The 56,379-nt window shown below is 66.2% G+C and carries 47 protein-coding genes and 1 tRNA gene (2 of these 48 running past the window's edge); 26 read left to right on the top strand and 22 right to left on the bottom strand.

Features of this window, described 5'->3' with window-relative positions; genetic code table 11:
• Positions 1-830, bottom strand: the 5' portion of a protein-coding gene (locus tag ACE191_RS01890) for a glycosyltransferase (protein ID WP_400190483.1). It extends 307 nt beyond the left edge of the window; only the first 830 of its 1,137 coding nucleotides appear in the window; its start codon is at positions 828-830; its stop codon lies off the left edge, out of view.
• 149 nt (positions 831-979) lie between these two features.
• Between ACE191_RS01890 and ACE191_RS01885 the strand changes: the two genes are divergently transcribed.
• From ACE191_RS01885 to ACE191_RS01875, 3 genes are all read left to right on the top strand, one after another.
• A complete protein-coding gene (locus tag ACE191_RS01885; RefSeq protein ID WP_400190482.1) occupies positions 980-5,035 on the top strand; it encodes a PAS domain S-box protein in 4,056 nt (1,351 codons plus the stop codon).
• A 60-nt stretch (positions 5,036-5,095) separates the two neighbouring features.
• The gene (locus ACE191_RS01880) at positions 5,096-5,473 is read left to right on the top strand and encodes a response regulator (protein ID WP_400190481.1); all 378 of its coding nucleotides are present in this window, start codon (positions 5,096-5,098) and stop codon (positions 5,471-5,473) included.
• A gap of 104 nt (positions 5,474-5,577) precedes the next feature.
• The gene (locus tag ACE191_RS01875) at positions 5,578-6,345 is read left to right on the top strand and encodes an MBL fold metallo-hydrolase (protein WP_400190480.1); all 768 of its coding nucleotides are present in this window, start codon (positions 5,578-5,580) and stop codon (positions 6,343-6,345) included.
• Positions 6,346-6,353: 8 nt separating this feature from the next.
• Here the strand turns inward: ACE191_RS01875 and ACE191_RS01870 are convergent, their stop codons facing one another.
• Complete coding sequence (locus ACE191_RS01870) at positions 6,354-6,827, bottom strand: hypothetical protein (protein ID WP_400190479.1); 474 nt, start codon at positions 6,825-6,827, stop codon at positions 6,354-6,356.
• A gap of 154 nt (positions 6,828-6,981) precedes the next feature.
• Here ACE191_RS01870 and ACE191_RS01865 point away from each other — a divergent pair, with 154 nt between their 5' ends.
• Positions 6,982-8,553, top strand: coding sequence for an NFACT RNA binding domain-containing protein (locus ACE191_RS01865; protein WP_400190478.1), 1,572 nt, complete (start codon positions 6,982-6,984; stop codon positions 8,551-8,553).
• A 317-nt stretch (positions 8,554-8,870) separates the two neighbouring features.
• Here the strand turns inward: ACE191_RS01865 and ACE191_RS01860 are convergent.
• Positions 8,871-8,952 (bottom strand) — tRNA-Leu (locus tag ACE191_RS01860).
• A gap of 297 nt (positions 8,953-9,249) precedes the next feature.
• Entirely contained in the window at positions 9,250-9,945 is a 696-nt protein-coding gene (locus ACE191_RS01855; protein ID WP_400190477.1) for a Dps family protein, read from the bottom strand.
• A 300-nt stretch (positions 9,946-10,245) separates the two neighbouring features.
• Here ACE191_RS01855 and ACE191_RS01850 point away from each other — a divergent pair, with 300 nt between their 5' ends.
• Entirely contained in the window at positions 10,246-10,731 is a 486-nt protein-coding gene (locus ACE191_RS01850; RefSeq protein WP_400190476.1) for an MOSC domain-containing protein, read from the top strand.
• A 102-nt stretch (positions 10,732-10,833) separates the two neighbouring features.
• Here ACE191_RS01850 and ACE191_RS01845 read toward each other — a convergent pair whose 3' ends face one another.
• The 3 genes from ACE191_RS01845 to ACE191_RS01835 form a co-directional block, all read right to left on the bottom strand.
• Positions 10,834-11,961, bottom strand: coding sequence for a WG repeat-containing protein (locus tag ACE191_RS01845; protein ID WP_400190475.1), 1,128 nt, complete (start codon positions 11,959-11,961; stop codon positions 10,834-10,836).
• On the bottom strand, positions 11,895-12,674 hold the full coding sequence (locus tag ACE191_RS01840) for a hypothetical protein (RefSeq protein ID WP_400190474.1): 780 nt from the start codon (positions 12,672-12,674) through the stop codon (positions 11,895-11,897). The genes ACE191_RS01845 and ACE191_RS01840 overlap by 67 nt, the downstream gene beginning before the upstream one ends.
• A gap of 126 nt (positions 12,675-12,800) precedes the next feature.
• The gene (locus ACE191_RS01835) at positions 12,801-13,262 is read right to left on the bottom strand and encodes a DUF6799 domain-containing protein (protein ID WP_400190473.1); all 462 of its coding nucleotides are present in this window, start codon (positions 13,260-13,262) and stop codon (positions 12,801-12,803) included.
• Between the two features lie 180 nt (positions 13,263-13,442).
• On the opposite strand from ACE191_RS01835, the gene ACE191_RS01830 reads away from it, so the two are divergent.
• Positions 13,443-14,654, top strand: coding sequence for an ATP-binding protein (locus tag ACE191_RS01830; RefSeq protein WP_400190472.1), 1,212 nt, complete (start codon positions 13,443-13,445; stop codon positions 14,652-14,654).
• 111 nt (positions 14,655-14,765) lie between these two features.
• On the opposite strand, the gene ACE191_RS01825 is transcribed toward ACE191_RS01830, so the two are convergent.
• Both ACE191_RS01825 and ACE191_RS01820 read right to left on the bottom strand, forming a co-directional pair.
• Positions 14,766-15,566: a DUF2490 domain-containing protein gene (locus tag ACE191_RS01825; protein ID WP_400190471.1), complete on the bottom strand. Its 801-nt coding sequence runs from the start codon at positions 15,564-15,566 to the stop codon at positions 14,766-14,768.
• Between the two features lie 129 nt (positions 15,567-15,695).
• On the bottom strand, positions 15,696-17,192 hold the full coding sequence (locus tag ACE191_RS01820) for an Ig domain-containing protein (RefSeq protein ID WP_400190470.1): 1,497 nt from the start codon (positions 17,190-17,192) through the stop codon (positions 15,696-15,698).
• A gap of 420 nt (positions 17,193-17,612) precedes the next feature.
• Between ACE191_RS01820 and ACE191_RS01815 the strand changes: the two genes are divergently transcribed.
• Positions 17,613-17,861 (top strand): WGxxGxxG family protein, encoded by a 249-nt coding sequence (locus ACE191_RS01815; protein WP_400190469.1) that lies wholly within the window; start codon positions 17,613-17,615, stop codon positions 17,859-17,861.
• 556 nt (positions 17,862-18,417) lie between these two features.
• Here the strand turns inward: ACE191_RS01815 and ACE191_RS01810 are convergent.
• Both ACE191_RS01810 and ACE191_RS01805 read right to left on the bottom strand, forming a co-directional pair.
• Positions 18,418-20,097, bottom strand: coding sequence for a hypothetical protein (locus ACE191_RS01810; RefSeq protein WP_400190468.1), 1,680 nt, complete (start codon positions 20,095-20,097; stop codon positions 18,418-18,420).
• Between the two features lie 177 nt (positions 20,098-20,274).
• Positions 20,275-20,844: a hypothetical protein gene (locus tag ACE191_RS01805; RefSeq protein ID WP_400190467.1), complete on the bottom strand. Its 570-nt coding sequence runs from the start codon at positions 20,842-20,844 to the stop codon at positions 20,275-20,277.
• 640 nt (positions 20,845-21,484) lie between these two features.
• On the opposite strand from ACE191_RS01805, the gene ACE191_RS01800 reads away from it, so the two are divergent.
• Complete coding sequence (locus ACE191_RS01800) at positions 21,485-25,885, top strand: DUF4394 domain-containing protein (RefSeq protein WP_400190466.1); 4,401 nt, start codon at positions 21,485-21,487, stop codon at positions 25,883-25,885.
• 94 nt (positions 25,886-25,979) lie between these two features.
• Entirely contained in the window at positions 25,980-26,198 is a 219-nt protein-coding gene (locus ACE191_RS01795; protein ID WP_400190465.1) for a PID-CTERM protein-sorting domain-containing protein, read from the top strand.
• A gap of 83 nt (positions 26,199-26,281) precedes the next feature.
• On the opposite strand, the gene ACE191_RS01790 is transcribed toward ACE191_RS01795, so the two are convergent.
• Positions 26,282-27,724 carry an RtcB family protein gene (locus ACE191_RS01790; protein ID WP_400190464.1) on the bottom strand — a complete coding sequence of 481 codons (1,443 nt, stop codon included), beginning with the start codon at positions 27,722-27,724 and terminating at the stop codon, positions 26,282-26,284.
• Between the two features lie 290 nt (positions 27,725-28,014).
• On the opposite strand from ACE191_RS01790, the gene ACE191_RS01785 reads away from it, so the two are divergent.
• Positions 28,015-28,584 (top strand): helix-turn-helix domain-containing protein, encoded by a 570-nt coding sequence (locus ACE191_RS01785; protein WP_400190463.1) that lies wholly within the window; start codon positions 28,015-28,017, stop codon positions 28,582-28,584.
• A 79-nt stretch (positions 28,585-28,663) separates the two neighbouring features.
• Here the strand turns inward: ACE191_RS01785 and ACE191_RS01780 are convergent, their stop codons facing one another.
• The 3 genes from ACE191_RS01780 to ACE191_RS01770 form a co-directional block, all read right to left on the bottom strand.
• Positions 28,664-30,067 carry an RtcB family protein gene (locus tag ACE191_RS01780; protein ID WP_400190462.1) on the bottom strand — a complete coding sequence of 468 codons (1,404 nt, stop codon included), beginning with the start codon at positions 30,065-30,067 and terminating at the stop codon, positions 28,664-28,666.
• 1,196 nt (positions 30,068-31,263) lie between these two features.
• Positions 31,264-32,793, bottom strand: coding sequence for a TROVE domain-containing protein (locus tag ACE191_RS01775; RefSeq protein ID WP_400190461.1), 1,530 nt, complete (start codon positions 32,791-32,793; stop codon positions 31,264-31,266).
• A 182-nt stretch (positions 32,794-32,975) separates the two neighbouring features.
• Positions 32,976-34,277 (bottom strand): PcfJ domain-containing protein, encoded by a 1,302-nt coding sequence (locus tag ACE191_RS01770; protein WP_400190460.1) that lies wholly within the window; start codon positions 34,275-34,277, stop codon positions 32,976-32,978.
• Positions 34,278-35,136: 859 nt separating this feature from the next.
• Between ACE191_RS01770 and ACE191_RS01765 the strand changes: the two genes are divergently transcribed.
• Genes ACE191_RS01765 through ACE191_RS01755 form a run of 3 tightly spaced genes read left to right on the top strand, consistent with a single transcriptional unit; the run spans position 35,137 to position 37,552 of the window.
• Entirely contained in the window at positions 35,137-35,538 is a 402-nt protein-coding gene (locus ACE191_RS01765) for an NUDIX domain-containing protein (protein ID WP_400190459.1), read from the top strand.
• 48 nt (positions 35,539-35,586) lie between these two features.
• On the top strand, positions 35,587-36,552 hold the full coding sequence (locus ACE191_RS01760; protein WP_400190458.1) for a histone deacetylase: 966 nt from the start codon (positions 35,587-35,589) through the stop codon (positions 36,550-36,552).
• Positions 36,533-37,552, top strand: coding sequence for a hypothetical protein (locus ACE191_RS01755; RefSeq protein WP_400190457.1), 1,020 nt, complete (start codon positions 36,533-36,535; stop codon positions 37,550-37,552). Before ACE191_RS01760 ends, ACE191_RS01755 begins: the two co-directional genes overlap by 20 nt.
• A gap of 74 nt (positions 37,553-37,626) precedes the next feature.
• Here the strand turns inward: ACE191_RS01755 and ACE191_RS01750 are convergent, their stop codons facing one another.
• On the bottom strand, positions 37,627-38,556 hold the full coding sequence (locus tag ACE191_RS01750) for an alpha/beta fold hydrolase (protein ID WP_400190456.1): 930 nt from the start codon (positions 38,554-38,556) through the stop codon (positions 37,627-37,629).
• Positions 38,557-38,624: 68 nt separating this feature from the next.
• Entirely contained in the window at positions 38,625-39,212 is a 588-nt protein-coding gene (locus tag ACE191_RS01745) for a TetR/AcrR family transcriptional regulator (RefSeq protein WP_400190455.1), read from the bottom strand.
• A gap of 100 nt (positions 39,213-39,312) precedes the next feature.
• Here ACE191_RS01745 and ACE191_RS01740 point away from each other — a divergent pair, with 100 nt between their 5' ends.
• The gene (locus tag ACE191_RS01740) at positions 39,313-39,732 is read left to right on the top strand and encodes a DUF3592 domain-containing protein (protein ID WP_400190454.1); all 420 of its coding nucleotides are present in this window, start codon (positions 39,313-39,315) and stop codon (positions 39,730-39,732) included.
• Positions 39,733-39,846: 114 nt separating this feature from the next.
• Here ACE191_RS01740 and ACE191_RS01735 read toward each other — a convergent pair whose 3' ends face one another.
• Positions 39,847-40,314, bottom strand: a complete 468-nt coding sequence (locus tag ACE191_RS01735) for a MaoC family dehydratase (RefSeq protein ID WP_400190453.1) — start codon at positions 40,312-40,314, stop codon at positions 39,847-39,849.
• A gap of 70 nt (positions 40,315-40,384) precedes the next feature.
• Positions 40,385-41,164, bottom strand: coding sequence for a helix-turn-helix domain-containing protein (locus tag ACE191_RS01730; protein ID WP_400190452.1), 780 nt, complete (start codon positions 41,162-41,164; stop codon positions 40,385-40,387).
• 151 nt (positions 41,165-41,315) lie between these two features.
• On the opposite strand from ACE191_RS01730, the gene ACE191_RS01725 reads away from it, so the two are divergent.
• The 10 genes from ACE191_RS01725 (at position 41,316) to ACE191_RS01680 (ending at position 52,533) form a co-directional block, all read left to right on the top strand.
• On the top strand, positions 41,316-41,714 hold the full coding sequence (locus ACE191_RS01725; protein WP_400190451.1) for a YbjN domain-containing protein: 399 nt from the start codon (positions 41,316-41,318) through the stop codon (positions 41,712-41,714).
• 99 nt (positions 41,715-41,813) lie between these two features.
• Positions 41,814-42,527 carry a PspA/IM30 family protein gene (locus ACE191_RS01720; protein WP_400190450.1) on the top strand — a complete coding sequence of 238 codons (714 nt, stop codon included), beginning with the start codon at positions 41,814-41,816 and terminating at the stop codon, positions 42,525-42,527.
• Between the two features lie 77 nt (positions 42,528-42,604).
• Positions 42,605-43,252, top strand: coding sequence for a hypothetical protein (locus tag ACE191_RS01715; RefSeq protein WP_400190449.1), 648 nt, complete (start codon positions 42,605-42,607; stop codon positions 43,250-43,252).
• 87 nt (positions 43,253-43,339) lie between these two features.
• Complete coding sequence (locus ACE191_RS01710; RefSeq protein ID WP_400190448.1) at positions 43,340-43,474, top strand: hypothetical protein; 135 nt, start codon at positions 43,340-43,342, stop codon at positions 43,472-43,474.
• 52 nt (positions 43,475-43,526) lie between these two features.
• Complete coding sequence (locus tag ACE191_RS01705; protein ID WP_400190447.1) at positions 43,527-45,692, top strand: flotillin family protein; 2,166 nt, start codon at positions 43,527-43,529, stop codon at positions 45,690-45,692.
• A 105-nt stretch (positions 45,693-45,797) separates the two neighbouring features.
• Positions 45,798-46,163 carry a hypothetical protein gene (locus ACE191_RS01700; RefSeq protein ID WP_400190446.1) on the top strand — a complete coding sequence of 122 codons (366 nt, stop codon included), beginning with the start codon at positions 45,798-45,800 and terminating at the stop codon, positions 46,161-46,163.
• A gap of 43 nt (positions 46,164-46,206) precedes the next feature.
• Positions 46,207-51,171: a DNA repair ATPase gene (locus tag ACE191_RS01695; RefSeq protein ID WP_400190445.1), complete on the top strand. Its 4,965-nt coding sequence runs from the start codon at positions 46,207-46,209 to the stop codon at positions 51,169-51,171.
• Between the two features lie 14 nt (positions 51,172-51,185).
• Entirely contained in the window at positions 51,186-51,587 is a 402-nt protein-coding gene (locus ACE191_RS01690; protein WP_400190444.1) for a DUF3592 domain-containing protein, read from the top strand.
• Between the two features lie 104 nt (positions 51,588-51,691).
• Positions 51,692-52,072 (top strand): DUF3592 domain-containing protein, encoded by a 381-nt coding sequence (locus tag ACE191_RS01685; RefSeq protein WP_400190443.1) that lies wholly within the window; start codon positions 51,692-51,694, stop codon positions 52,070-52,072.
• Positions 52,073-52,116: 44 nt separating this feature from the next.
• Complete coding sequence (locus ACE191_RS01680; RefSeq protein ID WP_400190442.1) at positions 52,117-52,533, top strand: DUF3592 domain-containing protein; 417 nt, start codon at positions 52,117-52,119, stop codon at positions 52,531-52,533.
• Between the two features lie 58 nt (positions 52,534-52,591).
• Here the strand turns inward: ACE191_RS01680 and ACE191_RS01675 are convergent, their stop codons facing one another.
• Entirely contained in the window at positions 52,592-53,047 is a 456-nt protein-coding gene (locus tag ACE191_RS01675) for a DUF3060 domain-containing protein (RefSeq protein WP_400190441.1), read from the bottom strand.
• Between the two features lie 145 nt (positions 53,048-53,192).
• Between ACE191_RS01675 and ACE191_RS01670 the strand changes: the two genes are divergently transcribed.
• Together ACE191_RS01670 and ACE191_RS01665 are read left to right on the top strand one after the other, a co-directional pair.
• Positions 53,193-53,813 (top strand): hypothetical protein, encoded by a 621-nt coding sequence (locus ACE191_RS01670; protein ID WP_400190440.1) that lies wholly within the window; start codon positions 53,193-53,195, stop codon positions 53,811-53,813.
• A 231-nt stretch (positions 53,814-54,044) separates the two neighbouring features.
• Positions 54,045-55,004 carry a phosphatase PAP2 family protein gene (locus ACE191_RS01665; protein WP_400190439.1) on the top strand — a complete coding sequence of 320 codons (960 nt, stop codon included), beginning with the start codon at positions 54,045-54,047 and terminating at the stop codon, positions 55,002-55,004.
• Positions 55,005-55,081: 77 nt separating this feature from the next.
• Here the strand turns inward: ACE191_RS01665 and ACE191_RS01660 are convergent, their stop codons facing one another.
• Entirely contained in the window at positions 55,082-55,750 is a 669-nt protein-coding gene (locus ACE191_RS01660; protein WP_400190438.1) for a response regulator transcription factor, read from the bottom strand.
• 196 nt (positions 55,751-55,946) lie between these two features.
• On the bottom strand, positions 55,947-56,379 hold the 3' portion of the coding sequence (locus ACE191_RS01655; RefSeq protein ID WP_400190437.1) for an ATP-binding protein. Its footprint extends 818 nt past the window's final position; the window shows 433 of its 1,251 coding nt (coding positions 819-1,251); its start codon lies beyond the right edge, outside the window; its stop codon occupies positions 55,947-55,949.

The raw sequence follows: 56,379 nt of genomic DNA, 5'->3' as shown, positions 1-56,379 counted from the left end.
TAGTAGCTCAGGCCCAGGTTGTCGAGCACGCTGATGCCCACGGCGGCCCCGCGGGTAACGGCGCGCAGTTCGGCGGGCAGCACGAAGCCGCGAAACTCCACCTGCCCGCTTTGCAGCAAACCCAGCTCGGCCGCCCGCCGCCGCAGCGGCTCCGACAGGTCGCCTTCGCCGCAGAGCACCAACCGGCCCGCCACCCGGGGCATGGCTTCGAGCAAAGCCTCCAGGCCCCGGCCGGCGTTGAGGGCGCCCTGGTAGAGAATGTAGCCCGCGTCGGCGGGCAGCGGCGCGCCCGCCCCGTCGGAGGGCTGCAGGCGGCTGATGTTGCGCACCGTGCCGAAGGGCCGGCCGTAGCGCTGCTCAAACAGCCGCGCCAGCGCCGGCCCCACGGTGTAGGCCAGCCGGGCCCGCGGCACCACGAAGCGCTCCACAGCCCGCCACAGGCGCTGCACGGCGGGGCGCGCCACCACCTCGGGCACTTCGGTAAACAGCTCGTGGGCGTCGTACACCAGCGGGCGGCGGGCCAGCCGGGCCGCCAGCCACACCGGCAGCGCCGTGTCGAGGTCGATGGCGCAGTAGGCGTCCCAGCCGCCGTGGCGCAGCAGATACAGCAACAGGCGCAGGTTGAATTCGAGGTAGAACAGCTTGCCCTTGCTGAAGCGGCAGCGCAGCCGGTGCTGCTCGTAGGGCTGGGCGGAAAGCGGCAAGGAGGCGGGCCACTGCCGCCCTACCAGCCGCACCCGGTAGCCGTGGCCGGCCAGCGTGGCGCAGATGCGCTGCATGCGCTGGTCGTAGTTCAGGTCGGTGGTGACGGCGAAAAGCAGGCGGCGCACGTAGCAGGATCAGGCGCCCGGGCGCTACTAGCCGACCAGGCGTGGTTTTCGGGTTATTTTTGACAAATTTATCAGTAAAACCTGCCGCGCCCCGTGCGCGCAGGCCCTGGCCGGCTCCCGCACCCCCCGGACAGCTACTGCTGCTGCGCATGGCTCCTTTGACCGCCCTGGAATCCGCGTCCCCCGAGGCCGCTACCTACCGCGCTTTATTCGACAACGCCTACGACGCGCTGCTGCTCTACGACGAGCGCGGGCAGCTGGTCGACTGCAACCAAACCGCCACCCGGCTGCTGGGCACCACCCGGCCCTTTCTGCTGGCGGCCGGGCTCATGGCCTTCGTGCGCCCCGAGGCGCCGGGCCTCAAGCAGCCTACCTGGCTCAGCGAGGCCGATCTGCAGGAAGCCGTGGCCCACACGGCCCGCACCGGCGAGCAGCACGCCTGCTGGTGGTACGGGCAGCGCACCGACCTCTCGCCGGTGAACGGCTGGGCCACCCTGCACCGCCTGGAAGTGGGCGGCGCCCGGCGCGTGCAGCTCACCCTGCGCGACATCAGCGCCCACCCGGCCCTGCCCGAGACGGCCCAGCTGCACGTGCAAACCCAGGAGCACTCCTCCCGGCAGCTGCGCGACGTGCTCAGCCGCGCCAACATGTGCTACCTGCTGCTCGACCCCGAAGCCCGGGTGGTCGACTTCAACGACTACTTTGCCCAGCTCACCGGCTACAGTCCCGAGGAAATCCTGGGCCGCGACTACTTCGAGGTGTTTGCCCCGCCCGCCGAGCGCGAGCCCCGCCGCTACGCCTACCAGAAAGCCTGGACCGAGCACCAGCTCCAGGACTTTTTCGAGCGGGCCCTGGTTACGCGCTCGGGCCGCCACCACACCCTGTACTGGTACTCCGAGTTTGAGCGCGACGCCGACGGCGACGCCACCGGCGTGCTGTTCGTGGGCCGCGACCTGCCCGAGGGCCAGGTGGTGCAGCGGGTGCTGTCGGACAACCGCACCCGCCTGCAGGACTTCTTCGACAACGCCCACGACCTGATTCAGAACCTGAGCATCGACAACCGCTTTTTGTTCGTGAACAAGGCCTGGAAGGAGAAGCTGGGCTACACCGACGAAGATTTGCCCAACCTGACGCTGTCGGACGTGGTGCACCCCTACTACAAGGCCAAGCTGATGTACCAGCTGCGCAACCTGTACAAGGGCGAAAAGGTCAACAAGCTCGAAACGGTGTTTCTGACCAAAACCGGCAAGCCGGTGCACCTGATTGGCTCCATCAACTGCTCCTGGGACGACGGCGAGCCGGTGAGCACCCGCGCCATCCTGCACGACATCACCGACCGCATCAAGGCCGAGCGCCTGCAGAAGGTGTACTACAGCATTGCCAACCTGGCCATCAGCTCCAAGGATTTGCACTCCCTGTACGGGGCCATTCACCGCGAGCTGAGCAAGATCATTGAAACCAACAACTTCTACATTGCCCTGACCGACGAGCACCGAACGCAGCTACAGTTCGTGTACTTTATCGATCAGAACACCCAGTTTGAGAAGGCCAGCACGGCGCGGCCCTTTTCCTCGGGCGTGTCGGAGTACATCATCCGCACGGGCAAGCCGCAGTACCTGCTCAAGGCCGATTTGCAGGCCCTCATTGCCGACGGCACCATCACAGCTTACGGGCTCATGCCCGAGGTCATGCTGTGCTCGCCGCTGAGCGTGGGCGACCGGATCATCGGCGTCATCACGGTGCAGGACTACTCGCGGCCCGACGTGTACGCGCCCAGCGACCTGGAAATCCTGCACTTCATTTCCAACCAGGTGGCGCTGGCCATTGAGCGCAAGCGCAACGAGGTGCAGATCAACAAGCAGAACGCGCGGCTGAACGCCATCTTCGAGAGCGGCACCCACCTGATGTGGTCGGTGGATCTGAAGTCGCGCCTGACCTCGTTCAACCGCAACTACGCCGCCTACTTCCTGCGCCGCAACGGCGTGCACCCGGCCCTGAACGTGAACCTGTGGCAGGCCGACCTGGCCATGATGGAGGAAGACGCCCGCCAGGCTTTCGTGGAGAACTACAGCAAGGCCTTCGAAGGCGTGCCCCAGCGCTTCGAGGTGCGCCTGCGCGACGTGCGCGGCCAGGACACCTGGCGCGAGATTTACCTCAACCCCATCTACCTCGACGACGGCACCTTCGAGGAAATTTCCGGCATTGCCCACGACATCACCGACAAAAAGCGCGGGCAGCTGGAGCTGGCGGCCCAGGAAGAGAAGTTCCGCGCCATTTTCGAGTCGTTTCAGGACGTGTACTACCGCACCGACGGCAAGGGCGTGCTCACACTCGTGAGTCCCTCGGTGCTCGACATGCTGGGCTTCACGCCCGAGGAAGTGGTGGGCACCCCCATTGCCGACTACTACATGAACCCCACTGAGCGGGAAGGTCTGCTCAACGCGGTGCGCGAGCACGGCGAAGCGCGCAACTACGAGGTGGCCATGCGCCACAAATCGGGTCACGCCGTGAGCGTGCTGGTGAATGCGCGCATGGTGAAGGACGGCCCCGCCGGCACCGAAGGCATCGGGCGCGACATCACCGAGCTCAAGAAGATGCAGGACGATTTGCGCCGCGCCAAGGACGAGGCCGAGGCCGCCTTGCACGCCAAAACGCAGTTCCTGGCCAACATGAGCCACGAGCTGCGCACGCCCATGAACGGCATCATCGGCATGATTGACTTGCTGCACCAGACCGTGGCCTCGGAGGAGCAGGAAGACTACGTGGATACACTGCGCCGCTCGTCGGACGCGCTGCTGGCCATCCTCAACGACATCCTGGACCTCTCGAAGATTCAGGCCGGCAAGATGGAGCTCAGCGTGGAAGGCATGGACCTGCACTACACGCTGGAGAAGATTCACTCGCTCTTTGCCAACCGCGCCAACCAGAAAGACCTGCGCTTTACCTACCACGTGGCCCCCGACGTGCCGCGTTTCATCGTGATGGACGAGATGCGCCTGCTGCAGGTGCTCAGCAACCTCACGTCCAACGCCATCAAGTTCACCGCCGAGGGTACGGTGAGCATCGTCGTGTCGGGCACGCCACTGGGCGGCGAGGCCTGGCAGCTGCGCTTCGCGGTGCAGGACTCGGGCATCGGCATCTCGCGCGAAAACGAGAAGCTGCTGTTCAACAACTTCACCCAGCTCGACACCACGCCCACCAAGTCGTTTGGCGGCACGGGCCTGGGTTTGGCCATCAGCAAGCAGCTCACCGAGCTGATGGGCGGCACCATCGGGCTTTACTCCAACTCGGGTGAGGGCTCCACGTTCTGGTTTACCATTCGCTGCCGCGTAGCCCACAACGAGGAGGAAATCCTGCACCAGCGCCAGTCCTCGCGCGAGCGGCCGCCGGAGGTGCTGCGCTTTGAGGACGCCCCGCGGGTGCTGCTGGTCGACGACAACTCCATCAACCAGAAAGTGGCCCTGCGCCTGCTCGACAAGCTGGGCTGCGACACAGACCTGGCCAGCGACGGGTTCGAGGCCATCGGCAAGGCCACCAACGGCCAGGGCTACGATTTGATTTTCATGGACATTCAGATGCCCGAAATGGACGGCATCACGGCCATGCGCGAAATTCGCCGCCGTCTCGGCGACCAGTGCCCGCCGGTAGTGGCCATGACGGCCTACTCCATGAAGGAAGACGCCGAGCGGTTCCTGCAGCAGGGCATGGACGACTACGTGTCGAAGCCGGTGAAAAGCCAGGACTTGTTTGCCGTGCTGCGCCGCTGGCGCCCCGCCCCGCCCGCGGTGGCCGAGCCGCCGGCTCCTGCGCTGCCGCTGCCCGCGGCGGCGCCGGTGCTTGAATCCGCCGACGACGATGCCCGGCCCGTGATTGAGGAAGCCACCCTGGAACAGCTGCGCGAGCTGGGCGGGGCCGACTTTGCCGCCGGCCTCTACGCCGACTTCGAGCACGAAGCCGGCCCCCTGCTCGACGAGGCCGGGCAGCTGGTGCAGGCCGGCCAGTTCACCGACATCCTGCCCCACCTGCACCAGCTCAAGGGCACCGGCTTCACCCTGGGGCTGACGCGCCTGGCCGAGCAGGCCAAGCACCTGGAACATGAACTCAAGCAAGGCCGTACGGAAGATACCGTGCGGGAATTTCAGGCGCTATTGCGTTATTTCGCACAGTTCAAGTCTCAGTACCCGGCCCGCACCAGTGCCCCCTAGCCGGCACCGCGGCCACCGCTTTCTCCGCACCTCCCAACTCCTAAAAACTGGCTGTCAACCATGTCCGATTCCAAAACCATTCTGATTGCGGAGGATAGCTCTGTGATTCTGAACCTGACCAAGAAGATTCTGGAGCTCCAGAAGTACCGCATCGTGTCGGCCAAAAACGGCGGGGAGGTGGTCAAGCAGCTCGAAGCCCAGCCCATCGACTGCATTCTGCTCGACATTAATATTCCGGTGAAGGACGGCATGACCGTGGCGCGCGAGATTCGCCAGCACGCGGACGAGAAAATCCGCCAGGTGCCCATCATTGCCATTACCGGCAACGCCAACAACTACTCCATGGACGACTTCCGGCAGGCCGGCGTAACCGACTACCTGCCCAAGCCCCTGGACTTCGACGCGCTGGTGCGCACCGTGAAGCAGCACATCGGGTAATTAATTGATAATTAATAATTATGAATTATTAATTGGTCGATGGGATTTCAGCGCCCGCCGGATAATTAATAATTCATAATTGTTAATTCATAATTCAGCACGCAGTGCAGGTTACCTTTCTTGGCACGGGCACTTCGCAGGGCGTGCCGGTCATCGGCTGCCACTGCGAGGTGTGCCGCTCGCTCGATTTCCGCGACCAGCGCCTGCGCGTGTCGGTGCACCTGCAAGTGCAGGGGCGCAGCATCATCATCGACTCGGGTCCCGATTTCCGCCAGCAGGTGCTGCGCGCCCGCATTGGCCACCTCGACGCGCTCGTGTTTACCCACGAGCACAAGGACCACACCGCGGGCATGGACGACATCCGCGCCTACAACTTCAAGCAGCAGCAGGACATGCCCGTGTACGCCGAGCCGCGGGTGCTGGAGCAGCTGCGGCGCGAGTACGCCTACATTTTCGCCGAAAAGCGCTACCCCGGCGTGCCCCAGGTGCAAACCCACGCCATTCTGAGCGACACCACGGCTTTTGAGGTCGAGGGCATCGAGTTTCAGCCCATTCGCGCCCTGCACTACAAGCTGCCGGTGCTCGGCTTCCGGGTGGGTGGCTTCAGCTACGTCACCGACGCCAACCACCTCTCGGCCGAGTCGCGCGAACGGCTACGCGGCTCCGAGGTACTGGTGCTCAACGCCCTGCGCCACGAGCCGCACATCTCGCACTTCTCCCTGGCCGAAGCCCTGGAAGTTATCGAGGACGTACAGCCGCGGCAGGCCTACCTCACCCACATCAGCCACCTGCTGGGCAAGCACCGCGAAGTGGAAATGACCTTGCCGCCCCACGTGCAGCTGGCCTACGACGGCCTGCGGCTGGAGGTGTAAGCCGGTAGCTACTGCACGGCCTTATCCAACTGCAACGTTACGCTGATGTCTTTCCGCTGGGGGTTGCAGCAGAGCATTTCCCAGCGGACGTAGCGCAGCTGGTAGCGTTGGTTGTTGGCTCGCACGCTCACGGTGTCGTGCTCGGCGGGGGCGTAGGTAAGCGGGAATCTCACTTCCTGCACCTGGCCCTGCGCGTCGGTCACGCTGAAAACCGGCCCCACGCTGCTGCCGAAGAAACAGCGCAAACTGGGGTTGCCGGAGCATTCCAGGGGCGGGCAGTAGCTGTAAGGCACGTCGGCCAGCTGTACCGTCAGCTCGGGCGCCGGGCCGGCGGGCAGCAAGGCCCGCTGCTGGTAGTGCAGCGTAAACTTCTCGCCGAAGCCGGGGTGCAGCTCGGGCCGCGCGGCTTCGGGGTCGGCCGGGGTTTCTTGGCAGGCGGCCAGGCTCAGCCCGGCAAGCAGAATCAGTAGTAGTGGGCGCATGGAGGCCAGGGCTGGTGGACGGGGGCGAGCCGCATGCCTGGGTGAGTTCAACCAGTGGCCTGTTCGTTGCATTGGCCATCGGCTAAATAGTCTGCGCCCGCGGCCGGCGGTGGTTTCGTTGCACCTTTGCGCCTTCCGCGCTTTGCTTACCGGCATGCACAACAACTACTATTTTCTGCGCCAGCTGGCCCCTGCCCTCACCCGGCAGCTGCAGGGCTTCCGCGTAGCCACCTGCTTCACCCAGGAAAAAGACGAGCTGGTCGTCGGGCTGACCAACGGCACGGCCGAGTTATGGCTGAAAGCCCAGCTGGCGGGCAGCCAGCCCCTGCTGAGCTTGCCCGAAAGCTTTCACCGCGCCCGGCAGAACTCGGTGGATTTGCTGCCCGAGCTGCTGGGCCGCCAGGTAGCCACCGTGGGGGTGCTGCCCCACGACCGGGTGCTGCGCCTGCTGCTGCTCGACGGCGCCGGGCTGTGGCTGAAGCTGTACGGTCCCCGCCCCAACGCCGTGTTCCGCCCCCGCCCCGACGCGCCGGCCCAGCTGTTCCAGCAGCGCGTTGCCGACGACCTGACGCTGGGCCAGGGCCCGCCCGCTGCGGGCCCCACCGAGGCCGAGCTGGCCGCTCAGGCCGACCCCGCCCGCTTGTTCCCCACCTTCGGCGACGTGCCGCGCACCTGGCTGCGCCAGCAGGGCTACGAGGTCGCCGCGCCCGCCCAGCGCCTGCGGCTGGTGCACCAGCTGCTGGCCCAGCTCGAAACTCCGGCCGCCTACTACATCATTGAGCTGGGCGGGCGCACCCGGTTGAGCCTGCTGCCCGTGGGCGAAGTAGAGCAAACCCTGCCGCCCGACCCCGTGGCCGCCCTGCGCGCCTTCGTGCCGCTGCTGCTGGGCCGCCGCGCCTACGAAACCGAGCACCGGCAGCTGCGCCTGCAACTGGAAAAGCGCGCCGACGAAGCCACCCACAGCGCCGCCCAGGCCCGCCAGCGCCTCTTCGACCTGGAGCACGGCGCGAGCTACCGCCAGACGGCCGACCTGATTATGGCCAACCTGCACCGGATTCCGGCCGGCGCCGCGCAGGTAGAGGTAGCCGATTTCTACCACGACGACCAGCCGCGCCTCCTTAAGCTCAAGCCCACCGAAACGCCCCAGCGCACGGCCCAGAACCTGTACCGCAAGGCCAAGAACCAGCAGCTCGAAACCCGGGAACTGACCGAGCGCGCCGCGCGCCGCGAAGACGAGGCGCTCTGGTGCCTCGAGCGCCTGGAAGAGCTGACCGGGCTGACCGAGTTGCGCACCCTGCGCGCCTGGCGCAAGCAGCACGGCCTCGACCCCGCGGTGCAGGCCAAAGCCGCCGCCACGGAGCTGCCGTTCAAGGTATTCGAGGACGGCGGCTTCACCATCCTGGTGGGCCGCAACGCCCAGAACAACGACCTGCTTACCCAGCGCTACGCCCACAAAGACGATTTGTGGCTGCACGCCAAGGACGTCACCGGCTCCCACGTAGTCATCCGGCAGCGCCCCGGGCAGTCGGTGCCCGAGCCGGTGCTGGAGCGCGCTGCGCAGCTGGCCGCCTGGTACTCGCGCCGCAAAAACGACTCGCTGTGCCCCGTCACCGTCACGCCCAAAAAGTTTGTGCGCAAGCCCAAGGGCGCCGTGGCCGGGCAGGTAGTAGTAGAGCGCGAAAAGGTGCTGCTGGTGGTGCCCGCCAATCCCTTCGAGCGCAGCTAGGGCGGATCGACGGCCCGACAGCAAGCCAACGGAACGTCATGCTTCATCTGGCGTCCGCCCCGCGAAGGACCTCGCCCGCTTCGTTGAACAAGCCTGACGAAGCGGGTCAGGAGCTTTGGCGCTTGCGCGGGTAGCGCAACCCGCTGGTAAGCGGGGCTGACTTGTAGTTGGCGCGTCGCGGCACGACTGCACCTGAGTGAACGACTTGGTGCTGGAAGACGCGAAGGGAAAGTTCGCGCTACAGTGGCGCTTGGGCGGCTACTCGAAAGCCGAAAAAGCAAGCGGCCGGCCCCCGAGTGGGAGCCGGCCGGCTACTGTGCGCACAGGGAGAGTCGAACTCCCACACCCGAAGGCACCACCCCCTCAAGATGGCGTGTCTACCAATTTCACCATGTGCGCAGAACACAGGACTTGATGCCGAAGCATCCCCTCGCCGAAAGAGGGCGGCGAAGTGGCGACAAAAGTAGCGCTTCACGCCGGATGGTGCAACACTTCCCCGCAGCTTTTCGCCGCGCTGCCCCTACCCGCAAGGCACTCAGGCAGTAAAAATGCCGTCCCGGCTCCAAAACGTCCTTCCTGGGTTCGGCTACTGTTGCTATCGACGCCGGTTTCAACCCGCTATCCGGCGTAAAAGAAAGCGCCGGCCGCCTGTTGCCGGCGGCCGGCGCTTGCCGGGCGGTTAAGCCGCTGAATCAGCTACGAGCGGGCCAGCGGAGTGTCGACCAGGTGCTCGGAGAGAAACCACACCTGCATTTCGTTGGTGCGCAGTACCTCGCTCACCACCAGGTCGTTGGTGCCGTCGTCGCCGGCATCATCGGCGCGGCTGGCATAGTCGTGGCACTGCTTGAGGATGATTTCGTGGGCCTGCAGCAGACGCGAGACCTGAATGGGCGCCTCTTCCCGGTCGCGGGGCGGGCGCGGAATGCTGCTGGCTTCGGCTACGTCGGCGCCCATGGCCAGGGCAATGCCGCCCAGAATCTGGATGCGCTCGGCGATGCTGTCCACCAGCTCACTCTGCTCCTCGTAGTGCTTGTCGTAGAGCAGGTGCAACTGGTAGAACGTGGGCCCCACCACCTGCCAGTGGTGCTTTTTGTACATGTCGCGGATGGTGATGGTGTCGGCGAGCAGCTGGTTAAGCATGTCCACGCTTTGCTGGCGCACCTGCTCGTTGAGGCCGATGGGCAGGCGCTGCGACACGGTGCCGAAGCGCTGCAGCGGGCGCGGCGCGTTTTCCTGCTGGTTGAGCACGGGCTGAACGGCCGGCGCGGCGCGGCGGGCTACGGTAGTGGTAGGGTTGGCGCTGGGGGCGGCCGAAGCCGCTGACTTGCGGGCAGGAGCCTTGCGGGTAGAATCCGCAGCGGCGGACTTCTTGCCGGTTGCTTTGGTTGCCATGGGAACTGAAGGGGTTGGATGCGAAAACGCGCCGGCCTCAGGCGGTCGGCGGCGAGCCGGCACAATGCGGCTCCGCTGGGCATACGCCGGGCTTCGCGGCCGGGTTTTTTTCATTGATCATTTATCATGGATCATTTATCAATAGGCAATGGGCAATTACCATGAATACCTGGCAACTACCAACTGACAACTCGCAACAGACACGAGCCCCGAACAACGGGCCCAGGGCCTGAGTATACGGCCTGCCCCGGTGGTAGTCGGGCACCCACCTGATAAATGTTAAATGATAAATGACAACTGATGACCATTGCCCAACTGCTCGATAGCCTGCCCCAGACCGGACGGCTCGAATGGATTGGCCTGCGCCCCCGGCGGCGTGAGCCGCTGCTGGCCGTGCCCGAAGCCACGGCCGAAACCGACCGCCGCCTGATCGGTGACCACGCTTCCGTCCGGCCCGGCGGCAAGCGGCAGGTAACCCTGGTGCAGCACGAGCACCTGACGGCAGTGGCCGGATTCCTGGGCCTGGCCGAGCCCGTGCACCCCGGCCGCCTGCGCCGCAACCTGGTAGTGAGCGGCCTGAACCTGCTGGCCCTGAAAAACCGGCGGGTACGCCTCGGCGACGAAGTAATCCTGGAAATTACCGGTGAGTGCCACCCCTGCTCCCGCATGGAAGAAGAGCTGGGGCCCGGGGGCTACAACGCCCTGCGCGGCCACGGCGGCCTCACGGCCCGCATCATTCGGGGCGGCACGCTGCGGGTGGGCGACCCGGTGCGGGTGGAGCCGTAGCGAAGCGGGAGCCGGCCTGCGCGGCTGCCTTGCCCGGGCGGCGCTGTTATTGCCCAAGCCAGCACGCGACTGAAACCCGGCCTGGAGGGGCGTCTTTGGGCCTTACTCCACCGGCTCTCCCGCCGGGTTGATGAAGAAGCTGCGCCCTCCCTGGGTTACCTGCGCGCGGCCCTGCTCGAAATCGGTGGCCGACTCGTAACGGCCAAAGGGCGCAGTGCCTTCGGCGGGGTCGTCGAGGTAGTCGGGGCTGATGAAGGTGTAGACGTCGGCCAGGCGCACCCGGGCCAGGCCGTTGCGAAACGAGTAGGCTTCGCGGAAAATAACCGGGGGCTTGGCGGGGTCTTCGGGCTCGGGCCCCGTGAGGTAGTGCCAGCCGCGGTGGTCGAGCACGGCGGCGCGGCCCTCGGCAAAGTCCAGGGCATTGAAGTAGTAGGTATCGAACTCCCGGCCCCGCTCGTCCACGAAGGTGTAGGCATCCCCCACCCGCACGCGGGCGTAGCCGTCGGCGTAGGCATTCAGGGCATCGTAGGCCAGGGGTAGCACCTCCTTGCCCGCCTCGTCGATCATGCCGTACACGCCCTCGGTTTCTACCACGGCCCGCGCCTGCTGAAACGCCGCAACCGACGAGTAGCGCGCCGGCACCACGGGCGTACCGTCGGGGGCGGCAAAGCCCCAGCGGCCGTTTTCCTGGTAAGGCACGGGCGCCTCGTGGCCTAGGTGGCTCAGTCCCCAGAGGCCCAGCCCCAGCAGGCCCAGCCCGCCCGCCACCACCCCGGCCCGCGGCCACTGCCGCCGCCAGGCCCGCACCCGGCGCAGGCGGGCACCCCACGCCGCCAACCCAATGGGTGGTTTACCCGCGGGCTGAGTCGGCAGCGCCACGGGGGACGGAACAGCGGCGGGTGCTCCGCTATGCAGCTTGTCAATCAGCTGGCCCAGCTGATCGATCTTGGCTTCCAGCTCGCGGTTGCGGGCGTCGTAGGCGGCCTGTGAGGTGCGGATGGCTTCTTCCAGTGCCGCTTTCTCCCGGCTTTCGGCCGCCAGGCGGTCCTGCAGCTGCCGGGCCTCGGCCGTCACCGGCACGGCCTGGGCCAGCTGGCGGCGCAGCTCCGCCATGTGCCGCTCGCGCTCGGCTTCCCGCGCCTCCAGGGCCTGCAGCTGCCGGCTTAGCTGAGCCTGCGACTCCTGCTGCAGGCGCTCGAGGCGTTGCTTTTCGGCGCTGCTGACAGCCACCTCTCAGCCGGGTAGCTGCCGTAGGGAGCATCGTGGGGCACGTCCTCGGCCCCCAGCCAGCGCCAGACCCGGCCCCACAGGCTTGCCCCCGGGGCGGGCGCCTCCGCGGCGGGCGACACGGGGGCCGGCGTGGGCTCGTCGGTCAGGTCGCGGGCCCACTGGGCCAGGTCGTCGGCGCTCAGGTCGATTTCGGGCGTGGCCAGCTGCCGGAGCCGTCGGGGCAGGCCGGCCGCTTCGGCCAGCAGCTGGAAGCTGCTGCCGGGCTGCTGGCTGAGCTGTTCTTCGACCTCGGGCCCAAACTGCACGGGCGCGCCAAACACCACCAGGCCAGTGACAAACTGCAGGTTGGCCTGCTCGGGCGTCAGCTGCGGACCGAGCCAGGCCGCCAGTTCGGCCTTCTGCCGGCGAAACTGCTCGAAGGGATTGTCGGCGCCGGCCACCCCGGGTATGGGGCGGGCGTCCAGCTTCCAGGCCCCGTAGCTCAGGGCCGGAATGCCGAGCCGCCCCCCGCCCGGCACGAATACCAGCAGAGTGATGCTGTGCGGCCGAATCACCACGGCGTCCAGCGGCTCGCCGCCGGCTTCCACGGCGAAGCTGCCCAGCAGCAGCGTGGGCAGCCCCGCCGGGTCGGCGCGCAGGATGGCTTGCACCTCTTCGTAGAGTTGTTGGCGGGCCGCGTTGGCGAAGGGCGCAAAGAGAAAGTGGTGCAGCATAAACGAGAGAAAAGCCGGAGCCGCGGCACTGGCGGCCTCACCGGGCGGAACGTTAAAAGAAAACCCGAAGCCACGGCGGGCGTTTGACAGCCCGCTCAGCCAGCCCGGAGCCGGGCGCCGGCCGGCTTAGTCGTCCCAGCCCCTGCCCTTCTTCCACTTGTGCTTGCCCTTCTTCTTGTGCGCGCCCCGGCCCCGCTTGAGCGCCCCGAACCCCGCCTCACCCGGGCGGGCGTTGAGCACGAACCCGACGGGCAGACCGCGGGCCGGCGCCACCGGCCGGGGCGCGGCCAGGGCCAGGCCCCCGGCGGCGGGCACCACGGCCACCACGTTGCCGCGCAGGTCGCAGCCCTGGCCTTCGCGCAGCTCGGTGCGCCGCCCCTGCTGGCTCACCACGAAGCCGTCTTTGGTGACGACCGCGCCCGTGGGCAGGCGGGCGTCGCGCGTCATGGGCCGAAGCTGGCCGTTGCGCAGCACGTGCATCTGCCCGTTGCGGCGCTGAAAGCCGTCGTTGGACAGTTGCTGCGCCCGGGCGCGGTGGGGCCCGGCAAGGGCGGTGGCAGCCAGTAAAACCAGAATCAGGCGCATCATAAGCAAGGTACAGGGCAAGCAAGGGGCCGCCCGCCGGAGCAAATACGAAGCCAGCCCGCGGGCGTTTGGCGGCCCGGCCCCGGCCGGCCGGGCCGGGAACCGCACCCCGGCCAACCGCCTGCCCGCGGCGCTGACTAAACGCTACCTTTAGCCTCTCTCTTTTTCTTACTGCTCGTTGTCATGCCCGACCTTTCTGCTTCCGACGACGATACACCCCTGCGGGTGGAGCTGCGCGCCCTGCGGGCCGAAAACGAGCAGCTGCGCCGCGAGCTGAGCGCGCAGGCCCGGCCGGCCGGCCCCGACCAGCAGTACGAGCAAAGCCAGGCCCGCTTCCGCACCGTTTTCGAGGAGTCGCCGCTGGGCCAGAAAATCATCGACGACGGGCTGCTCATCCGCCAGGCCAACGCCGCGCTGGTGACCATGCTGGGCTACCAGCACGTAGACCAACTGGTGGGCCGCGGCATCCTGGAGTTTGCCCACCCCCGGCACCGCGCCGACTGGCAGCAGCTGCAGCAGCGGCTCTGGGCGCACAAAACCCCGCACTTCAGCCTCGAAACCTGCCTGGTGCGCGCCGACGGCTCCGACTTCTGGTGCCGCGTAACCTCGGTGCTGTTTTGCGACGGCGGCGCCGAACTGGGCTATACCACCCTCGAAGACATTTCCGAGCGCAAGGGCCTGGAAGACTCGCTGCGTCGCCTCTACGACGCCCAGGAAACCATTCTGCACGTGGTGGCCCACGACCTGAAAAGCCCCATCAACCACATTCAGATGCTGGTGGAGCTGCTGCAACGCGACGCCCACCTGCTGGCCAGCTGCCCGGCATCTACCCGGCAGGAGGCACTCATCTACCTGAACATGATCGGCCAGGCCTGCACCGAGGCGGGCACGCTGCTGCAGGACATTCTCTACCTGGGCAGCCTGGAGGCGCGCCCCCAACCGCTGGAGCCTACCGACCTAAGCGCCTTTCTGGCCGAGCGGCTGCTGGTGTTTGAGCTGGCCGCCCGCGAAAAGAACATCTGCCTGACCCAGGAACTGCCCCCGGGCCCGGTCTACGCCGGCCTGCACACCGGCACCTTCGCCCGCGCCATCGACAACCTGCTCACCAACGCCCTCAAGTTTACGCCCGCGGGCGGGCAGGTGCGGGTACTGCTCAGTGAGCAGCACGGCCGCGTGCGCCTGAGCGTGCAGGATACGGGCATGGGTATACCCGACGCCCAGCAGCCCCACATCTTCGACAAGTTCAGCTCGGCCGCCCGCACCGGCCTGCACGGCGACCCTTCCACCGGCCTGGGCCTGTACATCACCCGCCAGATTGTGCAGCTGCACCGGGGCAAAATCTGGGTGGAAAGCCGCGAGAACGAGGGCAGCACCTTCGTCATCGAACTCAGCTGAGCCCTGTTCCGGCCAGCGCTGACCCCGCGCTGGCCCGGTGCTGGTTCGGTGCTGGCGGCCGACGCCAGCAGCACCCGGCGCTACCTCCCCCCCCGCGCCCCATTGCAGAGCCTAGTCCTGCTGCGAGGGCAGGCGCTCGGGGTGGGTCGTGGCGGCCGCCCGGGTCAGGCGGTGCGTGAGGGTCAGCACCACGTTGTTCTTGGCGGAGGTGTTCTGCGGAATAAACTGCCCCTGCTTGAAGGCGGGCAGGTTGTAGTTAGCCTGGTGTACCCAGCCCACCTGCACCGTCCAATGGGTATCGAGTTGGTAGCCCACGCCGCCGTACACGCGGTTGCGCTCGAACACCGGCCCGTCGGGGTTCAGAAACAGCTCGTCGTATACCGACAGGAACACGGTCTTGGGGCCGATGGTCGGGCGGTTGAGGGGCAAAAAGGCGTTGAGGCGGTAGCGCAGGCGCAGGCGGTGGCTGCTGCTGTCGGCGCGGTAGCGAAACCAGCGCTGCTCCACGCGGTAGCGGTGCTCCAGCTTGAGGCGGCTTGACTGCTGGCTCAGCACGATCTGCCCCCACAGGCGCCGCTCCACGTTCAGCGGGCCGGCGCGCCAGTCGCGGTAGTCGCGGGTGGCGTAGCGGCCCCCGCCCAGCAGGGCGGTGAAGTTGCGGTCGATATCGAAGCTCACGCCCCCCTTCAGCTCGTTGTAGAAGTACTGGCGAAACACGGCGTTGGTGCGGGCCTGCGCCTCGAAAAAGCCGCCCCAGCGGTGCTCGGGGCTGCCCGGCAGCTGCAGCGTACCGATAAACCAGCTGCCCCAGGGCTGAGCCGGGTTGATGGGGGCCTGGGCCCGGGCCGCGGGGGCAGATGCCGCGAGCCAGCCCAGCAGGCCGCCCACAGTCAGAACGAGTCGATGGCACATGGCTGACGGCAAAGGTAGCCGCCCCGGCGATAAGGCCGCTGCTCACTCGCTTAACCGATCGGCAGGTGGGCAACCCGCTGGCCGGGGGGCCAAATCGGGGTTACCAGGCCCGGCTCGCGGCCCGCCGTCTTAGATAGGATTGCCAAAGCGGGTTTGTGCCTCGGCTTGCGCCCCGCCGGAAACGACCATGCGCCACTGCGTGGATAGTACCCGCGTCAGATTGGCATTGGCGCCCGCGCAGGTAGCCAGGGCCAGGTTGTCGATGGCGTGCTGCACGCTGGTGGTTTGGGTACGGCGGCCGGCCTCCTGCCAGAAACGCTCCATGAACAGGTGGCGCCCGTACTGGCTCTGCAGGCGCAGCAGCATCCCGGCAAACAGCAGATGGGAGGCGTGCGGGCTGCCGCTGGCATTGGGTGCCTCCCCCGTGGTTACGGCGCGGCTCCAGTCCCAGCCGGGCGTATTCAGGTAGGTGGCCGCTACGTTGTCGAGGCCCTGGCGCATGCTGGCTTCCAGGGGGCGCAACGGCAGGCGGAGGTAGTCGGTGGCCATGTGCTTCATCAGCTCGGCATAGCCGGTGGCCACGTCCATGCGCATGCCGCTGGAGTAGTAAAGCTGCGGGGAGTAAAACCAGAAGTTGCGGCCCAGCTCGTAAAAGAACGTAGCGTGGTGCTGCCCGCGCAGCCGTACGTCGTCGTACAGCTCGGTGACCCAGGGGTGAATCATCTCGATGCCCGTATAGCCCAACTGCCCGCAGGCTCCCCCGCAGGTCTGGGCCACGGAGGCAATGGTGGCTTTGCCCTGGTAGGTATACGTGGGATGACGGGCCGGCTCGCGGCCCGTCACCTGCCGGTAGTAGTCGTAGCCGCCGTCCAGGCTGCCCACGATGCGCTGCATGATGCGCGGGTCCAGGTTCTGCTCGGGCGTCAGCAGCACCACGCGCTGGCCGGCCCAGGGCTGCAGCACCGAGGCCACGTTCTGAAAGCTGACGTAGTTGTAAAGCGGCAGGCGCGCGTACACCCGCACGTGGGCACTGCCGCTGCGGGTCCCGCTGGTGGCGGTAATGGTGGCGGTGCCCGCACCAGCAGCCGTCACCAAGCCGCTGCCCGACACCGTAGCCGTAGCTCCGGACGATGACTGCCAGGTAATGGGCCGACCGGTCAACGGCCGGCCAGCAGCATCGAGGGCCACCGCCTGCAACTGCACCGTGAGGCCGCTGTTGATGCGCACCGAATCGGTCAGGATGCGGACTGACGCAACTACAACGGGCTTTACCCACACCGTCGCCCGGGCCACCTTGCCTTCGCAGCTCACCGTGATGGTGGCAGTGCCCAGGGCCTGCCCGGTCACCACCCCGCGGTCTACCCCGGCCACGCCGGCATCAGACGTGGTCCAGGTAAGGGGCCGGGCCAGCAATTCCTGCCCGATTGAGTCGCGCACCACGGCGACCAGGGTACGCGGCGTGCCCAGGCGCAGGGTGGCCGTATCGGGCTGCAAGACTACCGAATGCACCCGAACCATGGGAGGCTTGGGCGCGGCTTCCTGCTTCTTTTCGCAACTGGCAAAAACGGCCGCCGCACCGATCAGCGCGGCCACCGCCATGCGTTTGTAGTTGTTGAGGTATGTCATGCGAAACGCAGTTGGGCGGCTGGCTGTAGTGCCGGGCAAAGGTAGCCTGGGAACCATCTTTTCCGGCGCATTTACCGCTCATAAATAATGACTTACCCCGCCCCGCCGAAATGCGACCTGCCGGGGCGGCCCGTCCGGATTACCGCCTGAGCGGGCTGCGCCGCTGCCGGGTACTGCCGGCCCCGGGCCTTCAGGACTACCCGCCTGGGGCTGGGCCGGAAGGCCGGCCATATTCTGGCTTGGGCCGCTGGCGCTTGGGATTACCCGGCCGGCGCAACACCCCGGCTTACCATAATCCTATAGGCTCGTTTGGCCTGAATCTTAAAAAAGCCCAACTCTTAAGTACCGTTCGCGTAAGCCAGGCCAACGGTTTGCCGGCCGATGTTAAACTCCTTCCCCAACAACCCAACCCCTTTTAACATGAAAAAGGCAAAAACCCTGCTCGGCGTGCTGGCATTTGGTGCCGCCCTGGCCGTAGCCACTCCCACCATGGCCCAGACCGACGACACCAACGCCGCCATGACTACCACCGCCGTGGACCACGACGACGATGACGACGACAACGGCAACTGGGGTCTGGCCGGCCTGCTGGGCCTGTTGGGCCTGCTGGGCCTGCGCAAGAAAAACGAGGTTGTGCACCACAACACTACCACCCACCCGAACCGCTAACCCATTACCCCCTCCAGAGCCGCCGCGTAGCGCGGCCCGGCACCTACCCCTGAAAAGCCCCGGCCCTTGGTCGGGGCTTTTGCGCTTACAGGGCGCCCCCACCACCCTTCTGCCATGCCGCTACCGGGCCCCACAACCTGCCCTCTTTAAGCGCCTCAAGCCCGAGAAAGTCGAGCCCCTGCTCGCCACCCTGGCCGCCCTCAGCCTCATCCACCACACCGGGGAGGGTTACGCCGCCTAAGGCCGCCGCTGGGGTGGTTCGGTCGTTGCTGACGCCGGCCCCCCGGAGCCCCCCGGCCCCACCTCGCCTGATGCGCGCCATCCAACAGCAGAGGGGGTGCTACGGTGGTCCGGCCGTGGCACCACTTCTTTAAGCCATATCCACTACCGGCCGAATGCCCCCACGCTTGCGGCGCAACATGCTCCGGGCAAAGGAAAACCCGAACGAGGCTGGGTGGGCTGCCGTGGCGCTGACTGGCTTTTTCGGCCCCGCCGCGGGCGCGAGTTTGTAGCTCTTGGCGGGTAGAGGCTTCCGTTCCGTTGCCTCCGCTGGTTCTCAGCAAAAAATAGCCGCACGCAGCTCATTGGTGAGCAGGTCGTTTTCCCAGTACTGGCTATGCGCCACCAACGGCGTTACAGCCTGCGGGTCCCGCTTATTGACCACACGCTTAAAACCCGGCTGGTCCTGTTCTCTAGCCCGATCAAAATAGTGCAACGCGCTGCTCACCGGATCAAACGGCGAGTAGATGTTTACCCAGGATACCTGCTCGCGCACCCGTTGGTCCCGGATCAGGGGTTGCCGCGACGCTCCTTGCATGGCCCGCAGGGTGTTGCCCGGGGGCACCTGGTTGTGAAATACATAGGTCATTTTGTCGAGGGGGGAGCCAAAGGTCAACAGCCGGGCCGTGCGCTGGGCCACGCGCAGCTTGCCCCCCAGCGCCTCGTCGAGCAGCAGCGAGGCATTGAGCGCGTCGTACGCCACGGCCGAACCCAGCGAATGGCCTACTATCACTACCCGGTCGTAGCAGAATTGGTCCAGCGTTTGGCTGCTTTCCCGGGCACTGTAGAGCGCACAGGCCGTGCGGTGCGCCTGGTGGCGAATCTGCTGCCGTAGCTTCTGAAACTTATCCACTCGGTTGGCGTCGATGTAAATAGCCACGTCGCCGAGGTAGCGCACGAAGAAGGTCCGGGCCGCATAGGTCAGCCCCAGTACCACGCCCCACTCGATGGTCCGCAGGGTCAATGCGACGAAGGGCCGGCAGGTTTCCAGCACGGTAGTCGACAGGTGCAAAAATACCAGCACCGGCGCCAACCCGGCATTGAAGCCCCTGCTCAGCCAGTGGTGCAGCTGTTCATACTGCGGCAGCAGCAGTACCCCATCGGGGTATGCCCGACCCAGAGAGCTTCGGTTATTCAGCTCGAAGTCATGCAAGTTTAAGTAGTGATACCCGGCCAGGAGGGCCGTCAGCACCAGCATGAGAGCCATCAGCATCAGCAGCCCGGTGCTCAGCGTGTGTACCCAATGGTGCCGACTGTTTTGGGCTTTACCCAAATGGGAGCTACACCACAGACTAAGCCCCGTGGCGCCCCCCGTCAGTAGCAGCCAAATCAAATCCCAGCTCAGGGTGGCCAACAGCAGGTTGGGAGTGGCCATACCGCCTATGCCATGCAGCAGGTAGCGCGCCAGCAGCAGCAGCACAATCACATTCAGCACCGTCAGCGCCCCTACCAACAGCAAGGCCAGGTTCAGCCCAAGCCGCATGGAAGCGGTTGCCCGAAAGGACTGCGGCCCGTTGAACAGCCACCGCTCAAATGTTTTGCTGCGCCCCAGGTCGTTCCAGCCGGCCCGCACCATAAACTTTACCACCTCCCACAGCGAGATGCTGTTCTCCGTCATGGGTGCCCAGTAGGCCTCGTACACGTGTACCTCGCGCTTGGGCCCGCTTTTGCCCTTCTTAGCGGCCACGTTCATCTCGGCCCGGGTAAGCCACAGGTTGCGCTTGGCTGGCACCTCTGGCTCGTGTTCATCCACGAAACGCACCTGCCGCACCGTTGCCCGTAGTCCCGTGCCGATACTCAGTTGTTCGGCTATCGATACCAGGGTATCGAAGGGCGCCTGCTGCCCCATGCCGTGGCACACCAGCACAGCTACCCGCTTGGACCGTGCCCCCTCATGCTGGGGCAACTTCTGCAAGGAGGAATGCGCCTGCATGCCTTTCTGATCACGCTTGCTCATACAATGATAATTCTATGGAAAGTGAATGGCTGCTTAGCCGGGCAGTTTCTTGCATTTTCCCACTAAGGCACCTTCGCCGTGCCCAAGGGGTGAGTAAATAGTGCGTATATTCAAAACGCCCCTGACGGTTGGTTCCGGCAGGGGCGCTGAATTGTACGCAACCAGGAAACCGTTGGGCTACAGCAAACGGCTGTCGGTGGTCAGGTTACCGGGTTTATCGGTGGCCCGGATGGTGATTTTGTCGCCCTCCAGCGAGGCATTGGGCTTGGTGGCCGTGAATACCCAGTCGATGCCGTTGGCCTGCCGCACGGCCGCGCCTTCTTCCACTACCGAGCCGTCGCCGTTCTCGATGCGCACCGTGGTGCTGAGCACCTTGAAGTCGTCGGTCACCCGGATGCGGATGGTGTCGCCGGCCTGCCCCTGGTAGTCGGTCAAATCAACCTCGTGAATGTCGGGCGCCTGAATAAAGTCGGCCACGGCAATGGCGTAGGCGCTGGCCGTGCTGTCCTCTCTGCGGCCGGCCTCGTACTCGGCCTTTACCGCCGGGTCGGTGAGCTGGGCCTTGGTGTAGAGGGCCGCCATCTGAAACCGCTCCTGGTGCAGGCGCTGGCTGGCCGTGGGCTCCTTGTCGGTGTCGCGCGGGGCGGCCGAAACGATGGTCTTGCTGCCCACCTGTCGGAATACCAGGGTGCCGCCGATGGTGCCGCTGAGCCCCTGCGTAATAATGTTGTTGGATACGCGTGCCATACTGATGAATGGGTTTGGGTTTGGAAAAAGAGTTTGGGTTGATGATGGGCTTAAACTAGCCGTTCCGCCCCAGCCGCACAATACCCGCGTCAATAAATATTCTTAATTAATTCACTTATAGTTCAACACCACGCCATCCCGCTGCCTCACCCTTACCGAAGCTATTAGCTGTTAGCTGACAGCTGATAGCTTCAGTAAGCGGGGCCGGGCCGCTTAAACGTAGTGGTGCCACGGCTCCAAGCCGTGGCACCACGCCCCGCCCGCGCCGCCACGGCTCCCCCTCTCCCCCTGGAGAGGGGGCCGGGGGGTGAGGCCCCAACCCTTCCGGCTCCGGCCCCGATCGTTCCGGGTCTCGNACGGCTCCAAGCCGTGGCCCCACTTCTTTACTCCGCGCCGCCGTGCCCTCTCTCCGTACACCAGCTGCTAGCTATCAACTCCTGGCTCCCCCTCTCCTCCCGGAGAGGGGGCCGGGGGGGTGAGGTCCGGAAGCCAGGCCCCCACTGCTTCTTAATCTTAATTTAATCACCGATAATCCAATCTGCTTTTCCCGCGCTTACGTAGCTTTCCCCGTTGCCCGCCCCGCGGCTGTCCGCCGGCGGGAGTACCGGTCTGTTCACCTTCACTCTTCCACAACCTTAGTATGAACACAGCAGTACCCTTCTCCCCTTCTTCCGGGTTCTGGCGTCGCACCTGCGCGGTGCTGGCCGTCGGCACGCTCGGGCTGGGCACCGTCTCGTCGGTGCAGGCCCAGGTGGTGTTCGGCCTTTCCGGCACCGACCTGACCTCGGTGAACCTGGCCAGCCCGGCTACCTCGCAAACCCGCGTGGCCATTACCGGCGTGGCGCCCGGCCAGGCGCTGGTGGGCCTCGACTTCCGCCCCGCCACCGGCCAGCTCTACGCCCTGGGTTACAACGCCGACAGCACCCGCGCCCGCCTCTACGTCATCGACCAGACCACGGCCGTGGCCACGCCCGTGGGCGCCGCCATGACCCTGAACCTGGGCAGTGCCGCCGAGCGCATCGGCTTCGACTTCAACCCCACGGTGGACCGCATCCGCGTCGTGAGCACCAACGACGCCAACTACCGCCTGCACCCCGTCACCGGGGCCGTCACCACCGACGGCACCCTGGCCTTTGCCGCCGGCGACTCCAACGCCGGGCAGAACCCCTACGTGGGCGCGGCCGCCTACACCAACTCCTACATCGGGGCCGCTACCACTACGCTCTACACCATCGATGAGCAACGCTCCCAGCTGCTGATTCAGAACCCGCCCAACGCCGGCACCCAGAACACCGTGCTGACGCTCGCCCCCACGGCCCTGGGCAACCCCACGCCCATCAACGCCCCCGGCGCCAGCACCGACCTGGACATCGTGGCCTTCGGGCCCAACGACCAGCAGTTCTACTTGAACGTGAACCAGGTGCAGGGCGGCCAGTTCGTGTCGCTGCTCTACCGCGTCGACCCCGCCAACGGCAATACCACCCTGGCCGGGGCCATCAACGGCACGGGCGTGGGCATCACCGACATTGCCATCCGCATCAACCGCACCGCCCCAGCGCCCAGCGGTCAGCTGCTCTACGCCGTCAACACCAACAACAACCTGCTCTCGTTTTACTCGGGCACGCCCCAGTACATCAACTCCGCGGTGCCGCTCTCGGGCGTCACGGCCGGGCAGACCATCGTGGGTACCGACTTCCGCCCCAACACCGGGCAGCTCATGGCCCTGGGCTACGACGCGGCCACGGCGGGCGCCAACTCCCAGCTCTACGTGATTAACCCGGCCAGTGGCGCGGCTACCGCCGTAGCGCCGGCCATCCGCCTGGAGCTGGGCGGAGCTTCCGACAACATCGGCTTCGACTTCAACCCCACCGTCGACCGCATCCGGGTGGTCAGCACCAACGGCGCCAACTACCGCCTCAACCCCGTCACGGGCGGGCTGGCCGCCACCGATGGCACCCTGGCCTACGCCGCCGCCGACCCCAACGCCGGCCAGACGCCCCGCATCGGCGCGGTGGGCTATACCAACAGCTACCCCGGCAGCACCAGCACCGTGCTCTTCGACATCGACGAGGCCCTGAGCATCCTGGCCATTCAGAACCCGCCCAACGCCGGCACCCTCAACACCGTGGGCAACCCCACCGGCCTGGCCCTGAACCCGGCCAACGCCCTGGTCGACCTCGACATTTACTACGACCGCGGCAGCTCGGTGAACCGGGCCTTCCTCACGGCCAACCCCAACGGGCAGAACACCAGCAACCTCTACACCCTCGACCTGACCTCGGGCGCCCCGACGCTGGCCGGCGCCATCGGCCTGGGCATTCCGGTGCGCGACGTGGCCGCCCAGCTCATGGGCGCCAATGACTCGCTGGCCCTCGTGGGCCGCCTGCTCTACGGCGTGGCCGGCGGCAACCTGGTGTCGTTTGACTCGGGCAACCCCGGCGTGATTCGCTCGGCCGTCAACATCACCGGCCTGCCCGCCACCCAGGTGCTGGTTGGTGCCGACTTCCGCCCCGCCACCGGGCAGCTGCTGGCCCTGGGCTACAACGCCACCACGCAAGAGGGCCAGCTCTACAGCCTGAACCTGACCAGCGGCGCCCTCACCGCCATCGGCGCCCTGCAAACGCTGAACCTGGGCACCACGGCCAACGCCATCGGCTTCGACTTCAACCCCACCGTCGACCGCATCCGTATTACCTCGGCCGCCAACCAGGCCAACCTGCGCATGAACCCCGCCGACGGCGCCTTCCTGGTGGATGGCACGCTCAGCAACCCCGGCGGCACGCCCACCATTTCGGGGGCGGCCTACACCAACAACGACAACAACGCCAACACCGGCACCACGCTCTACGGCTACGACCAGGCCCGCCAGGTGCTGCTGCGCTCCACCAACGCCAACGCGGGCACTTACGTGGACCAGGGTCCCAGCGGCATTACGGTGAACCCCGGCGTCGACTTCGACGTGTACTCGGACCTGACCGACCCCGATGCGCCGGCCAACGCGGCCTTCCTGGTAGCCTCGCCCACCGGCTCGGCCGCCGACAACCTCTACAGCGTCAACCTGAGCACCGGGGGCGCCAGCCTGCTGGGCCGCATCGGCGCGGGCTCGAACCTGACCAGCGTAGCAGCCTTCCTCACCCCCGGCCCGGTTATCACGGGCGCCCTCACCTGGACGGGCGCGGTATCGACGGACTGGGGCACGGCCGGCAACTGGAGCCCGGCGCAGGTGCCCGGGGCCAACGACGACGTGATTATTCCGAACGTGGCCAACGACCCGGTGGTGAGCGGCGCCCAGCAGGCGCGTAACCTCACCCTGGGCAGCGGCGCCACCCTCACCACCAACGACGGCGGCGTGCTCACCCTGGCGGGCAACTTCCAGAACAACGGCGGCAGCACCAGCGGCGCGGGCACGGGCGAAGTGCGCTTCACCGGTCCCGCCGCCCAAACCATTGCCGGCTCGATGACCATGTTCCACAACCTCACGGCCGGTCCGGCCGGGGTGGTGGCCAGCGGCCCGGTGCAGGTGCAGCGCGTGCTCACCCTCAACGGCAACCTGGCCTCCAACGGCAACCTGACGCTGCTCTCCAACGCCGCCGGCACAGCCCACGTCATCAACAACGGCGCGGCCGTGGTGCAGGGCACCGCTACCGTGCAGCGCTACATCAGCCCCGCGCTCAACCCCGGGCCGGGCTACCGCCACTACTCGGCGCCGGTGAGCGGCAGCACCGTGGCCGACCTGGCCACGCCCGGCTACACCCCGGTGGTGAATCCGGCCTACAACACCTCGCCCACGCCCACGCTGGTTACGCCCTTCCCCACCGTGTTCGGCTACGACGAGCAGCGCGTGAACACCAGCGGCAACCCCGTGCCGCAGGACTTCGACAAGGGCTTCTTCTCGCCCGGTTCCCTGGGTGATGCCCTGGTGGTGGGCCGCGGCTACACCGTCAACATCCCGGCTTCGCAGACCGTCGACTTCGTGGGCACGCTCAACAACGGCCCCATCGCAGTGAGCGGCCTCACCCGCGGCCCGCAGGCCGAGTCGGGCTGGCATTTGCTGGGCAACCCCTACCCCTCGCCCATTAACTGGGATTTGGTAAGCCGCTCCTCCGTCGACGCGGCCGTGTACGTGTACCGCGCCACCGGCCCCTACGCCGGCACCTACTCCACCTACGTGGCTAATGGCGTGGGCACCAACGGCGGCACCAACGTCATCGGCACAGGTCAAGGCTTCTTCGTGCGGGCCTCCGTCTCGGCCGCGGCCGTGGTGCGCGCCGTGTCCTTCGACAACGACGACCGCCTGACCACCTACGCCAGCCCCGTGTTCCAGCGCGGCGCCGCTACGGCCCCGCTGGTGCGCCTGGAGCTGCGCGCCGCCACCGGTGCGGCCGATGATGCTGTGGTGTACTTCGAGCCCGGCGCCACCGCCGGCTTCGACGCCGCCCTGGATGCTTACAAGCTGCTGGCCGGCAACGGTCCCGCGCTGGCCTCGGAAATGAGCCCGGCCGCCCTGCTGTCGGTGAATGCCCTGCCGGCCCTCGCCGCCGCCGACGTGACCGTGCCCCTGCGCGTGCAGGCCCAGCCCGGCAGCTACACCCTGCAGGCCACCGAGCTGCTGCGCCTGCCCGCCGGCCGCTTCGCCTACCTGCGCGACGCCCTCACCGGCGCCGTGGTCGACCTGGCTCAGCAGCCCGCCTACACCTTTGCCGTTGCGGCCGGCGCGCCGGTCAGCGGCCGCTTCAGCTTGCTGGTGAGCTCGCGCCAGGTGCTGGCCACGGCCCCGGCCTCGCTCAGCCAGCAGGTGGCCGTGTTCCCCAACCCCGCCCGCACCCAGGTTACGCTGGGCCTGCCCGCCGCCCTGCGCCAGCAGCCGGTAGCGGTGAGCCTGGTCAACAGCCTGGGCCAGGTGGTGCGGCGCCACGAGCTACCCGCGGCCCGCACGGCCGATGCCCCGGCTTTGTCGCTGAGCGGCGTGGCCCCCGGCGTGTACACCCTGCGCCTGAGCACCGCCCAGGGCATGGTCAACAAGCGCCTGGTGGTAGAATAACCTTTTCCTGATCGGCCCCACGCGCCCCGGTCCCGCGCGGCTTGCCGCCGCCGGGGCTGGTGGCGCCCGGCCTCATTCCCAGCTTTTTCCAACGATGCATCACTTCTGCTCTTCCCTGCGCGGGCTGGCCTGCACCGCCGCGCTGCTATTGCTCCCGGCTTCCACCTCCCTGCTGGCCCAGGGCAACCCCGGCTCGGGCGGCCCCCAGCCCGGCCAGCCCACGGCCGTGCCCCTCGACGGCGGCGCCTCGCTGCTGCTGGCCGCTGGCGCCGCCTACGGCCTCAAGAAGCTGCGCGACGCCCGCCGCCGCTAGCCGGCCGGCCCCAGCGAAACGGCCCGCCAACGCGAGTTGGCGGGCCGTTGTGCGTTCAGCGGATGGGGCCGGCCGCCGGTCCGCTATTCGCCGCCGTAGCGGCTCTTGCCCTTGCCCCCGCCGCCGGCGTCCATGCGCACGATTTTGGGGGTGAACGAGCCCAGCACGTCCACCAGGTCGCGCTGGTGGGCCATTACTTGGTGAATGTCCTTGTAGGCCATCGGCGCTTCGTCGAGGCCGCCGCCAATCAGCTCCACGCCCTGGTCGCGCAGCAGCCGGCGCAGCTCGCCCTCACTCACCTGCTGCTTGGCCTGGGTGCGCGAGAGCCGCCGCCCCGCCCCGTGCGAGGCCGACTGGATGGAGTCCCGCTCGCCCCGGCCGCGCACGATGAAGCCGGGCGCGGTCATCGAGCCGGGAATAACGCCCAGCACGCCCCGACCCGCCGGGGTGGCGCCCTTGCGGTGCACCACGGCCTCACGGCCGTCGGGCAGCTCTTCCTTCCAGGCAAAGTTGTGGTGGTTTTCGACCTTGGCCAGCACGTCCTGCCCCAGGGCTTTGCTGAGGCGGCGGTGAATGTCGCGGTGGCAGGCCGAGGCGTAGTCGCCCGCGAGGTTCATGGCTGCCCAGTACTCCTGGCCTTCCTGGGTGTCGAGGTCGAGCCAGGCCAGGTAGCGGGCCTCGGGCGGCAGCGGGCAGCGGTTCATGGCCACTTTGGTGTAGTGCTGGGCAATGGCCGCGCCCAGCCCGCGCGAGCCGCTGTGCGAGAGCAGCCCCAGGTACTGGCCCAGCGGCAGGTTCAGCTCGTTGTCTTCGGCCGTGATGTCGACGATGCCCCACTCCACGAAGTGGTTGCCCGAGCCGGAGGAGCCGAGCTGGTTGATGGCCGCCTCGCGCTTGCCGCGCACCACCCCGATTTCCTTGAACTCGGGCCGCGCCAGCACCGGGTCGTCGGCGGGGTTCTTGAAGGTTTCCTTGTTGCCGAAGCGGGTGTGGTTGTGCAGCAGCTTCCTGAGCTCGTCGCGGCGCTGCTCCAGGTAGCGCGCCGGCACGTCGAACACCGACAGGGCCATGCGGCAGCCGATGTCCATGCCCACGCCGTAGGGAATCACCGCGTTGTCGACGGCCAGCACCCCGCCGATGGGCAAACCGTAGCCTTGGTGGGCGTCGGGCATCAGCGCCCCGTCGATGGTCACGGGCAGCTGCATGGCGGTATCCATCTGCTTGCGGGCCCCGTCCTCGATGAAGGCGTCGCCGTAGCGGCGGTAGTCCTTGATGCTGGGGTTGAGGGCCACGTCGCGGCGGGGCTGGGGCACCAGCTCCTGGGCCAGGGGGCGCCAGGTTTGGTCGCGCACGTACTTGAACGGGTCGGCCTTGATTTCGCGCAACAGGGCCAGGGCACTGCCTTTATCGAGCTTGCGCAGCTCGCGCTGGTCGAGAATGTCGAGGGCGAGGCTGATGTGCTTGTCGTCGGTAAAGCCGAGCTGGCGCAGGTCCTTGCCGTGGAGTTTTTGGGTGTTTTTGGCCATGGTGGGTCGGGGGAAGGATGGTACCGGGTGTAGCGCAGGAGCCGCGGCCAGGGTTACCGTCGAGGCCGATTCGGCCTTTGGCCACCTGCGGGCCGAAGCCCCGGCTCCGGCGAAGCGCTCAGGATGACCGCTCCATTTCAGCAAGCCGACTTTCCGCACTGCTTTGGCATATACCGTCTGGAATGACGAATGATTTATGCCAGGCGCTGACATAAATAGCGTGTCAAGGGTGGATATTTATGCCAGGGCGTGGCCTAAATTTTCGATGATTACCTTCCATTTATACCAGTATGGCCCGTAACGCCCGCTTTTCCGACTCGCTGCTGCAACGTGTACGCCGTTATTTCGGCCTCTCTCAGCACGAGCTGGCCATGTGGCTGGGGCTGACCCAGCCGCAGCTGAGCCGCTACGAATCGGGCGACCGGTACATGCCCATGGAGGTGGCTCAGCAACTGGAGCCGTGGCGGGAACTGCTGCCGGCCGAGCCGCTGACGACGCCCGCTTATGGCCCGCCGCAGCGCGGCCCCCTGGAAGCTCGCCTCCGCTACTGCCAGCACCATGCCCGGCGCCTGCGGTGGCAGCTGCGGCCCTTCGAGGCGCAGGCGGTTCTGGCCGCCCGCTGGGCCGCTGCCTTGCCCACCCTGCGCGCCAGCCTGCCGCCCGCCCCCGCCGCCGAGCCCGCCGCGGGCACGGACTGGCCGGCCTGGCACCATTGGTTTCGGCACCGTTGGCTGGCCCTGCGGCCCACCACCCTGCCCGCTGACCTGAGTGCCCAGTACCACCTGCTGCGCCTGCAGGCCGAGGCCCTCGAAACCGAAGCCGCCGCGCTGGACCAGCTGCTGACCGCGGCCGCTGGCTGAGCCGGTGGCACGGCAAAAAGCCCCGGCGCGGGGGCACCGGGGCTTGGCAGAAAGGACATGGGGCTTCATCAACCTGAGGTTACACCCCGCCGTCCATGCGCACAATTTTGGGCGTGAAGGTGCCCAGCACGTCCACCAGCTCCTGCTGGCTTTGCATCACGGCGAAGATGTCCTTGTAGGCCATGGGCGCCTCGTCGAGGCCGCCGCCGATAAGCTCCACGCCGTGGGCCTGCAGGTGGCGGCGCACTTCGGCCTCGCCCAGCTCGGCCTTGGCCCGGGTGCGCGACATGAGCCGGCCCGCTCCGTGCGAGGCCGACGACAGCGACTCGGCCGCGCCACGGCCCCGCACGATGAAGCCGGGCGCCGTCATCGAGCCGGGAATCACGCCCAGCACGCCCGCGCCAGCGGGCGTGGCGCCCTTGCGGTGCACGATGACCTCGCGGCCGTCGGCGAGGCGCTCCTTCCAGGCGAAGTTGTGGTGATTTTCCACTTTCGCCAGGGGCCGCTCGCCCAGGGCCTTGGCCACGCGCTGGTGAATCTGGTGGTGGCAGGCCGAGGCGTAGTCACCGGCCAGGTTCATGGCCGCCCAGTATTCCTGCCCGCCCTCTGCGTCGAGGGTAAGCCAGGCCAGGTGCTTGGCTTCGGCGGGCAGCTGGCAGGTGTCCATGGCCAGCTTGGTGTAGTGGTTGGCCACGCCGGCGCCCAGGCCGCGCGAGCCGCTGTGCGAGAGCAGCCCCAGGTACTGGCCCACGGGCACGCCCATTTCGTTGGTCGGGTCGAGGATTTCCACGATGCCGAACTCCACGAAGTGGTTGCCGGAGCCGGAGGTGCCGATCTGAGCCGCCGCGGTTTCCTGCTTGTTGCGCAGAAACGGAATGCTGCGGAACTCGTCGCGCTCCAGCACCTCGTGGCCCAGCTTCTGCCCGTGCCGAAACCCGTCGCGGTTGCCGAATTTGGTGGTGGCCAGCAGCACGTTCTTCAGCTCCTGCACCCGCTGCATGAGGTAGAGCGGCGGCAGCGGGAAGATAGACAAGGCCATGCGGCAGCCGATATCCACGCCCACGGCGTAGGGAATCACGGCGTTGTCGGTGGCCAGCACCCCACCGATGGGCAGGCCGTAGCCGTAGTGGGCGTCGGGCATCAGCGCGCCGCCCACGGTGACGGGCAGCTTCATGGCCGTTTCCATCTGGTGCACCGCGCCCGGCTCGATGTACTCGCTGCCAAAGGTGACGTAGTCCTTGCGCGCCGTCAGCTCGATGTGGCGGCGGGGCGGGGGCAGCAAAGCCGCCGCCGTGTGGCTCCAGTCGAGGTCGGTGAGGAAGTTGTTGGGGGTTTGCAGAATCAATTTGAGCAGGGCCAGCTGATCCGTCTGCGAGAGTCGCTTCAGGTGCTTGCGCTGCAGTTGGGCCAGTGCCAGCCCGATGGCGCGGCCTTCCGGGAAACCCAGTTCCCGCAAGTCGTTGCCGCGTAGTTGTTGTGCCATAATGAGAAGTTGCATGAACGGAAGCGCGTTGGGCTTCCGGGTTGCGAGGCGGCGGCACCCAGTAAGTGGTGCCACCGCCGGCCGCTGATGAAGAAAAACTCCGCGAAAAGCCGGAGCAACGGATGGTTCGCGCTGGTTTCAGGGCTGATGAACGGTCAGCAGAAGGAGCGCGGACCTATGGCATCCGGCCGCGGGGCGGGGACCAGGCCAGGGGTAACCGGCGGGGGTCTGCTATGCCGGAAAGGAATGTGCTTCCTCCCCGGCCCGAAGTATGACCCTCCTACGACACCTGGGCCTGCCCGCAAAACATGATCGGGCAACAGGCGCGCAGCCTACATATGTGCTCTAACCACCTGAGCTACTGCCCGCGGGCAGGTGGGACTTGAACCCACGACCCCATCGTCCAATCGCGAAGTATGGCTGCGCTACGGCACCAATCAAAAAACAAGCTGCTTACCGGGGCAACGGCGGGGAGGCGCTGTTGGCGCACGGATCAGGTGCGCCACCTGCTGCCGAAGCGGCAGGCTGCGGGAGTTGAACCCGCTCAACCCGAAGGTCTCGCCGAAGTAACGCCCTCCTACGGCACCTGGTAAACAGTGAGAAAATCCATCGGGGCAACTGGGCGCCCGGCCTGTCCTGCTCTATCTGACTGAGCTACCGCCGGTCCCGAAAGGCCGGCGGGCGGGATTCGAACCCGCGACCTGGGCGGTAATGGCGCGAAGTAAGGCTGAGCTACGGCACCCGATGGAATGGCTTCAGCCAGCCGGGGTAATGAGGCGACAAGCGTAACGTACGGCCCGTGGGCCGCTCTGCTCTACCAACTGAGCTATTGCCCGCAGCCGGGAGCGGCTGTCAGGCAAACAAGATTCGAACTTGTGACCCGAAGTAGCGCTTCTCTACGACACCCGACTGGCTGTATGCCATGCTGACTCAATTCGTTGGCCGGGGCAACCGGTAACGTGCGCCACGTTTTCGTTTGCGGGCTGGACGCCGGCAGCAGGATTCGAACCTGCGCGGTGCAGCAACCGTTGCGCTGCACCCGAAAACCAAACCACGAAGCAGCGCCCGTTTACGGCACCCGGCCAAGTGAATCGGTCAGCAGAAAGGTTGATTATGTGGGTTTCATGACGAAAAAGAGTTGGTAGCGCGGGAGCGGCAGCCCGCTTGACTATGCTGCCGCCCCCAACCGCGTGGGTTTACAGATCTATTGTTTCGATTTCAGTGAGGGCCGAGCCGCCGTTTTCCAGCGCCTGCAGCACGTCGAACACTTTGTCGGACCAGCCGGCGATGAGCGCCACGCCGTCCGGCTCGCGCACGTCCAGCGGGGCGTGGCCGTGGCCGGCCAGGTCGAACAGGTACAGGCGGGCCCGGGGCGCCACCGTGCGGCGGTACTGGCGCCAGGCCTGAGCCAGGTCGTGGCCGTCGCCGGTGCTGTTCCAGAGCTGGCAGTCGGTGAAAATCATCACCTTGTCCACCCGCTCGTTGTGGCGAATCAAATCCTGCACCACCAGGTGGCCGTTGGTGCTGTAGCCCACCTCGCCTTCGCGGCGGTACAGTTCCTGCACGTTGCCCAGCACCCGGTCCTGGGGCAGCGGCACGCGCTTCCACCGGTCGCCGAACATGCCGGTTACCACGTGCTGGCAGCGGCGCTGCAGCAGCATTCCGAGCACCAGGCCCACGTCGTAGAGCAGCACTTTGCTGCGCGGCGAAATCGGCTGCTGCATGGAGCCCGACACGTCGCAGGCCACCACCACGCGGGTGTCGGGCCCGAAGCCGCGCAGGTTCTGCGTGGAGTGAGCTATGGCCGTTTCCAGCGCCGCGAGGATGCCCGCTACGTGGCCGGAGCGCAACGTGAGCAGTTCGCGGTAGGCCGCCAGGTAGCGGAAGGGCAGCTGCTTGCTGCGCGCCACCGCCCGCTCGTCGGTCAGGGCTGCCGTCAGCTGCGCAATGGCCCCGGCCGATACTTCGGCTTCGAGGATGTTGCGCAGGTTACGCAGCAGGGCCATGTAGCCCAGCTTGCCGCTGCCGATCAGCTCCTCCCACTTCTGGCGCACGGCCGTCTGCCGCGCCGCATCCGAAGTGAAGGTTTGCTGGCCCAGGGCCGACAGCTCGGTTTCCCAGGTGTAGGGCGTGGGCAGCTCGCCGCGCACCAGCTGGTCGAACAGCTGCTGCTGCTCGGGGCTTTTGGCCTGCGGGTGCACCAGGAACAGGGCGTCGCGCAGGCGCACCTGCCCGGCGCGGTCGTACTTGGCCAGCTGGTAGCCGTCGAAGCGGTTGAAAGCCAGGGCCAGTCCTTTTTGCAGCTGCTTGGAGAGGCGGTTCAGCTGCTTCGGCCCCTGGCGCTGGTTGGCCAGGGCGTAGAAGGCCAGCAGCTCGGTAATCTCGTCGGCGCGCTGCACCACGCGGGCTACCAGACGGCTCACCAGGTTGTCGCCGCGGTGCAGGCGGGCCAGCTCCACGGCCAGCACCAGCGGCACGGTGCGCAGGTGCATCTTTTCGCGGGCGTACACGGCCAGCCGGGCCACGAAGAGCGGCTCGTTTTTGGCCACCAGCTCGCGCAGGCGCTGCAGGCGGGTATCGGCTTTTTCGTAGAACTGGTCGCTGAGCGCGGCCGTGGCTACGGCGGCGTACAGCTCCAGCTGGGGGGTGAGGGAGTAGGCCGCCGCGCCCGCGTGGTTCACCACGTCGGCCGGCTTGTTTTTGCGGAATCCAAAGTTGAAGCGCATAGTAAGTGGGGAGATAATGAGGTGGTGAACAATTGATTTTCGGGCAGTACGGCGGCGGTGCCGGTCGTCCGGTCGGGCGCAGCTGAAGCACTCCGCTGGATCGGTAGTCTTCCCTTACTACCATCCGGCACCATTGCACGGAGTACCCCGGCTACGCCCGGCGGAACAGTATTCTCAGGTGATTACCCAAACAGGTGCTTGGGAATCAGCAGGCGGTTATCGGTGGCCCAGCGCTGCACCCAGCCCAGTTCCTCCTCGTTGAGGCGCCGGTTGAGCAGGCCCCGGGCTTGCACCACGGTGCGGTTGGCCTGCACCTCCAGGGTAAGGGCCCGGGAGCCATCCAGCGTGAGCGAAAAGATGCCGCTGCGCCCCCGCTGGCAGGCGCCGAGGTAGGAGGCCACGCAGTGCCGCAGGGCGCGCCCCTCGTCGATGAGGTCCCAGTAGCTGAGCAGCTGGGTGATGCGCACCTTGCACTTGCTGCCGCCGGCAAAATCCTGCACCGGCAGCGGCTCCCAGGTGGTGCTGTGCGCCGGCTCGTTGTCGGGCTGGCGGTGAGCGGCTTTGGCCAGCTGGCGGTGCCACTTGGCCGTTTGCTCCAGCACGCTCTGCATCGAGCGGCCTTTCAGCGAAAAGCCCGGCTGGGCCGGCTCGTCGCCGATGCCCACGCTGCGCTTGCGGTGAATCCAGTCGCACACCGGTCCGAGCTGGTAGGGGTCGACCATGGGCGCGGCGGCGAAGAACTCCACCACCCGCAGCCAGAACTCGTCGTCGCGCTCCAGGCAGCGGCCCAGGCGGGAGTCGAGCACCGGCCCGAGCCACTGAGGCAGCTCGCGGGCGGCGAGCTGGGCGTAGCGCAGGGCCTGCAGGAAAGTGTAGCCCGCCGGCGCCAGGCGCAGGTGGTGCTCCACCTTGCGGGTAAGCTTCACCGGCAGCCGGTGGAAGGTGCGCAGCGCCCCGCCCCGGCCCAGGTGCACCGTCAGGTCGGCGATGTTGAGGCCGTCGTGGAGGCGGCCGGCGGTCCAGGAGTTGATAATCCAGGCCGGTACGTCGCCGTACTGGTCGAAGAGGTGGCGCACCAGGCTTTCCAGCTGCCGGAAGGGATTCCGGGAGCGGGGCTGCCAGTCGGCCAGCTCCCGGCAGCGGTGGCGCTGAAAGTCGGCTACCGCGGCCAGGGCCGGGGCCAGCTCGGGCCGCCATAGCAGGGTGCTGCGCTTGGCGGCCAGCCCCCGCAGCAGGGCGGCGCACCGGTCGCGCTGCTCCCAGGTTTTTTCGTGGGCGCAGTGGCGGTAAAACTGCGCCAGGGCCGAGTCTTCGCCGAAGTGGGCGTCAATGACGGGCAGCGGGCCCTGTACGCTGAACAGGTAATTCACCTGCTCTTTGGGCGACATGCGGCGCCAGTCGACGCGCCGGGCTGCTGCCAGGACTATGCGGGCTTGCTCGGCTTGCCAGACGGCGTGCGGTAGGGGTTTGAGGCGGTTGGCCATCGGTCGGGGTGCCCCGCGCGGGGGCTATTACCGATTGAAGAATCAGACATAAAGGGGGCCGCGGGAGCGGCTGGTTGAAGCAGAAGTCTGAACGATTCGTACATGGTGGTGTCTGGCAAAAGGGTGTGGAATTCTGGCCAACAATTAATGCGTGATTAATTGCGGTTGCGCAGGTATTTATTGCAGGAATAATTCGGGCAATATTTTCCCAGGCGACAATTATGTAGTCGCAAATCCAGGAATTAATTACCGTGAATCAGGTCTGAGGAACAGCCATCGGCCCGGGTAGCTAGTGCCGTTAGCAGCTGCGTTTTCGCGGCGGGGTATTGGGGCAGCTGGCTGGCCTGTTGTCGCTCCGCCACCGCAGCGCGGGCACCGCTAAGCGGGCAGCAAGGCTAGGCTGGGATTGGCGGTTCGGCATCATGGCGGTAAACGAGTTAGCAAGCAAGTGAAAAACAAAACGCCCGAATCTGGTAGGATTCGGGCGTTTTGCAAGTTGAGCTTCTATCGAAAGAGCTTCACTCCGTTGCGTGCGCGCCGAACCCCGGCTGGATCTTATCCTCCAGGCTGGATGGCATACCGAGATATTGGTTGAAGTGGCGGCGCATGACGAATGAAGTCGTTGGGTCGTGTAGGTTTGGGGCTTTGAACGGGTCAAAGGTAGAAAGGTTATTTTTCACCAACCAAATATTTTCAGGAGTTTTTTAAAATATTTTTCACCCTGGTTTATTCAATACCCTGGGGCGGCAACCCGCCGGCCTAATTACCTATCACGCTTGAATTGCAATTAGTATTAAGCCACCGTTTCTACTTGCTTTGCGCATTGAAGCAACTCTGCATTTCGCCAGCCCAACAACGAATGATGATCATTGAGAAAGTAGCTTGGCTACACTTGCAAGAAGGCAAGGTTCTGGCCGCCCGCAGCCGGGGTCATAACCGGTTTTACTTTCCCGGCGGCAAGCGCGAAGCCGGCGAAACCGACGAGCAGGCCCTGCTGCGCGAAATCGAGGAGGAGCTGACGGTGCGCCTGCGGCCCGCTACGCTGCGCTTCCTGGGCAGCTTCGAGGCGCCGGCCCACGCGCAACCTGCGGGCACGTTGCTGCGCATGAGCTGCTACGCGGCCGAGTACGAAGGCACGCTGCAGCCCGCGGCCGAAATCGAGGAAATGGCCTGGCTCACGTACCGGGACCGGCCTCGCGTGTCGGCCATGGCCCAGCAGCTGTTCGACTGGCTGCGGCAGGATGGCCAGCTGGCCGACTAAGCCTCTGCCCTGCTCCCGTCCGTACACGAGCAGCCCCTTGCGCCTCCCATGCCCTGCCTCGCCTCTTCCGACCGCTACTCCATTCAGCTGCCCGCCGGCCACCGCTTTCCCATTGCCAAGTACGAGCTGATTCGCGAGCAGCTGCTGTGGCAGGGCATCGCGCAGCCGGTGGACATCTACGACCCGGGCTTCTGCGCCGAGGAGGACATTCTGCGCGTTCACACGGCCGAGTACTGGAGCAAGGTGAAAGAGCTGCGTCTCTCCCCCGCCGAGGTGCGCCGCCTGGGTTTGCCGCAAAGTCCCGAGCTGGTGCGGCGCAGTCTCTCGTCGGCGGCGGGCACGGTGCAGTCGGCCCGGCACGCGCTGCGCGACGGCGTGGGCCTGAGCCTGGCCGGCGGCACCCACCACGCCTTTGCCGACCGCGGCGAGGGATTTTGCGTGCTCAACGATCTGGCCATTGCTGCCGCCCACTTGCTGCACCACCGCCAGGCGCGGCAGGTGCTCATCGTGGACCTGGACGTGCACCAGGGCGACGGCACGGCCCGCATCTTCCGCCACGAGCCGCGCGTGTTTACCTTCTCCATGCACGCCGGGGCCAATTACCCGCTGCGCAAGGAGCAGTCGGACCTGGACGTGGCGCTGCCCCTGGGCATGACGGATGATGCCTATCTAAAGCTGCTACACGACACGCTGCCCGATCTGGTGGAGCGTGTGAAGCCCGATTTCATGTTCTACCAGGCCGGCGTGGATGTGCTGGCCACCGACAAGCTGGGCAAGCTGGCCCTGACGCCCGCCGGCTGCCGCCGGCGCGACGAGCTGGTGCTCGGCCTCTGCCACGAGCGGCAGCTGCCGGTGGCCGTGAGCATGGGCGGCGGCTACTCCGAGCGGCTGCGCGACATCGTGGACGCGCACTGCCAGACCTTCGCGGTAGCCTACGCCTTGTGGGGCCACGCGCCCTGCCGACCTTTGCCGCCATTCCCCGAAACCCGTTCCGATGCCCCTGCCCAAGTTTGAGGAGTTTGACTCGTCGCGCACGCCCGCCGCGCAGCGCGGCCTCAGCCGCCCCGCGCAGCCCGAGCCGGGCACGGTAGCGCAGCAGGCTTTCCGCGCGGCCGTGCAGGCCGTGGAAAACCTGCGCGACCAGGTGCAGGCCCTGGAAAAGGAGCAGCGCGAGGCCAAAAACAAGTACTGGCGCCAGGTAGGCCCGCTCGCCGATGCCGTGGTGGCTAGTCGCCGCCGCTTGTTCGAGCCGCTGGAAGCCGCCCTGACCACCGGCTACTTCAGCCGCCTGGAAGAGCAGCGCATTAAGGAACTGCTGTGGCGCAACGCCCAATCCCTGCAGCAGCGCTTCGGCGAGGAAGTCGACGAGCTGCTGCTGCGCTACGCACCCCGGCGGCCCGTGCCGAAGTTCGAGGACGACGAAGCCGAGTCGGCGCCCGTGGCGGCCAAGGCGCAGCAGCACCACGAGCACTACGCCCACCAGCGCGGCAAGCGCAAAACCAAGGCCGAGCGCGACCAGGAAGCCGCTGCCCGCGCGCTGCAAGCCGATCAGCAGCGCCTGCAGGCCGGCACCAAGGCCGTGTACCGGCAGCTGGCCCGCACCAATCACCCCGACCTGGAGCGCGACCCGGCCGTGGCGCAGCAAAAAACCGCGCGCATGCAGCGCATTACCCGCGCCTACGAAGCCAACGACCTCTACGCCCTGCTGCAGCTGCTGGCTGAGCACGGCGCCGGGGAAGCCGACACGGATTCGGACGAGCTGCTGGCCCGCTATACCCGCGCCCTGCAGCAGCAGCAAGCCGAGCTGAAGCTGCGCCTGCAGCACCTCAAGTACGGCGACAAAAACGCCTTTCTGGGGACGGGTAAAAAGCAGGAAGCCGAGCTGCGCCAGCTCAAGCGCGACCTGCGCGCCGAAGCCGACTACCTCGCCCTGGTGCTGCAGGCCGTGCAGGACCCCGCCGCGCTGCGCCAGCTGCTGCGCGAGCTGAACGAAGCCGGCCAGGAGGAAATCTAGCAGTCGGCGTTTGCAGCCCGCCGAAGACGCTGCGGCCTCGGCGCAAACTGCAGCGTCTTCGGCGGGCGAAAAACCTAGGCCAGAAACCGCGCCACCAGCTGAATCACGCCATGGTCACGCATGATCTTGTTGTGGCCCAGCCCGGTGGTCGGCTGAAACTCGATGCCGGGCCAGCTGCGCGCAACGTCCTGCGCTTCGGTGAAGGGCACCGACTCATCCTGGCAGTCGTGCAAGAGCAGCACGCGGCCCGCCTGCATTTTCGCGGCGGCCTGGGTGAGGCTGAAGCTTTCGGCGTCGCGGCCGGTCTGCTCCTGGATAAACCGGCTCATGCGCTGCACTACGGCGGCGGGCAGCTGCAGCAGATCGGCAAAGCGCTGGGCCACGGCGGGGGTGCTACCGGGTGCGCTCATCAGCACCAGCCGGGGCAGCATTCCGTCGGCGGCGCGGTTGAACTGCACCGGCAGCCCGGCCGTGGTAGCCGCGCCGAAGGAATGTCCCACCACAGCCCACACCTCGCCCAGGTAGTCGGCTACGGCCTGGGTGGCGCGGCCAAACTGGGGCAGCGTCGTCAGGCGGCCGGGCGAGTTGCCGTGCGCGGGCCCGTCGAAGGCCACCACGCGGTAGCCGGCGCGCACCAGTCCATCGGCAAACACGCCCCAGAACGCGGCGCGGTGCTCCCAGCCGTGTACCAGCAGCACCGTGCGCCGGCCCCGCGGGTTCCACTCGTAGCAGGCCAGCTCGCCGGCTTCAAAGGGCACCCGAAAGGCCCGGGCTGTGGCCAGCGTGGCCTCTTCCCACCGCCGGCGCGGCAGCCGCCGCGGGGTGCAGAACGTGCGCCAGGCCGCGCGAAACGCCCATTCGGTGGAAACGGCCGCCAGCAGCCGGAACATCAGGCGTACCAGCCCGATGCCGGGCGGCTCGGCGTAGCGAAACTCGGTGTGCGCGGCAGGCAGCGGCTCGTGCCGCGCCCGGCACTCGTAAGCGGGCGAAAACGTATTCAGCATAACCAGGCAGAAGGGAAGTAAACCAACGGGGCCGAGCGGGCCGGCCAAACAAACGCAGGCAGTGGTTTTCAGGCGGGCTCCAGAAGCTCGGCGCGCACCTGCGCCACAATGCGCTGGCACTGCTGCTCGTCGTGCACGCGGGCCACCTGCAGGGCGCCGGCCAGGGTGGTGAGCAGCTGCGCGGCCTTGCTCACGGGGTGGCCGCGATAGTGCAGGGAAGCGGCGGCGCGGCCGGCCGTCAGCACGCCCGCCAGCCACTCGGTCAGCTCCACGTTCAGCGTACGCAGCTCCTGCTGCATGGCCGGCGGCAGGGTCTGAAACTCGGCCGCCAGCGCCCCGAAAAAGCACACCTGCTGCCCCGTAGCGGCGCGGTTGAGGTACACGTCGACCAGGGCTTCAAACTGCTGGGGCGGGGTCAGCTCGGTTACGCGGGGCAGCTCGCGCCACTTGCGCAGCCGCGCCAGCTGCCGCCGGATAACGGCCACGCCCAGGTCTTCCTTGCTGGGGTAGTGGTAGTGAATGGCAGCGGGCTTCACGGCCAGTTCCCGGGCAATGTGCTGGTAGCTGAAGGCATTGAAGCCCCGGGCCAGCAGCAGCTCCTCCGCCAGATTGAGGATGCGGGTGCGGGTGTCGAAGGTGGTTGCGGGGGTGGGCATGACGGGGTAAAGCTACTTACTTACTAGTAAGTAAGCAAAATAGGATGGCGAAAATATTCCGTCCTGCTTAGCTTAAGCCCCCGCTGCTCGTCGAACTGCCATGCCCCTGATCTTTCCCGCCGAAGCCATCATCTTTCTGGTAATGGGCGCGTTCTTCACGGCCGCGGCCGGGCTGGGCCGCCGCAACCAGCGTGCCCGGCAGCGGCGGGGCGTCGTGGCCGCGGCCCTGCTCATCGGGCTGACGCCCGCGCGCCGGCTGCTTACGCCCCGGGTGCGTTTTACCACGCCCGCCGGGCGCACGGTGGAAGCCGAAACCGAGTCGGCGGCCGAGGCGGGCCGCTACGCCGTGGGCCAGGAAATAGCGGTGGTATACGACCCGCTCGACCCCGAAAACGTGGATCTGGCTGATGCCCGGCCGGCCGGCACCGGGTTCCTGCTGCTGATCGGCCTGCTCTTCCTGGGCATCGGCGCCTTGCAGGTGCTGGGCTATTTACCCGTCTTCGAGCGTCTGGACGAATAGTTTTTCCGCCCGGCCCAAACCAGCATTGCCCCGCTGCCGCGGGCGGTTGGGGCACCAGCGGGAGGGGGCCGCTACCTGAAGCTACGCTTTACTTGCGGCCGTGAACCGCAGCGGCTATTGTTCGAAGTGGTAGAGGAAGGTTACCAGGCCGTTGTAAGCGGGCTTGGGGCTGTCCTTGATTTCCAGCGTCACCTCAATCTGGGCCTTGGCAATGCCGCGCAGGTTGCGGACCGCCACCAGCCGGGCCCGCAGGCGCACTTCGCTGTTCACCGTCACGGCCTGGTTGAAGCGCAGGCTCTCGATTTCGTAGTTCACCTGCATCTTCAGGTTTTCCATGGTCACCACCTGCCCCCACAAGTAGGGCAGCAACGCCAGCGTGAGGTAGCCGTGGGCAATGGTGGCCCCGAAGGGCGACTCGGTGCGGGCCCGCTCGGCGTCGAGGTGAATCCACTGGTAATCGAGCGTGGCGGCCGCGAAGCGGTCAATCTGCTCCTGCGTGATGGTGTGGTAAGGCGACACGCCCAGTTCCTGGCCGGTATACTGTTCGAGTTCGGCCAGGCTGCGGATGGTCAACATGCTCATGAGGGGAAAAATGGCGGGCGCGGCGGGCCCGAAAAGGCGAAAGGCAGCGGCAAAGTACGGCTGACGGGGCTTATTCCAGCCGCCCCAGCAGCTCCTCTAGCTGCTGCTCCAGCCGGCTCACGCGCTCTTCCAGGGCCGAGGGCGGGCGCAGGTGGGTGGTAAACACGGCTTTCACTTCCCAAATTTCCAGGGCCTGGTCGAGGGCAAATTCCAGCGTGCCGTAGTCGGGGTTGTCGGCGCGCAGCTTGAGCTTTTCGTCGGGCAGGCGCTCTACCAGCCGGCGCACCAGCAGGCGGCTGGCCGTAACGAAGGCGTAGATGCGGCCGGGGCGCAGCAGCGGCGCGGCGCGGTCGACGCGGCGGCAGAGCACCACGTCCTGGTGGCGCAGGCCCTGTTGCTGGTGCTGCATTTCGGCTCCCTGAATCTCGAAGGCCCGCGTGGCGGCACCCAACGCGTGGGGCAGCGTCAGGGCCGGCAGGGCGTCCACGAACGCCTTATCGTGGTAGTGCACGATGTACTCCAGCACGCGGTCGGCCTTCACCCAGGGCGTTACCTGGCTGAGCTTGTCGGCCTCGGCCACGGCATCGGTTACCGGCCCGGCCTGGATGTCCTGCTGAAAGATATCGAAGCCGTAGAGGTCGTTTACGGTCAATTCTTTCGTCAGTAGCAGGTCTACCGACAAGCCAAAATGATGAGCAATCTGAATCAAGGTCTCCATTTTGGGCTCGGAGCGCCCTTCTTCATAGGCACCCACGCTGGGCCGGGCCAGCCCGAAAAGCTCCGCAAAAGCCGCCTGGCTCAGCTTCTTAACCGTGCGTATCTTGCGGATATTGTTGCCGATGTAGGACATTACGCCGAAAAATTTTTACGCTCAAACTTTGAGCATAGCCAAAACTTTCAGTATTCTTGCAGCGTAAAGCTACGACAACCACCTCAGAACCCGCATTCCCAACGCCAGTTATTTGAGCCATGCTCATAACCCTACCCACCGCACCCTGCCTATGACCAACCCTTACTTTGCCACTATTCACCGCCACCTGCTCACGCTGGGCTTCGACATCCGCCACGCCGACGAATCGGACGGCATTCTGGTCGTCGACCACCCTGCGCAGGGCATCCGCAACCTGGTGCTGGGCTGCGGCGAGCCGCTCCTGATCTTGGAGCAGTACCTCCTGGAGCTGCCGGCTCCCTCGTGCGAGGTGTACCAGCGCCTGCTGCAGAAGAACCGCGACATCATCCACGGCGCCTTCGCCCTCGACGATTCCGGCCGCAAGGTCATCTTCCGCGACACGCTGCAGATCGATACCCTCGACCTCTCGGAGCTGGAGGCCGTGCTGAATTCCCTGAGTTTGCTGCTCAGCGAGTTTTCGGAGGAGCTGATAGCTTTTTCGAGGGCTTAGGAACCCAGGGATTAGGCATTGGTCGCCTGCCTCAAGCCCCAACCGCTCCTCCCTCTAAGCCCTAAGACCTAACCCCTAATTCCCTAAGCCCTACCCGCCATGAACCTCTTCGCCCGTCTTTTCAAAATCGGCCAGGCCGAGTCGCACTCCGCCATCGACCAGCTCGAAGACCCCATCAAAATGACCGAGCAGGCCCTGCGCGACCTGCGCCAGGACCTCGACAAAAGCCTGCAGGCCCTGGCCGAGGTGAAGGCCATGGGCATTCGGGCGCGCAACGAGGCCGAGGGCTCCCGCAGCAAGGCCCTCGACTACGAAAACAAAGCGGTGCTGCTGCTGCAGCGCGCCCACAAGGGAGACCTGGCAACTGCCGAAGCCGACCGTCTGGCCGGGGAAGCCCTGGGTAAAAAGGCCGAGCACGAAGCCCACGCCACCCGCGCCACCGCCGACCAGCAGCGCTTCGAGCAGTCGGCGCAGCAGCTCGACCAGAACGTGCAGACCCTGCGCCAGACCATCGGCCAGTGGGAAAACGAGCTAAAAACCCTCAAGGCCCGCGTGACGGTGAGCACCGCCACCAAAACCATCAACAAGCAGCTGGCCCAGCTCGACTCGTCGGGGACGGTGGCTTTGCTGGAGCGCATGAAGGAAAAAGTAGCCGTGGAAGAAGCCCTGGCCGAGTCGTACGGCGAAATTGCCCAGGAAAAGAAAAGCCTCGACCAGGAAATCGACCGGGCGCTGCAGGCCGGGGGCGGCCAGGCCGCGGCCGACCTGCAGGCCCTCAAGCAGAAGCTGGGCCTCAACACGCCCCCAGCCTAAGCCGGCCCCGCCGGGCCGGCACGCGGCCGCTGGGTTTGCCGCCGCAATGTTTTACCTTCACCTAAGCCGGCTATCCTATGACTGAATTGCTACACGCGGCGGCCTCCCCGCCCAACCTGCTGGCCACGGGCCTGCTCATTTTCGTGCTGCTCTACTGGCTCACGGTGATGGTCGGCCTGCTCGACTTCAAAACCCTGGACCTGCACGTGAGCCCCGACGCCGACCTGGGTCCCGACGCGCACGGCCCGCACCACGCCCACATGGGCGTCGACTGGATCAACAACGCGCTGGCCTTCTTCAACCTGGGTCGCGTGCCGCTGATGGTGTTTCTGAGCTTCGTGGCCCTGCCGCTGTGGGTGGGCAGCATCCTCGTCAACTACTACCTCGGCAACCACTCGCTGCTGCTGGGGCTGGTGCTGGCCGTGCCGCTGTTCATCGGCAGCCTGCTGGTGGCCAAGGTGCTTACCCTGCCCTTCGTGAAGCTGTTTGCCAGCCTGGAAAAAGACCAGGCCGGCAGCCTCAACCCCGTGGGCAAAGTATGCACCGTGCTGCTGCCCACTTCGCGCCAGCACCTGGGCCAGGCCAGCATCCGGGCCGAGGGCGCCGCCCTCACCCTCAATGTGCGCGCGGCCTCCGGCGAGCTGCGCAAGGGCGACACGGCCCTGGTCATCGACTACGACGCCGCGCGCCGCTGCTACCTGATCGAGCCCTACGATGCCCGCTGAGCGGCCCCTCCCCGAGCAGACTGCTCGGCCAGGAGATGCTGACTGATGTTTTCGCGCTTTTTGCCTAACCCCACACCAACCACCGCTATGATCCTGCCCGACCTACTGCCCTATCTGACCCCGCTGCTCGACTTCACGACCACCCTGACCGACTGGCTGGCCGCCGCGGGCTACGCCGTGGGCCGCTTCCTGAGCGCCCTACTGGCCCTGCTGGCCACCTGATTTGCCACTTGCTTTTCACTTTCCTCCCGACCCAACTCTACTCCTTACTTACATGCTTGAACAATTATCCCTGGCAGTGCTGGCTATAGTCGGCCTGTTTTTGCTGGGCATCGTCGCCATTGTGGTGAAGATGTACCAGAAGGCCGTGCAGGGCGAAGCCCTGGTGCGCACCGGCCTGGGCGACTCCCGCGTGTCGTTTTCCGGCATCTTCGTCATTCCCGTGCTGCACAAGCTCGAGGTGATGGACATCACCCTGAAAACCATCATCATTCAGCGCGCCGGCAAGGAAGGCCTCGTGTGCAAAGACAACCTGCGGGCCGACGTGAAGGTGAACTTCTTCGTGCGCGTCAACAAAACGGCCGAGGACGTGGTGCAGGTGGCCCAGAGCATCGGCGCCCGTCGCGCCTCCGACCCGGCCGCACTGGAAAACCTCTTCGACGCCAAGTTCTCGGAGGCCCTCAAGACCGTGGGCAAGCAGTTTGACTTCATCGAGCTCTACAACTCGCGCGAGCAATTCAAGCAGGAAATCCTGCGCATCATCGGCACCGACCTGAACGGCTACGTGCTCGACGACTGCGCCATCGACTACCTGGAGCAGACACCGCTGTCGGCCCTGAACCACGACAACATCCTGGACGCGGAGGGCATCAAGAAAATCATTGCCCTGACCTCGGAGCAGAAGATTCAGGCCAACGCCATCGAGCGGGAAACCCAGAAGACCATCAAGAAGCAGGACGTGGAAGCGCAGGAAACCATCCTGCAGCTGGAAAAGCAGCTCACCGAAAACCAGGAAAAGCAGCGCCGCGAAATTGCCAGCATCAAGGCCCGCGAGTCGGCCGAAATTGCCAAGGTGCAGCAGGAAGAAACCCTGAAATCGGAGCGCGCCCGCCTGACCACCGAGGAGGAAGTGCGCGTGGCCGAGCAGAACCGCGACCGGCAGGTGCTGGTGGCCGAGCGCAACAAGCAGCGCACCGACGCGGTGGAAACCGAGCGCGTGGCGCAGGCCCAGGCCCTGGAAGCCAACGAGCGGGAGCGAATTGTGGCCCTGGCCCAGATCGAGAAGGAAAAGGCCGTGGAGGAGGAGCGCAAAAACATCCAGGCCATCATCCGGGAGCGAATTGCGGTGGAGAAGGCCACCGTGCAGGAAGAGGAAAAGATCAAGGACACCCGCGCCCAGGCCCAGGCCGAGCGTGACAAGCTGGTAGCCATTACGGCCGCCAAGCAGCAGGCCGAAGCTGCTACGGTGAGCCTGGTGGGCGAAGCCGACATGGCCAAGCAGGCCGCCGAGTTCCGCGCCAAGCAGGCCCTTATCGACGCCGAAGCCGAGAAAGCCTCGGCTGAGTTCAAGGCCCAGGCCATTCGCACCCTGGCCGAAGCCGAAGCCAGCAAAGCCACTGCCGTGGGCCTGGCCGAAGCGCAGGTGATGCAGGCCAAGGCCGTAGCCCGCCAGAAGGAAGGCGAAACCGAGGCCACCGTGCTCCAGCTCACCGCCTCGGCCGAGGCCCAGGCCATTCAGGCCAAAGCCGCCGCCCAGGCCGAAGCCGACGAGAAAATCGGCATCGTGGCCGCCAAGGTCAACCGCGAGAAGGCCATGGTCGACGTGGACGTCATCGACGCCATGGCCGACGCCGAGCAGAAGAAGGGCCTGGCCGAAGTGCGCGTGAGCGAGGAGAAGTTTGCGGTGGAAGCCAAGGGCATCGAAGCCAAGGCCGACGCCATGAAGAAGCTCGACGGCGTGGGCAAGGAGCACGAGGAGTTCAAGCTGCGCCTGGCCAAGGACCAGGCCGTGGAGCTGGCCGAAATCAGCATCCAGAAGGACATTGCGGCCGCGCAGTCGGGCGTTATTGCCGAGGCGCTGAAAGCCGCCAAAATCGACATCGTGGGCGGCGAGACCATGTTCTTCGACCAGATCATCGGCTCGATTACCAAGGGCAAGAGCATCGACCGCGCCGTGGGCAACTCCCAGGTGCTGACCACAGTGAAGGACACCTTTTTCCCGCTCGATGGCAACGGCGGCGACTTCAAAACCAACATCACCAAGTTCGTAAACCAGTTCGGCCTCAGTTCCGATGACGTGAAGAACCTGAGCATCTCGGCCCTGCTGCTGCAAATGATGAACAAGGCCGGCGACGACGCCACGCGCAACACCATTACCCAGCTGGCCGGCACGGCCAAGATGCTGGGCCTCTCGGATAAGATGGTGAGTACGCTCAACTAACGGACCTCTCCCCTAGCCCCCTCTCCCCGCCGGAGAGGGGGACTGGTTTCTGGCCGTGCGGCGAACAGCGCTTAGGCCGGCATCAGCCCACGAAACCCCATACCAGTGACGACCCTAAACGCCACATCTACCAACCGCAAGCAAGTAGCGGCTCTGCTCTTGGGAATCGTGCTGGCCATTGCCCTGTGCGTGGGCATTGTGTACAAGGTCAGGCAGGAAACCCGGCAAAAGCGGGCGTTCATCTTGAAAAACCCGGGCGTTGCCACGGGCATCATCACCCGGCGGCGAACCATCAAGAGCCGGCGCGTTACGATTCGGTACCGCGTGGGCGGGCAGGACTACACGCTGCGCGCCCGCACCAGCCGTGCTTTCATGCGAGGCCACCGGAAGGGCGACACCACGGCCGTCGTGTACGCCAAAGCCGACCCAGCGCAGGCACTGTTGAAAGCCAGCCTGCAGCGCAACGACTAATTACCTCCGTGACGCCCAACCGTCACGGGCCCTTACCATAGCCATGGAAACTACCGCCGCTCCTCAACTTGAAACCGGCACCTACGAAATCCTGCGCAACCGCCTCAGCAAGGGCGGCTCGGAGCTGCGCGTGCGGCTGGACAAGCTCAACACCGCCCGCAAGCAGGTGTTTGGGGCCCTGGACTGGCAGCTGCTGGGTACCGGGCGCCTCACCACCGAGCACAACTGCGTGCCCATGGACATGGTGGCGCTGGGCGACAAGTTCCTGTTCGGCTACAACGTGCTGCTGGGCCTCAAAACCGAGGTCGATTTGCAGGACGTGTTCGGGGTGTACCAGTACCAGCGGCCGGAGTTTCGGCCCCTGGGCTTGGCGCTGATCGAGGACAAGGCCTTCCTGGAGGAGCTGCGCAACCTCTACAAGTACTACAAGAAGACGCGCTTCGTCAAGTTTGCCCAGCGCGGGGAGCACCTGTTCATGGTGTTCCGGGTGGGCAAGACGGCCAACGACATCAAGACTTTTAAGTGGCTGGTGCAGGGCCAGTCGTTGGTGTATCTCGACAACCGCTCCGACCACGAGTACACCTTCCCGCCCCAGCACGAGTTCCAGTGGAAGCGCGCCACCCGCGACATGCACCGGGCCGGCAAGCACCCGCACATCAGCATCGAAGACAAGGTGTTCGTGGAGACGGTGGGCGGGGATTTAACCATCAAAGTCGAAGACAATACCAAGACCGGGCAGGGTATTTACTCCGAGCCCGTCGACAACAAGGACCAGACCCTCGACGACGCCGAAATCCACTACGCGGTGGTCGGCCAGCTGGTCTTGCTCAAAATCCGGCCCTACCAGGAGTCCGGCTTCCGCTACTTCCTCTACAACACCAAGCTGCGCCAGGCCCAGCGCCTCGACGCGCTGGCCGACGCCTGCGTGCTGCTGCCCGACGGCCACGGCCTGATCTTTCCCCACGGCTACTACCTGCAAACCGGCGACGGCAAGCAGTTCGAGCAGGTGCCCCAGGAGCTGGTGTTCGAGAAGCGCGTGGCCTCGCCCAACGGCGAGGATTTTCTGTACGTGTTCTTCCAGAAGGACAACGGCCTGTATTTGCTGCTGAGCTACAATCTCATCAGCCAGAAGGTGGCCGCGCCCATCGTCTGCCACGGCTACGCCCTGTTCGAAAACGGCGAGCTGTGCTACTTCCGCGCCGACGAGGAGCCCAAAAAGCACCACACCGTGCAGATCTGGCAGACGCCCTACACCGCGCCCGACTTTCAGCTGCCGGCGGTGCAGGACGGCTACCTGGGCAAGCTCGGCAACAAGGAAATTGTGCGGGCCATGGCCGAGGCGCAGGAGGTGCTCACGCTCATCGGCAAGGACGACTCCTACACCGGTCTCTACCTCGACCTGATCCGGCGCACCACTACCCTATCGGACTCCTACCACTGGCTGGCCGAGCCCGGCGCCGAAAAGCTCGCGGAGCCCCTGCAGGATATCCGGCAGGCCGCAACCTCGGCCGTGGAGGAGTTCGACAAGGTGCAGCGCATCCGCCGCAGCACCCAGGAAACCACCCAGCAGGTGCTGGGCCGCGCCGCCGAGCTGCGCGACCTGATCAAGCGCACCGCCGACGCCACCGAGGTGCAGCAATACGTGCAGCAGCTCTCGGACCTGCGCCAGGTACGCGGCGAAGTCATTTCCCTGAAGGAGCTGCGCTACGTGGATGCGGCCGCCGTGGAAAAAGCCGCCGGGGAGCTGCAGGGCTTGAGCCAGGAAGTGGCCCAGCGCACGGTGGACTTCCTGCTGCGCGATGACGCCCTCACGCCCTACGCCGCGCGGGTGCAGGCCCTGGGCGCGGGCATCGAGCAGCTGCCCACGGTGACGGAAGCCAACAAGCTCGAACAGGAGCTGAATGCTGTAGCCGCCGAGCTGGAATTGCTCATCGAAGTGGTGGGCAACCTGCCCATTGCCGACCCGACGCAGACCACGCGCATCATCGACAACATTTCGGGCATCTACGCCGGCTTCAACCAGCTGCGGGCCGCCCTCAAGCGCCGCCGCCAGGCCCTGGCCGGCACCGAGGCCCAGGCCGAGTTTGCCGCCCAACTCAAGCTGCTGGAGCAGGCCCTGGTGAACTACCTCGACCTCTCCGACACGCCCGCCAAGTGCGACGAGTACCTCTCGCGCCTGATGGTGCAACTGGAGGAGCTGGAAGGCAAGTTTCCCGAGTTCGACCAATTCCTGAGCCAGCTGGCCACCCGCCGCGAGGAAGCCTACGAAGCCTTCGAGGCCCGCAAGCAGAGCCTGGTGGCCGCCCGCAACCAGCGCGCCTCGGCCCTGCTACAGTCGGCCGAGCGCATGCTGAAAGCCGTGCAGAATCGCGTGAGCAAGCTCACCGCGGTGGCCGACATCAACGGCTACTTCGCCGCCGACGTGATGGTGGAGAAAGTGCGCCGCACCGTGGACGAGCTGCTGGCGTTGGGCGACGCGGTGAAGGCCGACGACCTCCAGTCGCGCCTGAAAACCGTGCGTGAAGACGCCGTGCGCCAGCTCAAGGACCGCGCCGACCTGTTCGTGGACGGCGGCCAGGGCGTGCGCTTCGGCCCGCACACCTTCACCGTGAACACCCAGCCGCTGGAGCTGACGCTGGTGCTGCGCGACGGACAGCTGCACTACCACCTCACCGGCACCAACTTCTACCGCGCCGTAGAGGACGCCGCCGTGGAGCAGGCCCGCCCGGTGTGGGAGCAGACGCTGCCCTCCGAGAACCACGACGTGTACCGCGCCGAGTTTCTGGCCTACCAGCTGCTCACCGCCGCCCAGCACCCCCAGCCCGCCGCCGAAGGCCGCCCCGCCACGCTGTCGGTAGCCGAGCTGGAACGCCTGAGCCCCGCCGACCTGCTGGCCTACGTGCAGCAGCACATGGCCCCGCGCTACGCCGAGGGCTACCTCAAAGGCGTGCACGACCACGACGCGGCCCTCATTCTCGCGGCCCTGGTGCGCCTCACCCGCGCCACCGGCCTGCTGCGCTACCCCACCGAAACCCGCGCCGCCGCCAACCTCTACTGGCACCGCTTCGCCCCCGCCGACCGGCAAGCCCACTGGCAGCACCAGATTCAGGGCCTGGCGCTGCTGCTACAGGTCTTCCCCGACGCCCGCGAAACCGGCAAGCTCACCGCCGAGCTGCAAACCGCCATTGAGCAGTTCGCGCAGGAAACCAGCCTGTTCACGCCCGAAGAAGTTGCCGAAGCCGGCGAATACCTGCTGCACGAGCTAATTCAGCAGTCGTCTGGCTCCCCCTCTCCCTCGGAGAGGGGGCCGGGGGGTGAGGCCCCCGCCTTCACCACTTCCGCCGAAGCCGCCGACCTCTCCGAAGCTTTCCTGAAGCACCTGAAAGAGCGCCGCGCCGCCGACACCTTCGAGGCGTCGGTAGCGGCCCTGGCCCAGCAGCCTGCCGCCCAGTACCAGCTGATTCGCCAGTGGCTGCGGGCCTTCCTGCAGCAGGCCGGCCACCCGGTCTGGGCTGCATTTTGCGACGAAACTGCCGCCCTGCTCGCCTCCCGCAGCTATGCCCCCGAGCGCGTCATTCGCACCCCGCTCACGGAAGTGCTGCCCGACATGCGCGGCAGCCACCCGCGTCTGGTCACGAGCAACGAAAAACAAAAAACGAGTTACGAGCTCAACTTTCCCCACTTCCGCCGCCGCCTGCATCACTTTGCCCAGCACACGCTGCCCCAGTTCGAGCAGTTTGCCGAGCTGAAAAAGCAGCTGCTAACCCAGGCCGCCGAGCACATGCGCCTAGCCGATTTCCGCCCGCGCGTGCTCACCTCCTTCGTGCGCAACCAGCTCATCGACCAGGTGTATCTGCCCCTCATCGGCGCCAACCTGGCCAAGCAGATCGGCACGGCCGGGGAAGGCAAGCGCACCGACCTCATGGGCCTGCTGCTGCTCATCTCGCCGCCGGGCTACGGCAAGACCACCCTGCTGGAGTACGTGGCCAACCGCCTCGGCCTCATCTTCATGAAAATCAACGGCCCGGCCATCGGCCACGCCGTCACCAGCGTCGACCCGGCGCAGGCGCCCAACGCCGGGGCGCGGCAGGAGCTGGAGAAGCTCAACCTGGCCTTCGAGATGGGCGACAACGTGATGATTTACGTCGACGACATCCAGCACTGCCACCCCGAGTTTCTGCAGAAGTTTATCTCGCTCTGCGACGCCCAGCGCAAGATTGAGGGCGTGTACCAGGGCCGCGCCCGCACCTACGACTTCCGCGGCCGCAAGGTGTGCGTGGTGATGGCCGGCAACCCCTACACCGAAACCGGCGACGTGTTCAAGCTGCCCGACATGCTGGCCAACCGCGCCGACATCTACAACCTCGGCGACATTCTCACGGCCGGCTCCGAAGACGCCTTCCGCCTCTCCTACCTCGAAAACGCCCTCACCAGCAACGCCGCCCTGGCCCGCCTCGCCGGCCAGGCCCCGCAGGACGTGCCCACCCTCATTCGCCTCGCCGAAACCAACCAGGCCGACGGCCTCTCCTTCGAGGGCAACCACGCCCCCGAGGAGCTGAGCGAGTACGTGGCCGTGCTGCAGAAGCTGCTGCGCCTGCGCGACGTGGTGGCCCGCGTCAACGCCGCCTACATTGCCTCGGCCGCCCAGGCCGACGCCTACCGCACCGAGCCGCCGTTCAAGCTCCAGGGCTCCTACCGCAACATGAACAAGCTGGCCGAGAAAGTGCGCCCCGTCATGAACGAGCAGGAAATCGAGCAGCTACTGGCCGCCCACTACGAGAGCGAAGCCCAAACCCTGACCAGCGCCACCGAAGCCAACCTGCTCAAGCTGCGCGAGCTGCTCGGCTGGCTCACCCCCGAGCAGCAGCAGCGCTGGCAGCAGATCAAGCACACCTACCAGGAAAACCTGCGCAACTCCCAGACCGGCCAGGTGCTGCAGGTGCTCACCAGGCTGGAGGCCATTGCGGGCGGCCTCAGCGGCATCCGGGAGGCACTAAAGCAGGAATAGACAATACATAAGTTATGGAGGGTATTGATATCGTAGGTTTCATTCTTGTAGCGGTTCCAAGTATGATTATCACACTGGTTTCCCTGTATAGAGTGCGTCAAAAATTTCGACTACAACGAACCGGCGTAACGGCGGCCGGCACAGTAATTTGGATTGACTACGAAGCAGGTAAGTCCCCGGCTTTTTATCCAGTGATTCGTTTCCAGAATGCTCAGCAGGAATTGATAACAGTCCGCTCCAGCTTTGGCATTACTACTGACCGCTATAAAGAAGGCGACGAAGTCACAGTGCGTTTTGATCTGTCCGACTCAAACAGCGTGAGTATCGATGGGCAGGGACTAAGCTTCGGCGACTGGATGCTTGTAGTCTTCGGAATTAGCGGACTGGTATACGCCGTATGGAAATATCTCCCTTAGATACCCTCCGCAGCTTTGGCACCAACTAATTGCTCATCAAACTCGAAGCCATTGCCGACACCCTTAATGGGATTCGAGAGGCGCTTAAGTCCTAGCACATCCCCATGCCCCTTGTCTCCCCCACCGCCGACGCCGCTTTACTGCTTCTACTGGGCGTAACCCTGGTGGCCGCAGGGCAGCTGAGCCGCCGCCGCTACACCCGACTCGTCGAATACGGCGAGCGTACCCGCGGCACCGTTGTGGCTATACAAGGCCAGGGAGACGACCGCCTGGCCACCATCCGCTTCACCACCCGTACCCAGCAGAAAATTACCGACCTGGTATACCACAGCGCCTACACCGTCGGCGACGAGGTACCCATCCTCTACGACCCCGCTGTACCCAGCCACTACGCCATCGGCGAAGGTTCCCCGCTAGGGTTCTATGGCCTCACCATAGGCGGGGGCTGGCTGGTTCTATACGCGCTCTGGCGCCTTGTTTTCTAACCCGGCGGCCCCAGCCGCCAACCCCTGAAACCCCAACCCGCCCCATGCCCACCCTCGACGCGGCCGATGAGCGCCTGATTCAGCTCGTCGTCTTCGGCGGCTTCTTTCTCATCGGGGCCATCCTGATGCTGCGCAAAGCCGCCCACATCCGCCGCCACGGCACCGAAACCACCGGCACCGTCATTCGCCTGGAAGAACAAACCAGCCGCAGAAGCACCGTGTACGTCCCCGTCGTGCGCTTCCTGACGACGCAGCAGGAGTGGATAACCGCCCGCTACCACCAGGGCACCAACCCCGCCAGCCACCACGAAGGCGAAACCGTGCGACTGCGCTACCTCCCCGCCGACCCCACCACCTTCACCATCATGGCCCCCGGCTCCGATTTCATGCTTTATCTGTTCCTGCTGCTCGGCGCCGGCATCATCGTCTACGCCCTCATCGAGTACGTCGGCTTCTGGTAACCGCCCACGGGCACCGACCGCCGCCCGGCAACACAATCAGCACCCCGGCGCCCGCCCGCTACTTCACCTGCGAAATGGTATTGTTCTTCCCGGCATTCTGAATGTTGGGCGTATCCCCCTTCCAGGTCACCACGTTGTTGTCGCCGGTTACCTGAATGGATTTGACGTGTTCCAGCACCACCGTGTTGGCATTGCCTACCGCGTAGAAATCCTTGCCGCGGCCCGTAAACGTGGCCTGGTTCCCGTCGCCCAGCACCTGAATATCCTGCCCGTTCACGGTCCGCGTCTGCACCGAGTTGTTGCCCGTGATGATGATGTCCTCGCTGTCTTGCGTGGTGTACACCGAGCTGCCACCTTCGTCGGTGGTGTGGCCCGCCGGAACCGGAGCCGTGGCTACCTCGGCCGGCGGCGCTGTTACGTCAGCGGCGGCGGCCTGGTCGGCTTCTTGCTGGGAACACGCGCCCAGCCCGGCCCCCAGGGCCAGCAGCAGCATAAAAAATGGGTTGCGTAGCATTGCAGTAGACAGAATGGTAATGCCTATTTCCTACGAGCGATAAGCTCAGCGGTTTCTTCCCGCCAGCCCTGCCCCATGCAACCCGCCCCCCCGTTCCAGCCTCCTCGCCCCAGCCGCCTATCTTGCCCGCCCCTTTATTCCCCGCATGCCCGCCACCGTCCGCTTCGCCCTGCTGGCCACCGCCGCCAGCTTCGCCCTCGCCGCCTGCAAAAAAGACGCCGACCTCGCCCCGCCCGAGCAGGTCGTGCCCCTGCGCGTGGGCCACACCTGGGAGTACACCCGCTACCAGTACAACGCCGACGGCCGCATCACCGACAGTACCACCGTCGTGCGCTCCGTGCGGCGCGACACCGCCCTGGCCGGCAGCACCTGGTACATCCTCTCCGATGGCAGCATCGTGCAAAACGGCCCCCAGGGCTACCTGCGCTACAACCCCGGCAGCCTCGGCCACGTCATCGTCTACCCCAACGCCACCTACGGCGGCTCGCCCGGCTACAACTACGTCTACCCCACCCACACCCTGTGGGTGCTCACCTCCCGCGCCGCCGCGCCCGCCCCCGTGCCCGCCTCGCGCCAGCGCCACACCGCTACCCGCTACCACATCGAGCTGCAATACCTCTACCCCGCCCAATCCACGCCCCTCATCCAGCTCGCCGACGACTACATATCCCCCACCCACGGCCTCGTGCGCGCCGACCTCTACTCCCGCTCCACCGGCCTGCTCCAGCAGCGCCTCGAGCTTCAGCGCTTCACCCCTCAGCCCTAAGCCCCCGCCCGGCTCCGGGCAGCCCCCTTCAGCGGTTACCCCAAGGCCCCCTCGCCCGGCACTTACCCAGTAGGCCTTCCTGCCGCCATCCCGGCGCCAGGGAGGCCTAACCTTTTTACAGTCATCCGAGTTAGCTCAACCAGCCAGCAGTTGCCCCGGCCGCCTCCCCGTGGCAGCAGAAGGCCCAAAGCCCCACCCACGGCCCCACCGGGGGCCCTAGCCGAGCGTAGGATGATGCACCACGTACACGCGCCTGCCCACCTCTCCCCCGCCCCAGCCAGCCCCCGGCCGCACCCCCGCCCGTCCGGCCGCCTGGTCCCCGTAGGCACCCTCGCCGCCCTGCTCGCGGCTACCCTTAGCACCCAAGCCGCCCCGCCGCCCCCACCCGACAGCCTCGCCGCCCGCCCCCTCCGCGTCCGGCTCGATACCCTGCTGCGCCACGGCCGCGCCGTCTACCACGTGGCCCGCGGCCGCGCCAACTGGCTGCGCAGCCAGCCCGCCGTGCAGAAGCTGGCCGTGCCCGTGCTGCTCATCGGCACCGGCGCTATCATCCGCGACGAGGTCGAACTGTTCGAGCTGGAAATGGAAATCGACGAGTCCGTGCGCGACGGCACCCGCCGCCACCTTTCCGGCGTGCAAACCAACGTCGACGACTACCTGCGCCACGTGCCCGCCTATACCACCCTGGGCCTGGGGCTGGTGGGCGTCAAAGGCCAGCACAACACCCTCAACCAGGCCCTGCTGCTGGCTTTCATCTACCAAGTCAACAGCGGCATCACCAGCAACCTCAAGCGCCTCACCCAGGTCGAGCGCCCCAACGGCCAGAACCTCCGCTCCTTCCCCAGCAGCCACACCAGCACCGCCTTCGCCACGGCCCACTTCATGCACAAGGAGTACGGCCGCCAAAGCCTCTGGTACAGCGTGGGCGCCTACGCCGTGGCCACCACCACCGGCGCCCTGCGCGTGGTCAAAGACAACCACTGGACCTCCGACGTGGTGGCCGGCGCCGGCGTGGGCATCCTCTCCACCGAGCTGGTGTACTGGGCCTACCCCACCCTGCAGCGCACCGCCCGCCACCTGGGCCGGCAGCTGGGCTTGGGCCGCAACCGCCCCGCCACCAACCAGGTGCTGCTGCTGCCCCACTACGCCCACGGTACCGCCGGCGCCGCCCTGCTCATCAGCCTGCGCTAAGCGGACCTCCCCCCAGCCCCCTTCCCTCGCTTGATGCGCGACATCGTGGAGAGCGGGCCGGGGGGTGCGGTCCGCGGCTAAATCAGGTCGAACGCCCGCGCGTACTCCATCAGATCGAAGGCCGTAGTGGCGCCCAGCTTCTGGCGCACGTTGCGCCGGTGCGTGGCCGCGGTCATCTCCGAGATGTTCAGCGCCCCGGCAATTTCCCCGGCGCTGTGGCCCAGCGCCAGCAGCCGCAGCACGTCCCGCTCCCGCGCCGTCAGGCTGGAATACGCCACCCGGTGCCGCCGCAGAAAGTCATTCTCGTCGATGAGCCGCTGCACCTTGGCCGCGAAGTGGTTGTCGGGGTGCAGCGGAATGGCCAGCCCCATTACCAGCAGCGGCCCGCCCTGCTCGTCCGTCAGCAGCCTTCGCATCGAGGTCAGATACCAGCTCCACCCCTCGCGCTCGGTAGTGCGCACCTGCTGGTAAAACGTGTGCACCTCCGGCACGTGGTTCTCATACATAAGCTGAAAAACCCGCGCCATGTACTCGTCCGACTCCACCGGGTTGAAGTAGGTGGGCGAAAACGCCGGTCCCAGCGCCGTCAGCTCTTCCAGCGTCGCCCCCAGCAGCTGCAGCCCCCACTTGGAGAGGTAGCGCACCGTCTGCGTAGGCACGTGGTGAATGATGATAACGGCCGGGTACTCGTCGGCCGTGGCGGCCACCTCCGCAATCTTGGCGCTGATGCGCTCTTCGTCGGTCATGTAAGCGCTGCCGAGGCAGCCGGGAAACGGTGGAAAAAGATCAGAATGGCAAGCGTCGCCCCCACTATCCTTCCCCGCAGCTTCTAAGGTACTCCCTAAATCCCCACTCCCCGCAACCCTTCCCCCCGCTTCCTTGCCCGTTTTATGGTCTTCCGCCTGGCCTACCGCGCAGTTTCCCCGCTACCGCGGGCCGTGGCTACTCCTGCCCCGGCTGCGTAGCCGCCCCGGCCGGCGCGGGCCCCGGCTCCCTGGCTGCTTCGCCGGGCAAATAAATCCGAAACGTGGTGCCCACGCCCACCAAGCTGTCCACTTCCACGCGCCCCCCGGCTTGGTGCACCAGCCGGTTCACCAAGTACAGCCCCACGCCCGAACCCACCACCTCCGGGTGAAACCGCCGGAACAGCTGAAACAGCTCGCCGCCGTGGCGCACCAGATCGATGCCGCGGCCGTTGTCCTGCACCCGCAGCAGTACCTCGCCCCCGGCCGCCGGCGCCGTGCTCACCCGCACCAGCGGCGGCCGCCCCGGCTGGGCATACTTCAGCGCGTTGCTCAGCAGGTTATACAGCAGGCTGTGCACCGCAGCGGGCGTCATGCGCAGCGTGGGCACTGCCAGATCCACGCTAAACGTG

The organism is Hymenobacter sp. B81 (assembly GCF_044628455.1).
Lineage (GTDB): Bacteria > Bacteroidota > Bacteroidia > Cytophagales > Hymenobacteraceae > Solirubrum.
Note: the sequence above shows the minus strand (reverse complement) of the source record. Positions and strands in the feature narration are given on the sequence as shown.

Coding starts and splice junctions, on each gene's coding strand:
- ACE191_RS01670 (WP_400190440.1), top strand. CDS start 53,193: ATGCCCGCCACCGTCCGCTTCGCCCTGCTGGCCACCGCCGCCAGCTTC.
- ACE191_RS01840 (WP_400190474.1), bottom strand. CDS start 12,674: ATGCTGCACCACTTTCTCTTTGCGCCCTTCGCCAACGCGGCCCGCCAA.
- ACE191_RS01800 (WP_400190466.1), top strand. CDS start 21,485: ATGAACACAGCAGTACCCTTCTCCCCTTCTTCCGGGTTCTGGCGTCGC.
- ACE191_RS01740 (WP_400190454.1), top strand. CDS start 39,313: ATGCCCCTGATCTTTCCCGCCGAAGCCATCATCTTTCTGGTAATGGGC.
- ACE191_RS01685 (WP_400190443.1), top strand. CDS start 51,692: ATGCCCCTTGTCTCCCCCACCGCCGACGCCGCTTTACTGCTTCTACTG.
- ACE191_RS01805 (WP_400190467.1), bottom strand. CDS start 20,844: ATGGCACGCGTATCCAACAACATTATTACGCAGGGGCTCAGCGGCACC.
- ACE191_RS01880 (WP_400190481.1), top strand. CDS start 5,096: ATGTCCGATTCCAAAACCATTCTGATTGCGGAGGATAGCTCTGTGATT.
- ACE191_RS01780 (WP_400190462.1), bottom strand. CDS start 30,067: ATGGCACAACAACTACGCGGCAACGACTTGCGGGAACTGGGTTTCCCG.
- ACE191_RS01850 (WP_400190476.1), top strand. CDS start 10,246: ATGACCATTGCCCAACTGCTCGATAGCCTGCCCCAGACCGGACGGCTC.
- ACE191_RS01785 (WP_400190463.1), top strand. CDS start 28,015: ATGGCCCGTAACGCCCGCTTTTCCGACTCGCTGCTGCAACGTGTACGC.
- ACE191_RS01710 (WP_400190448.1), top strand. CDS start 43,340: ATGATCCTGCCCGACCTACTGCCCTATCTGACCCCGCTGCTCGACTTC.
- ACE191_RS01765 (WP_400190459.1), top strand. CDS start 35,137: ATGATGATCATTGAGAAAGTAGCTTGGCTACACTTGCAAGAAGGCAAG.
- ACE191_RS01705 (WP_400190447.1), top strand. CDS start 43,527: ATGCTTGAACAATTATCCCTGGCAGTGCTGGCTATAGTCGGCCTGTTT.
- ACE191_RS01885 (WP_400190482.1), top strand. CDS start 980: ATGGCTCCTTTGACCGCCCTGGAATCCGCGTCCCCCGAGGCCGCTACC.
- ACE191_RS01790 (WP_400190464.1), bottom strand. CDS start 27,724: ATGGCCAAAAACACCCAAAAACTCCACGGCAAGGACCTGCGCCAGCTC.
- ACE191_RS01870 (WP_400190479.1), bottom strand. CDS start 6,827: ATGCGCCCACTACTACTGATTCTGCTTGCCGGGCTGAGCCTGGCCGCC.
- ACE191_RS01735 (WP_400190453.1), bottom strand. CDS start 40,314: ATGAGCATGTTGACCATCCGCAGCCTGGCCGAACTCGAACAGTATACC.
- ACE191_RS01830 (WP_400190472.1), top strand. CDS start 13,443: ATGCCCGACCTTTCTGCTTCCGACGACGATACACCCCTGCGGGTGGAG.
- ACE191_RS01755 (WP_400190457.1), top strand. CDS start 36,533: ATGCCCCTGCCCAAGTTTGAGGAGTTTGACTCGTCGCGCACGCCCGCC.
- ACE191_RS01745 (WP_400190455.1), bottom strand. CDS start 39,212: ATGCCCACCCCCGCAACCACCTTCGACACCCGCACCCGCATCCTCAAT.
- ACE191_RS01835 (WP_400190473.1), bottom strand. CDS start 13,262: ATGATGCGCCTGATTCTGGTTTTACTGGCTGCCACCGCCCTTGCCGGG.
- ACE191_RS01675 (WP_400190441.1), bottom strand. CDS start 53,047: ATGCTACGCAACCCATTTTTTATGCTGCTGCTGGCCCTGGGGGCCGGG.
- ACE191_RS01690 (WP_400190444.1), top strand. CDS start 51,186: ATGGAGGGTATTGATATCGTAGGTTTCATTCTTGTAGCGGTTCCAAGT.
- ACE191_RS01680 (WP_400190442.1), top strand. CDS start 52,117: ATGCCCACCCTCGACGCGGCCGATGAGCGCCTGATTCAGCTCGTCGTC.
- ACE191_RS01760 (WP_400190458.1), top strand. CDS start 35,587: ATGCCCTGCCTCGCCTCTTCCGACCGCTACTCCATTCAGCTGCCCGCC.
- ACE191_RS01795 (WP_400190465.1), top strand. CDS start 25,980: ATGCATCACTTCTGCTCTTCCCTGCGCGGGCTGGCCTGCACCGCCGCG.
- ACE191_RS01695 (WP_400190445.1), top strand. CDS start 46,207: ATGGAAACTACCGCCGCTCCTCAACTTGAAACCGGCACCTACGAAATC.
- ACE191_RS01730 (WP_400190452.1), bottom strand. CDS start 41,164: ATGTCCTACATCGGCAACAATATCCGCAAGATACGCACGGTTAAGAAG.
- ACE191_RS01820 (WP_400190470.1), bottom strand. CDS start 17,192: ATGACATACCTCAACAACTACAAACGCATGGCGGTGGCCGCGCTGATC.
- ACE191_RS01725 (WP_400190451.1), top strand. CDS start 41,316: ATGACCAACCCTTACTTTGCCACTATTCACCGCCACCTGCTCACGCTG.
- ACE191_RS01715 (WP_400190449.1), top strand. CDS start 42,605: ATGACTGAATTGCTACACGCGGCGGCCTCCCCGCCCAACCTGCTGGCC.
- ACE191_RS01810 (WP_400190468.1), bottom strand. CDS start 20,097: ATGAGCAAGCGTGATCAGAAAGGCATGCAGGCGCATTCCTCCTTGCAG.
- ACE191_RS01815 (WP_400190469.1), top strand. CDS start 17,613: ATGAAAAAGGCAAAAACCCTGCTCGGCGTGCTGGCATTTGGTGCCGCC.
- ACE191_RS01770 (WP_400190460.1), bottom strand. CDS start 34,277: ATGGCCAACCGCCTCAAACCCCTACCGCACGCCGTCTGGCAAGCCGAG.
- ACE191_RS01750 (WP_400190456.1), bottom strand. CDS start 38,556: ATGCTGAATACGTTTTCGCCCGCTTACGAGTGCCGGGCGCGGCACGAG.
- ACE191_RS01825 (WP_400190471.1), bottom strand. CDS start 15,566: ATGTGCCATCGACTCGTTCTGACTGTGGGCGGCCTGCTGGGCTGGCTC.
- ACE191_RS01855 (WP_400190477.1), bottom strand. CDS start 9,945: ATGGCAACCAAAGCAACCGGCAAGAAGTCCGCCGCTGCGGATTCTACC.
- ACE191_RS01720 (WP_400190450.1), top strand. CDS start 41,814: ATGAACCTCTTCGCCCGTCTTTTCAAAATCGGCCAGGCCGAGTCGCAC.
- ACE191_RS01660 (WP_400190438.1), bottom strand. CDS start 55,750: ATGACCGACGAAGAGCGCATCAGCGCCAAGATTGCGGAGGTGGCCGCC.
- ACE191_RS01665 (WP_400190439.1), top strand. CDS start 54,045: ATGATGCACCACGTACACGCGCCTGCCCACCTCTCCCCCGCCCCAGCC.
- ACE191_RS01865 (WP_400190478.1), top strand. CDS start 6,982: ATGCACAACAACTACTATTTTCTGCGCCAGCTGGCCCCTGCCCTCACC.
- ACE191_RS01775 (WP_400190461.1), bottom strand. CDS start 32,793: ATGCGCTTCAACTTTGGATTCCGCAAAAACAAGCCGGCCGACGTGGTG.